This window comes from Kitasatospora sp. NPDC091335 (assembly GCF_044757205.1).
Lineage (GTDB): Bacteria > Actinomycetota > Actinomycetes > Streptomycetales > Streptomycetaceae > Kitasatospora.
The window spans coordinates 1-57,671 of sequence record NZ_JBIVUM010000033.1 but is presented as its reverse complement, the minus strand read 5'-3'; the positions used below and the strand labels follow the sequence as shown (position 1 = coordinate 57,671).

Below are 57,671 nucleotides of genomic sequence, written 5' to 3'. Positions count from 1 at the left end.
CGTGGACCTGCGGCTTGACCTCGGTCTTCACGATGCCGGGCAGCTTCGACAGGCCCGCGATGTCGATCTCGTTGTCGAAGTGGCCGATGTTGCCGACGATCGCCTGGTGCTTCATCTTCTCCATGTGCGCGGCAAGGATGATGTCCTTGTTGCCCGTGGTGGTGATGAAGATGTCCGCGATCGAGACGACCTCCTCCAGGGTGGTGACCTGGTAGCCGTCCATCGCGGCCTGGAGCGCGCAGATCGGGTCGATCTCGGTGATGATCACGCGGGCGCCCTGGCCGCGCAGCGACTCGGCGCAGCCCTTGCCGACGTCGCCGTAGCCCGCGACGACGGCGACCTTGCCGCCGATCAGGACGTCGGTGGCGCGGTTGATGCCGTCGATCAGCGAGTGGCGGCAGCCGTACTTGTTGTCGAACTTCGACTTGGTGACGGCGTCGTTGACGTTGATGGCCGGGAACAGCAGGTTGCCGTCACGGTGCATCTCGTACAGGCGGTGGACACCGGTGGTGGTCTCCTCGGTCACGCCCTTGATCGTGGCGGCGACCTCGGTCCACTTGTTCGGGGTGTCCTTGAGGGTGCGGTTGAGCAGCTCCAGGATGATCCGGAACTCGTCGTTGTCCGCGGTGGCCGGGTCCGGCGCGACGCCGGCCTTCTCGAACTCGACGCCCTTGTGGATCAGCAGGGTGGCGTCGCCGCCGTCGTCCAGGATCATGTTCGGGGTCTTGCCGTCAGGCCAGGTCAGGGCCTGCTCGGTGCACCACCAGTACTCGTCCAGGGTCTCGCCCTTCCAGGCGAAGACCGGCACGCCCTGCGGGTTCTCCGGGGTGCCCTCCGGGCCGACGGCGATGGCGGCGGCCGCGTGGTCCTGGGTGGAGAAGATGTTGCAGGAGCACCAACGGACCTCGGCACCGAGCGCCGTCAGGGTCTCGATCAGGACGGCGGTCTGCACGGTCATGTGCAGCGAGCCGGTGATGCGGGCGCCGGCCAGCGGCTGGGCCTCGGCGTACTCGGCACGGATCGCCATCAGACCGGGCATCTCGTGCTCGGCCAGCTGGATCTCCTTGCGGCCGAACGGCGCCAGGGAAAGGTCGGCGACCTTGAAGTCACCGGTGATGTCGGTCGACATGCGTCTGCTCCTCGCTGATGGGGGGTGGGGCCACGGTCCGGGTGTGCGTGCGTCGCGAGCGTCAGGCCGTACGGGTGCACGGCCGCGCCGGGGCTGCCCGGTCCGCGGTGGACCGGCTTCCCCGCTGCGCAGCACAAACCGTCGGAGGACCTCTCTCCCTCGACCGGCGCACACCCCACGGGGGCGGACCACCGATCGACCGCCATCAGCAGCGACGTTCTGGCTCTGGTGACGAATCTACACCGACGGCCCCGTCGGCCGTCCTCGGATGACCGATTTCGGCTCCCGGCCCGAGCCCGCCTCCAGCCGTGCCCCGGAGCGGGATCAGTGCCCCGCGGCCGGGCCGGGACCGCCGGGCGTGGCGGCCGGGTCGTCGCCCGCCGCGGCCTTCTCGGCGCTGTAGACGTCGGGCTCCAGGTAGATCGCCCGGGCGATCGGCACGACCGCCCTGACCCGCTCCTCGGCCGCGTCGATCGCCTCCGCCACCCGGGCCGCGCTGTCCTCCGCGTTGACGGCGACCTTGGCGGCGACCAGCAGCTCCTCCGGGCCGAGGTGCAGGGTGCGCATGTGGATCACCCCGGTGACCGACTCGCCGTCCACCAGCGCCTCCCGGATCCGCCGCACCGACTCCTTGTCGGCGGACTCGCCGAGCAGCAGCGACTTGGTCTCCAGCGCGAGGACCACGGCGATCACCACCAGCAGGACGCCGATGCTCAGGGTGCCGATGCCGTCCCAGATGCCGTCCCCGGTGATCACGGTGAGCCCGACGCCGAACAGCGCGAGCACCAGGCCGATCAGCGCTCCGGTGTCCTCCAGCAGCACCACCGGCAGCTCCGGCGCCTTGGCGGTGCGGATGAACTGCACCCAGCCCTGGCTGCCCTTGGCCTTGGCCGACTCCCGCATCGCGGTGAGGAAGGACCAGCCCTCCATGCCGATGGCGAAGACCAGCACGCCGACCGCCCAGCCCCAGGCGTCCAGCGTCTCCGGGTGGCTGATCTTGTGCCAGCCCTCGTAGATCGCGAACAGGCCACCGACGCTGAACAGCACGATGGCCACCAGGAAGCCGTACACGTAGCGCTCGCGGCCGTAGCCGAAGGGGTGTTCCTCGTCCGCCGCCCGGCGCGCCCGCTTGCCGCCGACCAGCAGCAGCACCTGGTTGCCCGAGTCGGCCACCGAGTGCACGCCCTCGGCCAGCATCGAGGAGGAGCCGGTGAAGCCGAAGGCGGTGAACTTGGCCACCGCGATCGCCAGATTCGCGGACAGGGCCGCGACCAGAGCCTTGGTGCCGCCTTCGGTACTCATGCCTGAAGATTCCTCACGGGTCGATCGGCTTGTCGAGCGCTTACCGTACCGGCCGGGAGGTTCCGCCCGGCCGACCGTCTCAGGACTGCGCGGCGGCGAGCCCCAGGTAGACGGCGGCGAAGTCGGTCAGCGCGACCAGGTCGGCCAGCGCGTGCAGCGCGTCCGGACGGGTGCTCGCGTACTCGGTCAGCCGGACGTCGTGCGCGGCGGCCAGCCGGTGCGCCCTGGTCACGCCGAAGCTGCGCGGCCCCGCGTCCTCCTCCGGCACCTCGGCCGGACCGTCCTGCTCCTCGTCCGCCGCCTGGCCCGTCTGGCCCGGGACGTGCCGCAGCAGCAGGACCTGGAGGTGCAGCGGGTCCGGCTCCTCGACCCGGTCGCGGAAGAAGTCGTCCGGGTCGGCGCCCGCGCCCAACTGCCCGGTGAACATGCCGCGGTGGGCGGTGAGCACCTGCGGCAGCGGCCCGGCCAGCGCGGGTCGGCCGGCCCGGTCGGCCAGCTGGACGGCGAACCGGGTGGCGGCCGCCCCGGCGATCGGGCCCTCGGCCCACAGCAGCGGGACCGTCCCGGCCAGCCGCGCGGCCAGGCCCTTCGCCGGGTTGGTGTACGCGGCGGCGTCCGGGCGGCAGCGCACGGCGGCGGCGTCCAGCAGGTCGGCGACGGCCGGCAGCGCGTCGTACGGGAGCTGGGTGACGCCGATCTTCTGGGCGAGCGCCAGCAGCGGGGCGAGGTGGGACCAGAGCGCCGCCGGGTCCTCGGCCGGCAGGTCGGGCTCGGCGGGCCGGGCGGGGGTGAGGTCCTCGGGCGGCCCCGAGGCGACGAACGGCAGCGGCAGCGCGCGCACCTGGAGCGCGGCCTCGGCCAGCGCGCTGCCGTCCGGGGCGGTGACCACGATCGCGCAGCCGCGCGCGTACGCCTGCTCGGCGAGGCCGACCAGGCCGCGCTCGCCGCCGTCGGCGGAGCTGATCACCAGCAGGTCCAGCGGGCCTGCCCAGCCGGGCAGCTGCCAGCCGAGACCGGCGGTGAAGGCGGGCGGGGCGCCGGCCCGGTCGACCCGCGGGGCGGACACCTCGGTCGGCGGCAGCGGAGTCACCAGGGAGGCCGTGCCGGCCAGCACGGACAGCATCTCGGCCGCGGTCAGCGCGCTGCCGTGCCCGGCGACCAGGACGGCGCGCGGGCGGCCGTCCGGGCGCAGCCGGTCGAGGCCGGCCGCGTCGGCCCGGCGCAGCGCGGTGCGGACCCGCGCGCCGGCGCCGGCCAGGGCCAGCAGGGCGCGGTCGTGGTCGGCGCGCTGGAGGGCGGCCGGGTCGTCGAGCAGGGTGTCGTCGAGCATGCGGCGAACCTCCGGCTGCGGTCCTGGGCGCGCGCTCGGTCGCGCGCCGGGCGGTCGGGGTGGGGCGTCGCCCCCAGGATCAGGCCGGGCGGCGGGCCTCGTCCACCAGGAGGACCGGAATGCCGTCGCGGACCGGGTACACGAGGCCGCAGTCCGCGCCGGTGCAGTCCAGCTCGGGCTGCTCCTCGGTGCCGCCCTCGGCGAGCGCGGCCCGGCACTGCGGGCAGACCAGGATCTCCAGCAGGAAGGATTCGAGCTTCATGGGGGCTCTCCAAAGTTCGGGGGTGGCACGGAGGTGCCCCGGCCGATAGGAAACCCTACCGGCCGGGGCACCACCCGCCGAGGTCAGGCGCGTCCGCTCGGACGGGCCCGAGGTCAGCCGCGGACGACGGCCAGCACGCCGTCGCGCAGCTCGGCCATCTTCGCCGGGTCCCTGGCCTCGACGTTCAGGCGCAGCAGCGGCTCGGTGTTGGAGGCGCGCAGGTTGAACCACCAGTCCTGGCCGGCCACGGTGAGGCCGTCCAGCTCGTCCACCGTGGTGCCCTCCAGGCCGGCGTACGCGGCGCGGACGGCGGCGGTGCTGGCGGCCTGGTCGGCGACGGTGCTGTTGATCTCGCCGGAGGCGGCGTAGCGGTCGTACTCGGCGGTGAGCTCGGACAGCGCGCCCTGCTGCCCGCCGAGCGCGGCCAGCACGTGCAGCGCGGCCAGCATGCCGGTGTCGGCGCGCCAGAAGTCGCGGAAGTAGTAGTGGGCGGAGTGCTCGCCGCCGAAGACGGCGTCGGTCTCGGCCATCTCCTGCTTGATGAAGGAGTGGCCGACCCTGGTGCGCACCGGCTTGGCACCCAGCTCGCGGACCACCTCGGGGACGGTCCAGGAGGTGATCAGGTTGTGGATGACCGTCGGCTCGGCCTCGCCGGCGGCGCGGGCGCGGGCCACCTCGCGGACCGCGACCAGGGCGGTGATCGCCGACGGGGAGACCGGCTCGCCGCGCTCGTCCACGACGAAGCAGCGGTCGGCGTCGCCGTCGAAGGCCAGGCCGATGTCGGCGCCGACCTCGCGGACCCTGGCCTGGAGGTCGACGATGTTCTTCGGGTCCAGCGGGTTGGCCTCGTGGTTCGGGAAGGTGCCGTCCAGCTCGAAGTACATCGGGACGAGCTCGATCGGCAGGCCGTCGAAGACGGTCGGCACGGTGTGGCCGCCCATGCCGTTGCCGGCGTCCACCACGACCTTGAGCGGGCGGATCGCGGTGAGGTCGACCAGGCCGAGCAGGTGGTCGGCGTAGCCGCGCAGGGTGTCCTGGGCGGACAGCCCGCCCGGCTTCACGTCCCTGGCCGGGACGGTGACGGTGTCGTCCTCGCCGGTCCAGGACTCGACCAGCTCGCGGATCTCGGCCAGGCCGGTGTCCTGGCCGACCGGGGCGGCGCCGGCCCGGCACAGCTTGATGCCGTTGTACTGGGCCGGGTTGTGGCTGGCGGTGAACATCGCGCCGGGCAGGTCGAGCTTGCCGCTGGCGTAGTAGAGCTGGTCGGTGGAGCACAGCCCGATCTGCACCACGTCGGCGCCGTAGGCCGCGGCGCCCTCGGCGAAGGCCAGGCTCAGCGACGGGGAGGAGGGGCGCATGTCGTGCCCGACCACGATCGCGGTCGCGCCGGTGACCTGCACGAACGCGGCGCCGAAGGCCCGGGACAGGCTCTCGTCCCACTGGTCCGGGACGACGCCTCGGACGTCGTACGCCTTCACGAGCTGCTTGAGGTCGCGCACTGCGGCTCCACCCTGGTCTCTGTACTGGTCGGTCACGGTACGTCGGGGCCGCCGCCCGTCCGGTCGACGGGCGCGCGGTGACGGTAGACGGGCAGCGTACCCGGGCCGGGCGAACGCACCGTGCCAGGTGAGGCCTCAGTTGTCGGGCGAGCGCAGCACCCGGAGGTGGCCGCGGCGGCTGCCCTCGACGGACTCGCCTCCGGGCCCGCGCCCCTGACGGGGGGTCTGCGGGCGGGCGGCCTCGCGCACGGCGTTGGCCAGCGCCTCCAGGTCGTCGCTGCTGCGGCGCAGCGGTCCCGCCTCGGCGGCGAGCCGGACGACCTCCCAGCCGCGCGGGGCGGTGAGGCGCTCGGCGTGCTCGGCGCACAGGTCGTAGCAGTGCGGCTCGGCGTAGGTGGCGAGCGGGCCGAGGACGGCGGTGGAGTCCGCGTAGACGTACGTCAGCGTCGCGACGGCCGGCCGGCCGCACGCGGTCCGCGAACAACGACGTACAGAGCTCACGAGGGTGGACGGTACCGCACTCCCCGCCGGGGAGCGAAGACCGCCTGCCCGGAGGGGGTGCCGTGTCGTCGTCCGGGCGCCGGGGCCGCGCATCCGACGCCCCGTGCGATTCCCGGTCGGAGTGGTCCACTTCCGACCGTCCAAGGACTACCCTCGGCAGTGATATGGACAGCTCCGCACCGCAGTCATCGACAGGGCCAGCGCGCCGCCCCCGGCACCGCGACCGGCACGGCAGGGGCCTGCGCGGCCCGCTGGCGCCTCCCCAGGTGCCGATCTCGCTCACCCGTTCCGAACTGTTCGACGACTACGTGCGCGAGTCGGTGGAGCGCCTCGAACGGCGGTGGCCGCAGCTGATCGAGGTGGAGTTCGCCGTCCAGGAGGTGCCGCTGCACGAGCCGGACGGCGGCGACGGCGAGGACGGGGTGCCGCTGGGGCGGGTGTCGCCGGGCAAGCAGGGGCGCAAGAGCCAGATCGTGGTGTACCGGCGGCCGGTGGAGATCCGGGCGAAGACCCGGGAGGACCGCGCGGCGCTGGTGCACGAGATCCTGATCGAGCAGGTCGCCGAGCTGCTGGGGCTCTCCCCGGACGCCATCGACCCGCGCTACGACGAGGACTGAGCCCGCGCCGGGATTCCGGCGCGGGCTCGCGCTCAGCGCAGGACGACGCCCGGGTCCTGGCCGGCCTGCGGGACCTTGACGGTGCTCCGGTCGTCGCGCAGCGCCTGGACCGTGAACATCGGGATGTCCTTGGCCGGGACGGACAGCATCCGGGCGGCGACCACCGGGCCGCCGGAGACGGTCTCCACGGTGAGCGCGAAGACCCCGTTCAGCCCGGCGGGCTCGGGCGCCGGGAGCGCGACGGTGCCGCCGGCCGGGAGCTGGACCTCCTTGGTGGCCGGGGTGCCGCCGCCGCTGCCGGCCGAGGCGGTGACCCGGACGGTGGCGGCCTCGCCGCTGGAGGTCAGGTAGAGCGTGGAGGCGCCGGCCCGGTTGTCGGCGACGGTGGCGCGGGCGCCGACCGGGTCGCTGCCGGCCAGCCAGGCCGCGTCGGTTTTGCCGTTGGCCGCCGCCCGGTCGATCCGCAGCCCGGCCACGACCGGGGTCCGGTGCTTGTCGTCGCTGGGCGTCAGCCGCAGCCCGGCGACCTCGTCCCGGGTGACCTTGCCGAGGTCGACGGCGGCCACCATGCCCGCCTTGACGTGGATCGACTCGTTGCCGGCCGGGCTGAACCAGCCGTTCTTGCCGGAGAGCTGGATCTTCAGGTCGGCGTCGTCCTCCGGCGGCGCCCAGACCACCAGGCGGGCGGCGGCGGTGTCGGCGGGCAGGCCGGGCAGCACCTGGGTGGGTGCCGGGTCGGCCGAGGCCGGGACCCAGTCCGCGCCCTTGCCGCCGTCGGCGGCGTGCAGCGCGGCGCCGACCCGCCCGGAGCGCACCACCACGTGCACGGCGAGGTCGGTGACGGCGCCCTTGCTGAGGGTCGACAACAGGACGGCCTGGGAGCTGCCGGGGGCGACGGTGATGCCGTTGGCGGCGTCGTTGTCGATCAGGCCCTTGTCGCCGTACAGCTTGATGTCCACCACGGCGGCGGAGGACTCGGTGTTGACCAGGCTGAGGTAGTCGACCCGGTCGCCGGCGGTACTGGCCCCGGCGAACCAGAAGCTCGTCCCGGCCGGGGTGCAGGTGAGGCCGGACAGGCCGGTGCCGCGCTGCTCGGTGACGACCGAGGTCTGGGTGACGGTGAAGCCGGGGGCGAGGGCGCCGTTGGCGACGGCACCGGTGCCGGGCGCGGCGTCGCCGTTGGCCGCCGGGCCGGTGGCCGGGGTGCCGGGCTTGGCCAGCGTCAGCCTGGCGTCGGCGGGCGCCGCGTTCTTGTCCTGGACCGGGGCGCTCGGGGCACCCGAGCCGGCCGGGGTCGCGGGAGCGGCCGGGGCCGAGGGGGCGGTGCTCGGCTGGGCGGCGGGCGCCGCGGGCGCGGCCGCGTCGGAGAGCCAGCCGGCCCCGCCGGTGGCGGAGCCCGTCCCCGGCGGGGTGTAGGCGGTGAGCGTGGTCGTTCCGGTCAGGCCCTGGACCGGCTGCGGGCAGACCGCCGACGTCCGCTCGACCTGCGCGGTGGTCGGGGCCGCTCCCGAGGCCGACTTGGCCGGGGCGGCCGGCGGGCGCAGCTCGGCGATCCCGAGCACGGCCGCGAGCACCACAGCCGCGGCGAGCAGGGACTGGGTGGTCTTGGCGGCGCCGCCGGCCCCGGCGGACCCCCCGGCGAACCGGCCGCGGCCGGCCGGGGCCGGCGCCGCCGCGAAGGCGGGCGCGGCCGGCCTGGCGGCCTCCCCGGCGCCGGACTTCTTCCTGAATGCGGGCTTCTTCATCGCGGGTCAGCTCCCCGATCCGTGCTGGTGCGGGTACCGGCCGGGGCCGTTGGGGTCGTTCGGGTCGTAGTAGGGCTCGCCCTGCTGCTGCCCGGGCAGCCAGGGCTGCTGCTCCGGCTGCTGCCGGTGGCCGTCGTCGTAGCCGTACGGCTGCTGCTGCCCCTGCTGGTACGGCTGCTCGTAGCCCTGCTGCTGGTAGCCCTGCCCGCCGCCGTCGTACCCGGGGGCGTCGTACCCCTGGCCGCCGTAGGGAGCGGCGACCGGCTGCTGGGCCGCGTACTGGTCGTAGCTGTACGGGTCGGCCTGCTGGTACGTCTGGTACGGGTCGGTGTACTGCTCGGCGTCCTGGACGGCGGCGGCCTGGACGGCTCCGGTCACCGGCTCGGCGCTCGGCTGCGCCGGGATCGCGCCCGGCTTGTCGTACACCCCGCCCTCCTCGGCACCGCCCTCGGTGCCCTCGGCGCGCTCGGCCATCCGGCGGGCCCGGCGGCTGCCGGGGGCGGGGGCCTGCGCCTGGGTGGCGGCGGCCAGCGCGGCGGCGGCGACCACCTCCTCGGGCAGGTCGTCGTCCTTGTGGCTGCGGCGGCCGGGCAGGGCCAGCACCAGGATGGTGAGGCCGAGCAGCACCTGGGCCCAGATCCAGCCGGTGTGGGCGGTGCCGCCCTCCCGGGTGACGGCCAGCTTGCCGCCGGCGGCCGGGAGCTTGAAGCCCTGCGCCCAGCCGTCGACCGTGGTGGACTCCAGCGCGGTGCCGTCCACGGTGGCCTTCCACTCGGGGGCGGCGGACTCGGCGAGCCGCAGCACCCGGCCGTCCGGTCCGGCCGGGACGGTGGCGGACAGGTCGCGGGGCCCGGACGGGACGACCACCGGGTTGGCACCCGGGGCGGTGATCACCGCGCGGACCGCAGGGGTGCCGTTGACCTGCCAGAGCGCGGCGGCGCCGTCCTGGTTGGCCTTGACCAGGCCGGGGGTGGTGTCCAGGACGTCCTTGAAGACGTCGATCACCGGCTGCTGGACGAGCACGTAGGCGATGCCGTAACCGGCCAGGGCGCTCGCCTGGTCGGCGCCGGAGCCGGCCAGCAGGCTGCCGACCATCTTGTCCAGGCCGCCCTGGGTGCCGGTCGCCGGGTCGACGGTGGACTCGGCCTGGCCGAGCGTCAGACCGGCGCCGCGCAGCACGGTGTAGCGGACCGCGCCGCCGCTCTTCTCCCCGGTGACGACGAGGGTGCGGGCCCGGTCGGTGGTGCCGGCCTCCTCGGCGATGAACGCGGGGACCTGGTCGGCCTGGCCGCGGTGCAGCGGCCCGCCGGCGCCGGTCAGCGCCCACCACAGGCCGGTGCCCAGCGGGGCCAGCACGGCCGCGGCCACCACCAGGGCGGCCACCGGCTGGCGCCAGCCGAAGGCGATCCCGGCCACCCGGGCGTTGGCGCCGTCGGCGCCGATCGCGGCAGCGGCCAGCAGGGCGATCCCGGCGATCAGGGTGGCCGGGCCGGCCCAGGCGGGCACCGCCGGGCCGCCGGAGGCCGGGGTGACGGAGGTGCCCGCCACCGCGACCGCGAAGACCAGGCTCGCGCCGGCCGCGCCCCAGGCGGCGAGCACCGCGCGGCGGCGGTCGGCGCGTAGCAGCGCGGCGAGCGCGGAGAGCACGACACCCGCCGAGAGCCAGATCGGCGGCACCCCGGCGCCGCCCGGGTTGACCATCAACAGGCCGGCCGCGCTCGCGCCGGCGCCGTGCAGGCCGGGCAGCCCGGCCTCCAGCAGCAGCCACTGCGGGTGCGACAGCACCTGGAGCGACCACGGGGCCAGGACGGCCACCGGCACCGCGAGGATCACCAGGACGCGCAGGCCGAGCAGCCGCAGCGCGGCACCGCCGGAGCCGAAGGTCCCGCCGCGCAGCACCGCGACGACCAGCATCGCCAGGCAGAGCGGCACCGCGAGCGCCCACGTTATCGGGACGAAGGCGGTGGCCAGGGTGAGCAGCAGGACGGTCATCCAGACCGGGCGCCAGCCCGGGCGGGCGCCCTTGGCCGCGCTCTCGGCACGGATGCCGAGGCCGGCCGCGATGGCGGCGGCGCGGGCGAGCGGCGGCAGCAGGACGGCCAGCACCGCGGTGCCGATCCGGCCCTGGGCGAGCGCGCCGGTCGCGGCGGGCAGCAGCGCGTAGGTGGCGCTGGCCCAGGCGCGGACCAGCTTGGAGTCCAGCAGCGGCCGGGACACCAGGTAGGCGCTGACCGCGGACAGCGGGACGGCGAGCACCACGACCAGGGTGAGCGCGAGGTCGGCGTGGTCGAACAGCAGCCAGGAGAGCACCGCGAGCACGCCGAGGTACGGCGGTGCGGCGGCGGCGGAGCCGGTGCCGACCGGGTGCCAGGCGTCCGCGTACATCGACCAGAGGCCGCCGGCGCCGTCGGCTGCGGGCAGCAGGGCGCCGCCGAACAGCTCTCCGCCGCCGAGCAGGCTGCGGCAGGCGACCAGCGCGAACACCAGCAGGGCCGCGAACAGCACCGGCGCCGGGCGCCGGGCGAGCTTCCTGACCAGTGCGAACTGCTCGACGACCAGGTCCTCGGCGTCCTCGTCGCCGCCGGCCTCGGCCGAGCCGTGCCGGCCGCCGGTGTCGTCGCCGCCCCCTATCCCGAGCGAGCCGACGACGCCCTCGACCGCCAGCCGGGTGGTGGCGCCGGGGGCGGGGAAGAGCGTGCGGTCGTCCAGGGCGTCCGCGGCCCTGGACCTGGCCCGGCGTTTGCGGGCGGCCAGCAGCCTCGGGAAGCGGACGAGTTCGTGGCCGAGGCCGGCGAGTTCGTCGAAGGCCTGGCGCGGGTCCTTGCCGAGCAGGTTGGTGACGGCCCGCAGCAGGGTGCCGAGCACCAGCCGCAGCAGGACGTAGGGGAAGAGCGCGCCCTTGCAGTTGGTGAGCAGGGTGTAGACGGCGCCGGCCTTGTCCACCCGGTGCGGGTGGGCGGGGCCGCAGTCGATCGCGCGGCGCTCGCGGGCGGCCGCCTCGGCGTGCCGCAGCACGGCGTCGGGGGCGACCACCACACGGTGGCCGGCGGCGTTGACCCGCCAGCAGAAGTCGGTGTCGTCCCGCATCAGCGGGAGGGCCTTGTCGAAGCCGCCGAGTTCCTCGAAGACGTCCCGGCGCACCAGCATGCCCGCGCTGGAGACGGCGAGCACCGGGCGGACCTGGTCGTGCTGGCCCTGGTCCTGCTCACGGCGGTCGAGTCCGGTCCAGCGGCGGCCCGAGTGGGCGATCGTCACGCCGACCTCGAGGAGCTGGCGGCGGTCGTACCAGCTGCGCAGCTTGGGGCCGACCACGGCGGCGCTGGGGGTGGAGTCGGCGACCTGGAGCAGCCGGCGCAGCGCGTCGGTCTGCGGCTCGCAGTCGTCGTGCAGCAGCCAGAGCCACTCGACCGGCCGGGTCTCGCGCGGGCCGCTGCGGCCGAGGTCGTCCTCCTGGGCGAGCGGGTCGCCGTAGTCGTCCCAGCCGCCGGTGACCGGGTCGTACCCGGAGGGGTCGAGCCGGTACGGGAGGTCCTCGGGGCGCAGCGGCGGGCTGTTGAACACGGCCTCGGCGACGGCGGTGCCGAAGCCGGCCCGGCGGCCGAGGACCAGCGGGCCGCTCTCCGGCAGCCAGTCGGAGAGGGTGTCCGCGAGCAGGTGCGGGGAGTTGTCGGTGGAGCCGGTGTCGACCGCGAGGATCCGCTGGACCTGACGGTCCTGCCCGAGCAGGCCGGCCAGTGCCCGCGGCAGCCAGCGGGCGCCGTCGTGCGAGACGATCACGGCGGTGACCAGGTGGCGCGGATAGGCGGGCGGCCGGGAAGCGGTGGAGCCGCTCTGGTGGCTGTAGACGGTCATCGCGTGCGCGGGCCCCAGTTCTCGGTGGACACAGCCGGTGAACGGCAACCGGATGGCGCACCACACTAACGGCTCCGGATGGCCGGTTCGTCCGGGGTGTGCGTGCGGAGACGGTGAAGGGGGCTCCGGGAACACGAAAGCGCCCCACCACCGCGGTGAGGCGCCCGTACAGCTTTGCGGTTGTCCCTCGTTGTCGGAGGGTCAGCGGGGGTCAGGGGCCGCCCCGGTCAGACCGCGCTCTTCTTGAGCCGACGGCGCTCGCGCTCGGAGAGGCCGCCCCAGATGCCGAAGCGCTCGTCATTGGCGAGGGCGTACTCCAGGCACTCCGACCGGACCTCGCAGGCGAGGCAGACCTTCTTCGCCTCCCGAGTCGAGCCGCCCTTCTCGGGGAAGAAGGACTCGGGGTCGGTCTGGGCGCACAACGCGCGCTCCTGCCAACCGAGTTCCTCCTCGTCCTCCGTGATGCCGTCCCCGATCAACAGCTCAAAGAGCTCGCTCATCTGGCGCGCCTCCTCTGCCCCTACTTGGCGTCCCCGTGGTTGCCGTTGCCTCGTGCGGCTGACGACACGAGTGAAATTACAGTTGCGTCACTCTGGCTCAGTCAAGCCGAGCTCTGGTATTGGGGCCGGGATTCACTCCCTGGCACCAAGCCGTTACGAATAGTGTACATATCCGGACACATCGGGCCTTCAGCCTCAAGGTCCCGAACAGTGCCGAACCATCCGCAACCATTCGCCAGGTGACGCTCGGTCACCGCCACGGGCCGGTCATCGGCCTGCTTTCCCGGCGATCTTCCCATCGAAACATAGAGAGTGATGAATCACCCCATCCGGGCAAGATCCGGACTTAACCCACTCGAATGCCGCATCCTTCGGTTTGACACCGCCCCTCCGGATGCGGTGTCCTTTTCTCTATGTCAGAGTTCGTCGGCCCCCGGAGCGGTTCCACCCTCCGCCGTGCCGTGAACTCTTGTTGTCGCCTCTGCTCCTGCTGTATCTAGGCGCCCGCGTCCCACCGCGCGCCGCCCCCAGGAAGCACAGAGGCCGCCCGCGATTCCCGTCCCAGGACATCCCGGATCCGGCTGATCCCGACGCCAGCCGACTCCTCCGAGGACGACTCCCGTGCGCATGATCCGCATCCGCAAGCGGAACCGCGACCGCAACAAGCTCGCCCGCCGCGGCCCCGCCACCGTCCGTACCGGCACCCCCGCCGACGCCAGGACCCGCCAGTGGGCCGACGGCCTCAGCGACGTCTCCATCGCCGGCGACCCGCTCGCCTTCCCGCACCTGGCCCGCACCGACCTGCCGGCCCACCCCACCACCGTCGCCGGGTACGCCCGGCTGGTGCGCGAGATCGCCGCCGACCGCGCCCGCTGGGAGCCGCTGGTCCGCTACGACGCGCTGACCCGCTGGTACGCCAGGCTGGAGACCGGCCCCAGCTACGAGGTCTGGCTGCTCAGCTGGCTGCCCGGCCAGTCCAGCGGCTTCCACGACCACGGCGAGTCCTCCGGCGTGATGAGCGTCGTCGAGGGCGAGCTGACCGAACGCTCCCTCACGCACGCGGGCGAGGGCGCCCGGGTCCTGCGGCCCGGCGGGCAGCGGGTGTTCTCCTCCGGCTACCTGCACGAGGTGGTCAACGGCGCGCTCGAACCCGCCGTCTCCATCCACCTCTACACCCCCGGCCTGACCGAGATGAACCAGTACGGCGCCACCGCCGTCCCCGAGCAGCACCCGGAGCGGCAGGACCGGGCCGGGACGCACTGATCACGGCCTGACGGGACGTCCGACCGTGGCAGGATGAACCACATGCGCATCGTGGCACTGGCAGGCGGAATCGGCGGAGCGCGCTTCCTGCGCGGACTCCGCGCGGCGGTCGGACCGCAGGACGAGATCACCGTGATCGGCAACACCGGTGACGACATCCACCTCTACGGCCTCAAGGTCTGCCCCGACCTCGACACCGTGATGTACACCCTCGGCGGCGGCATCCACGAGGAACAGGGCTGGGGCCGGACCGACGAGACCTGGTCGATCAAGGCCGAGATGAAGGAGTACGGCGTCGGCCCCGAGTGGTTCGGGCTCGGCGACCGCGACTTCGCCACCCACCTCGTGCGCAGCCAGATGCTCACCGCCGGGTACAGCCTCAGCCAGGTCACCGAGGCGCTGTGCGTGCGCTGGAAGCCGGGCGTGCGGCTGCTGCCGATGAGCGACGACCGGGTCGAGACCCACGTGCGGATCACCGACGAGCAGGGCAGCCGGGCGGTCCACTTCCAGGAGTACTGGGTCAGGCTGCACGCCGCGGTGGACGCCGAGGCGATCGTCCCGGTCGGCGCGGACACCGCCAAGCCCGCGCCCGGCGTGCTGGAGGCGATCGCCGAGGCGGACGTCATCCTCTTCCCGCCGTCCAACCCGGTGGTCTCGATCGGCACCATCCTCGCCGTCCCCGGCATCCGGGAGGCGATCGCCGGCGCGTCCGCGCCGGTGGTCGGGCTCTCCCCGATCATCGGCGGCGCGCCGGTGCGCGGCATGGCCGACAAGGTGCTCGCCGCGGTCGGCGTCGAGGCCACGGCGGAGGCGGTGGCGCTGGACTACGGCAGCAGGACGGCACCGCGGGGCGGTCCGGGCGAGGGCGGCGGGCGACGGGCGGGCCTGCTCGACGGGTGGCTGGTGGACACCGTCGACGAGGCCTCGGTGGCCGCCGTCGAGGCCGCCGGGATCGCCTGCCGGGCCGTCCCGCTGCTGATGACCGACGTCGAGGCCACCGCGGGGATGGCGCGTACGGCGCTGGCCCTGGCGGAGCAGGTCCGGAAGTGACCGCCTCGCTGGAGATCCTGGCGGTCCCCGGCATCCCCGAGGTCGAGGCCGGGGCGGACCTGGGCGAGCTGCTCGCCAAGGCGGGGACCTACCAGGACGGCGACATCCTGCTGGTCACCTCGAAGATCGTCAGCAAGGCCGAGGACCGGCTGCTGCACGCCACCGACCGCGAGGCCGCGATCGACGCCGAGACCGTCCGGCTGGTCGCCCGGCGCGGACCGATCCGGATCGTCGAGAACCGCAACGGCTTCGTCATGGCCGCCGCCGGCGTCGACGCCTCCAACACCGCCCCCGGCACCGTGCTGCTGCTGCCCGAGGACCCGGACGCCTCCGCCCGGGCGCTGCGGGCCCGGCTCCGGCAGCTCACCGGCCGCCGGCTCGCCGTCCTCGTCACCGACACCTTCGGACGGCCCTGGCGCAACGGGCTGACCGACGTGGCGATCGGCGCCGCCGGGCTCGCCGTCCTGGAGGACCACCGGGGACGCACCGACAGCCACGGCAACACGCTGGAGATGACCGTCACCGCGACCGCCGACGAACTCGCCGCCGCCGCCGACCTGGTGAAGGGCAAGGCCACCGGCGTCCCGGTGGCGGTCGTGCGCGGGCTCGGACACCTGGTCACCGCCGAGGACGGCGAGGGCGTCCGGCCACTGGTCCGGCCCTCCGTGGACGACATGTTCCGGCTCGGCACCTCCGAGGCGCTGCGGCAGGCCGTCACCCTGCGGCGCACCGTCCGCTCCTTCACCGCCGAGCCGGTCGACCCGGCCGCCGTCCGGCGGGCCGTCGCCGCCGCCGTCACCGCGCCCGCCCCGCACCACACCACCCCGTGGCGGTTCGTGCTGCTGGAGTCGGCGGACACCCGGGTACGGCTGCTCGACGCGATGCTCGCCGCCTGGCAGCGCGACCTGCGCGAACTCGACGGCTGGGACGAGGCGAAGATCGCCCGGCGCACCGCCCGCGGCGACGTCCTGCGCGACGCGCCGTACCTGGTGGTGCCCTGCCTGGTGACGGACGGATCGCACGACTACCCCGACCCGCGCCGGGCCGCCGCCGAACGGGAGATGTTCACCGTCGCCGCCGGCGCCGCCGTGCAGAACCTGCTGGTCGCCCTCACCGGCGAGGGCTACGGCTCCGCCTGGGTCTCGTCCACCATGTTCTGCCGCGACACCGTGCGGGAGGCACTGGACCTGCCGGCCGACTGGGACCCGATGGGCGCCGTCGCCGTCGGCCGCCCCGCCGAACCGCCGAAGGCCCGGCCGGAGCGGGGTGCCGACGCGTTCGTCGTGGTCCGGTAGGGGGGTTGCTGTTGGGAGCGGGGGCTTTCGGGAGGGTGGGGTGGCGGGGGCGGCTCCGGGGGTGGCCGCTCCGGGGGCTGGGTGATTTTCGGACTGCCCTGCTCGTGGGTGCGGTGCCCGACGGCGGTGGCAGTCTGAAAATCACCCGTCACGCCCCTCTCCGGGCCACCCCCTGCGCCGCCCCCGCCCGCGGCGCGTCCCTCTCGCCGGGGAGGGAGGGGGAGGGGCGGGGTGGGTGGGTGCGGACAGGTGGGTGGGTGGGGAAGAGCGGCGGGCTTGGGGGCAGGGGGCGGGCTGGGCTGGGTGTCTGTTGGGTTCCCGGGTCAGGTGGGGATGCCGGGGAAGGGGGTGGTGGGGGCGCCCCAGTGGTGGGCGCGGAGGGTGGTTTCGCGCAGGGCGGTGGCGGCGTGGTGGCGGTAGGGGGCGGAGATGGTGCCGGCCAGGTCGGCGTAGACGGTGGTCAGGCGGGTTTCGAGGTGGACGGCGAGCTTGGTGGCGTCCGCGGGGGAGGTGACGGGGAAGGGGAGCTGGTAGCCGCCGGCTGCGGGGGTGGGGGCGGCGGAGGCGGCGGTGAGGAGGCGTTGCCAGGCGTCGCGTTGGGCCTGGTGGGCGGCGTGGGTGGTGCGGGCGTCGGTGCGTTGGGGGTCGTCGGGGAGGTGGGCGCCGACCATGCCGTAGCCGTAGACGGCGGCGTGTTCGGCGCTGAGGGCGGCCTGGAGGGCGGGGACGGCGGCGACGGCGGCGGTGGGGCCGGAGGCGTCGCGGTTGTCGGGGGTGGTGACGGGGGTCCGGTCGCCGAGGGCCGCGGCGTGCAGGGCGTTGGAGGCGGCGATGGAGGCGAGTAGGCGGGCGAGGGGCGGCGTGACCTCGGCGAGGCCGTCGAGGCGGGCTTCGGCGGTCCGGCGTTCCAGGGCGGCCAGTTCGGCGAGGGTGGGGAGGGAGCGGGTCGGGGTGCCGCCGACCGGGGTGCCGGTGGGGGAGGGGCTGGACGGGCTGGAGCTGGGCAGGTCCTGGGCGAGGGCGGCGCGGTGCCGGGCGGTGTCGTCGCGCAGGGGCCGGAGCAGGGCGGTCTGGGCACCGGGGGCGGTGAGCAGGGTGTCGTAGGCGCCGAGCAGGAGGTCGGCGGCGCCGATCGCGCGGAGGCGGGCGGGGGTGTCCGGGTCGCGGGGCGGGGTGGGGTCCGCGGGGTGGTCGGTGGAGCCGCCGGTGCAGGCGGTGAGGGTGGTGAGCAGTCCGAGGGCCAGGAAGGTCCGTCGGCTGGGCGGCTGCATCGGGGTCACTCCGGGCGGGTACGGGAGGACGGCCTCCCCGCCTCCGCTCGTTGGCGTGAATGATTACAGAATCCCCACGTTCCCGTGTCCGGTTCGGGGATGCCGTGCCGGGTGTGAGCTTGCTCGCAGTGGGTGGTGCGCGAGCGGCCGGGGGCGGTCCGGAATCGGTGGTTGGGGGCTTCACCGGATAGGCTTTGGGCCGAGCTGTCGTGATCCGGTGTGGCACCGGGGACGCGGAGCGACCTTCTGACAACAGCAGACGCGGCCGAGGAGTCCACCCGGATGAGCACCACCCACACCGACCGGCTGCGAGCGTTGCTGGAGCCGCTGGCCGAGCAGGCCGGACTGGACCTGGAGGACGTCAGGGTCACCCGGGCGGGCAGCCGTCGGCAGGTGCAGATCGACGTCGACACCGACGACGGCGTGGACATGGACGCCATCGCCGAGTTCAGCCGGGTGGTCGGTGAGGCCCTGGACGGGTCGGACCTGATGGGGGACGACGCGTACCTGCTGGAGGTCGGCTCGCCGGGTGCGGAGCGTCCGCTGGTCCTGCCCCGGCACTGGCAGCGCGCCGAGGGTCGGCTGGCCAAGATCCACCTGGCGGACGGCGGGGAGATCGTCGCCCGGGTGCTGGAGGCCGACGAGGACGGCGCACTGGTCGAGGTGCAGCCGGTGAAGGGGCGTGGCCGCCCGAAGGAGCGCCGTCTGGCGTACGCCGAGGTGGCCCGGGCGCGCGTCCAGGTCGAGTTCAACCGCAAGGGTGACGACGAGCTCCTGGACGAGGCCGCGGACATCGACGAGGGGGACGACGGCACCGAGTGATTCCGGACGCCGTACGACCATGACGAACGTGACGAAAGACGAGGAGGCGTAGCCGTGGACATCGACATGAGTGCCCTGCGCACGCTGGTCAACGAGAAGAACATCCCCTTCGACCTGCTGGTCGAGTCCATCGAGTCGGCCCTCCTCACCGCGTACCACCGCACCGAGGGCTCGCGCCGTCGGGCCCGGGTGCACCTGGACCGCAAGAGCGGCCACGTCACCGTGTGGGCGATGGAGGACCCGGCGGAGCTGGACGAGGGCGTCGAGCCGAAGGAGTTCGACGACACCCCGAGCGGCTTCGGCCGGATCGCGTCCAGCATCGGCATCCAGGTGATGATGCAGCGGCTGCGCGACGCCGCCGACGACCAGACCTTCGGTGAGTACGCGGGCAAGGAGGGCGACATCGTCACCGGTGTCGTCCAGCAGGGCAACGACCCGAAGAACGTGCTGGTCGACATCGGCAAGCTGGAGGCCATCCTGCCGCCGCAGGAGCAGGTCCCGGGCGAGGACTACCGGCACGGCACCCGGCTGAAGTGCTACGTGGTGGCCGTGCGCCGCGGCGTGCGCGGGGCTTCGGTGACGCTGTCGCGCACCCACCCGAGCCTGGTGAAGAAGCTGTTCGCGCTGGAGGTCCCGGAGATCGCGGACGGCAGCGTGGAGATCGCGGCGATCGCCCGCGAGGCCGGCCACCGGACCAAGATCGCGGTCTGGTCGCGCCGCCAGGGCCTGAACGCCAAGGGCGCCTGTATCGGCCCGATGGGCGCCCGGGTGCGCGCCGTGATGGGCGAGCTGCACGGCGAGAAGATCGACATCGTCGACTGGTCCGAGGACCCGAGGGAGATGGTGGCCGCCGCCCTGTCGCCCGCGCGGGTGACCAGTGTGGAGATCGTGGACGCCGTCCAGCGCTCCGCGCGGGTGATCGTGCCGGACTACCAGCTGTCGCTGGCGATCGGCAAGGAGGGCCAGAACGCCCGCCTGGCCGCGCGTCTGACCGGCTGGCGGATCGACATCCGGCCGGACACCGAGGGCCAGGCCGAGGAATCGCAGGCCCGGTGATCAGTGTCGTCGTGGGCGTCCTCGTCGGTCCTCCGGGACCGGCAGGGCGGCGCCATGTCCCTTCGGAGGGGTAGACTTGCCTTCGTCTGGCCGGACGCATGTCCGAGCACGCCCGGAACGCACCTGCGTGGGCTGCCGCAAGCGCGCGGCCAAGCACCAGTTGTTGCGTGTCACGGCGGTCGAGGGCGAGTGCGTCCCTGATCCCCGTGGCGCACTCCCGGGCCGGGGCGCTCACGTGCACCCCGATCCGGCCTGCCTCGACCTCGCGGTCCGCCGTCGGGCGTTCCCCCGGGCCTTCCGGCTCCAGGGCGCGCTCGACACGGAGCGGCTCCGCGAGTTCATCGGGGAGCGGGCGGGCGGAGCCTCCTAGGCGGGCCGCCTTCCGCGACAGCCGCCGCTCGCGCGGCGGGGAACCACCGCAACAAGCCCAGCGCGCGGGCCGCCGCGCGCCGTGCCACCAGTCAGGTACCTCGCGATGTGGAAGTAGGTCGAGATTGCGATGAGCACTCGATGAGTACGCGATGAGTACGCGATGGGTACGCCCATGAAGTAGCGACAGTCCGGCGGACGAGACCCCCGGACTCATAGACAGGAGTGAAGTGGCTAAGGTCCGGGTTTATGAACTCGCCAAGGAGCTTGGCTTGGAGAGCAAGGCCGTCATGGCCAAGCTCACCGAGCTCGGCGAGTTCGTTCGTTCGGCGTCCTCGACGATCGAGGCGCCGGTCGTGCGCAAGTTGACTGACGCGCTTGGTGTGGCCCCCACCGGTGGTGGATCCGCCAAGCCGGGCCCGCGGAAGACCGCGGCGCCCTCCCCCGCTGCCGGCTCGGGTACCCCGAAGCCGGGGGCTCCGACCCCGGGTCCGCGCCCCAGCGCGACCCCTGGTCCCCGTCCGACCCCGGCTGCCGCCGCGCCTTCCGCGCCGGCCGCGGCCGCCCCCGCCGCTGCCGCCGCCCCGCGGCAGAGCGCGCCGACTCCGGGCCCGCGCCCGGCTGCGCGTCCCGCCGCTCCGGCGGCTCCGGCGGCCCCGGCCGCGCCCGCGGCCGAGTTCTCCTCGCCGGCTCCGGCCGGTGGTGACGCCCCGCGTCCGGCCACCCAGGCCCCGCGTCCGGCGGCGCAGGCCTCCGGCGGTGCCCGTCCGGGCCCGCGTCCGGCCGGCCCGCGTCCGGGCAACAACCCGTTCACCTCGGGTAGCGCCACCGGCATGGGCCGCCCCGGCGACCGCCGTCAGGGCGGTCAGGGTGGTGCCCCGCGTCCGGGTGGTGCCCAGGGCGGCGACCGTCCGCGTCCGGGTGGCGACCGTCCGCGTCCGGCCGGTGCTCCCGGTGCCGGTGCCCCGCGTCCGGGTGGCGACCGTCCGCGTCCCGCCGGTGCTCCCGGTGCCGGTGCCCCGCGTCCGGGTGGCGACCGTCCGCGTCCCGCCGGTGCTCCCGGTGCCGGTGCCCCGCGTCCCGGTGGCGACCGTCCGCGTCCCGACGGCATGCCCCGTCCGGCCGCGCCGCGTCCCGGTGGCCCGAGCCCGTCCGGCATGCCGCGCCCGAACCCGGGCATGATGCCGCAGCGTCCGGCCGGCCCGCGTCCGGGCCCGGGTGGCCGTGGTCCGGGTGGCCCCGGCGGCCGTCCGGGTGGTCCGGGTGGTGGCGGCGGCGGTGCCCGTCCCGGCTTCCAGGGCCGTCCGGCCGGTCCGGGCTCGCGCCCGGCCGGTGGCGGTGGCTTCGGCGGTCCGCGTCCCGGTGGCGGTGCCCCCGGCGGTGGCGGCGGCTTCGGCCCGCGTCCCGGCGGCTTCGGCGGTCGTCCCGGCGGCCCGGGTGCCCGTGGTGGCACGCAGGGTGCCTTCGGTCGTGGTCCGGGCGGTCGCCCGGCTCGTGGCCGCAAGTCGAAGCGGGCGAAGCGCCAGGAGTACGAGGCCATGCAGGCCCCGTCCGTCGGCGGTGTGATGCTGCCTCGCGGCAACGGCCAGACCGTTCGCCTGTCGAGCGGCGCCTCGCTGATGGACTTCGCGGAGAAGATCAACGCCAACCCGGCCGCGCTCGTCTCCGTCATGTTCAACCTCGGCGAGATGGTCACCGCGACGCAGTCGGTCTCCGACGCGACGCTGCAGCTGCTGGCCGACGAGATGGGCTTCCAGCTCGAGATCGTCAGCCGTGACGACGAGGACCGCGAGCTGCTGGAGTCGTTCGACATCGACTTCGGTGCCAACGAGGGCGACGAGGACCAGCTGGCCCCGCGCCCGCCGGTCGTCACCGTCATGGGTCACGTCGACCACGGTAAGACCCGCCTGCTGGACGCCATCCGCAAGTCGAACGTGGTGGCCGGCGAGGCCGGTGGCATCACCCAGCACATCGGTGCCTACCAGGTCGTCACCGAGGTGAACGGCGATCAGCGTCCGATCACCTTCCTCGACACCCCGGGTCACGAGGCGTTCTCCGCCATGCGTGCCCGTGGTGCCAAGTCCACCGACATCGCGATCCTGGTGGTCGCGGCCAACGACGGTGTCATGCCGCAGACGATCGAGGCGCTGAACCACGCCAAGGCCGCCGGTGTGCCGATCGTGGTCGCGGTCAACAAGATCGACGTCGAGGGCGCCGACCCGACCAAGGTCCGCGGTCAGCTGACCGAGTTCGGTCTGGTGGCCGAGGAGTACGGCGGCGACACCATGTTCGTCGACATCTCCGCCCGCCAGGGCCTGCACATCGACCAGCTGCTGGAGGCCGTGGTCCTGACCGCGGACGCCTCGCTGGACCTGCGGGCCAACCCGGAGCAGGACGCGCAGGGTATCGCCATCGAGGCGCACCTGGACAAGGGCCGTGGCGCCATGGCGACCGTGCTCGTGCAGCGCGGTACCCTCCGCGTCGGCGACTCGATCGTCGTGGGCGACGCCTACGGCCGCGTCCGCGCGATGCTGGACGAGAACGGCAACAGCCTCGCCGAGGCCGGCCCGTCCCGCCCGGTGCTGCTGCTCGGTCTGACCTCGGTGCCCCGCGCCGGCGACAGCTTCATCGTCGTCGACGAGGACCGCACCGCCCGTCAGATCGCCGAGAAGCGCTCGGCCCGCGACCGCAACGCCGCCTTCGCGCAGCGTCGGGTCCGGGTGTCCCTGGAGGACCTGGACAAGGCCATCGCCGCCGGCTCCATCGAGCAGCTCAACCTCATCATCAAGGGTGACGTCTCCGGTTCGGTCGAGGCCCTCGAGGACGCCCTGGTCAAGCTGGACGTGGGCGAGGAGGTCGAGCTCCGGGTCCTGCACCGCGGTGTGGGTGCCATCACCGAGTCCGACGTGGACCTGGCGATGGGCTCGGACGCCATCATCATCGGCTTCAACGTGCGCGCCGAAGGCCGTGCGCGCGCCGCGGCCGACAAGGAAGGCGTGGACGTCCGGTACTACTCGGTCATCTACCAGGCGATCGAGGAGATCGAGAACGCCCTCAAGGGCATGCTCAAGCCGGAGTACGAGGAGGTGCGCCTCGGCGCCGCGGAGATCCGCGAGGTCTTCCGCTCCTCCAAGTTCGGCAACATCGCCGGTGTCCTGGTCCGCGACGGCATCATCCGCCGCAACGCCAAGGCCCGCCTGCTGCGCGACGGCAAGGTCGTGGCGGAGAGCCTCACCATCGAGGGTCTGCGCCGCTTCAAGGACGACGCGACCGAGGTCCGCGAGGGCTTCGAGGCCGGTGTCACCCTGGGGTCGTTCAACGACATCAAGGTCGAGGACATCATCGAGACCTACGAGATGCGCGAGAAGCCGCGCGCCTAGTCGGTGTCAGCCGGGGCCGGTCGACGGGTGGTATTTCCGTCGACCGGCCCCGGTCTCGCTGTGTAGGGTCCGGGGTAGTCCAGACGTAGCGACGTCAGCCCGGTTCCGGGCTGCCCCCCGAGGCCTTCCAGGTCGGCGAGACCTGTCATACATGTTCGTGGGAACACTCACCTTCGACCTGCTGCTGGGCGACGTCCACTCGCTCAAGGAGAAGCGTTCGATCGTGCGGCCCATCGTGGCCGAACTGCAGCGCAAGTACAGCGTGTGCGCTGCCGAGACCGGGAACCAGGACCTGCACCGGCGGGCCGAGATCGGCCTGGCGGTGGTGGCCGGCGACGCCGGGTACGTCACCGAGGTCCTGGACAGCTGTGAGCGGTTGGTCGCCGGCCGCCCCGAGGTACAGCTCCTCTCCGCGAGGAGGAGGTACCACAACGACGACGACGAATGAGGACCGTGGAGGCGGCCGGCGGAAGTCGCCGTTCTCACACGGATCAGGACCGAGAGCGCCCGCAAGGCCGGGCGCGGGCCGGTACTTTGGGGCGTGGGCCCCGACGGGTGCGCAGTCCACCCGGGTACCGGGCCCACTGCACGAGGAGGCAAAGTGACCGACACCGCAAGGGCGCGCAAGCTCGCCGACCGCATCCAGGTGGTCGTCGCCCAGACCCTGGAACGGCGGATCAAGGACCCCCGTCTGGGGTTCGTGACCATCACCGACACCAGGGTGACCGGAGACCTGCGCGAGGCCACCGTCTTCTACACCGTCTTCGGTGACGAGACCGAGCGCGAGGCCACCGCGGCCGCGCTGGAGAGCGCCAAGGGCGTGATCCGCTCCGAGGTCGGCAAGATCGGGGTGCGCTTCACCCCGACGCTGACCTTCGTCGCGGACGCGCTGCCGGACAACGCCAGGAACATCGACGACCTGCTCGACCGGGCCCGCAGCTCCGACGCCGCGGTGCGCACCCAGGCGGCCGGGGCGGACTACGCCGGCGCCGCGGACCCGTACCGGGTCCCGGCGTCCGAGCGTGACGACGAGGACGAGTAGTCATGGCGGGTGAGCCGGCGCAGGCCGCCCCGCGAGCCGGCTCGACCACCACGGGGGCGCCCTCCACCAGCACGGTGGAGGGTGCCCTCGCGGCGCTCCCCGGCCCGCGCGCCGAGGAGAGCGGGTTCGAGCTGGTCTGGCAGCAGGCGGTGGCGGAGATCGGGCGGGCCCGTTCGATCGACCTGATCTGCCACATCTGCCCGGACGGCGACGCGCTGGGCTCCTCGCTGGCCGCCGCACTGGCGCTGCGCGCGCTCGGCAAGCAGGTCCGGGTCTCGTTCGGCGACGACCCGCAGGTCGTGCCCGAGTCGCTGGCCTTCCTGCCGGGGCAGGAGCTGATCGTGCCCGCGGCCGGGGTGCCGGACGTGCCCGAGCTGGTGCTCTGCTTCGACGTGGCCGCGGAGAGCCGGCTCGGCCTGCTGCACGACAAGGCCTTCGCCGCGCCCGTCCTGGTGGTGTTCGACCACCACGCCTCCAACCCGGGCTTCGGCACCCACCAGCTGATCGACCCGACCGCGCCGGCCACCGCGGTGCTGGTCGACGAACTGCTGCGCCGGCTCGGCGTCGAACTCGACCGGGACCTGGCCACCTGCCTCTACACCGGTGTCGCCACCGACACCGGTTCCTTCAAGTACCGGGCCACCACGCCCGCCACCCACGAACTGGCCGGCCGGCTGCTGGCCACCGGCATCCGGCACGACCTGATCTCCCGGCAGCTGTGGGACACCTCCTCCTTCGGCTACCTCAAGGTGCTCGCGGGCGCGCTCGACCGGGCCGTCTACGAGCCGGAGGCGGCCGGTGGGCTGGGTCTGGTGTGGACCTGGGTGCCGTACCAGGACCTCGCGCTGTTCAGCGTCACGGTCGAGGAGATCGAGGGGCTGATCGACATCCTGCGCCGCCCGGCCGAGGCCGAGGTGGCGCTGGTGCTCAAGCAGGACCCGGACGGCACGCTGCGCGGCTCCTCGCGTTCCAAGGGCGCGGTGGACGTCGCCGCGGCCTGCGCCGAACTGGGCGGCGGGGGACACGTCTTCGCGGCCGGGTTCAGCGTCCGGGAGGACGTGGCCCCGGTGGTCGAGCGGTTCCGGGGCGCGCTGCGACCGGTACGTTGATCGTTCCTCCTGTCATTCAGAGAAAGAACCCGAAGAACTCGATGAAGCGCAAAGGCACCGGCCCCGACGGCCTGGTGATCGTCGACAAGCCCGAAGGCATCACGTCGCACGGGGTCGTCGCCAAACTGCGGTGGCTGGCCGGGACGCGGAAGGTCGGCCACGCCGGCACGCTGGACCCGATGGCCACCGGCGTGCTGGTGATCGGCATCGAGCGGGCCACCCGGCTGCTCGGCCACCTGATGCTCACCGCCAAGACCTACGAGGCGACCATCAGGCTCGGCCAGACCACCGTCACCGACGACCGCGAGGGCGAGGTCACCTCCTCGACCGCGGCCGGCGCGGTCGCCAGGGAGGCGATCGACGCCGGGATCGCGGCGCTCACCGGCGAGATCCTGCAGGTGCCGTCCAAGGTGAGCGCGATCAAGATCGACGGCAAGCGCTCGTACGCGCGGGTGCGCGAGGGCGAGGACTTCGAGCTCGCGGCCAGGCCGACCACGATCCACTCGTTCACGGTGCACGGGCAGCGCGCGGCGGTCGCCGAGGACGGCACGCCGGTGATCGACCTGGACGTCACCGTCGAGTGCTCCTCCGGCACCTACATCCGGGCGCTGGCCAGGGACCTCGGCGCCGGGCTCGGTGTCGGCGGGCACCTGACCGCGCTGCGGCGCACCAGGGTCGGGCCGTACGGGGTGGAGTCGGCGCGCACCCTGGAGCAGCTGGAGGCCGAGGTCACCGGCGAGTCCGCCAAGGGTCTGGAGGTGCTGCCGATCGGGGAGGCCGCGGCGGCCGCCTTCCCGCGCTGGGACCTGGACGAGGCCTCGGCGCAGAAGCTGTCGCACGGTGCCCGGCTGAAGGCGCCGGGGATGGGTGTGGACGGGCCGATCGCGGTGTTCGGGCCGGACGGGCGCTTCCTCGCGCTGGTCGAGGAGAACGGCGGACAGGCGAAGCCGGTCGCGGTCTTCGTCGGCTGACGGTCCCGTGCCGTTCCGAGCCCCCGTCGGGAGTCATCCCGACGGGGGCTCTCCCGTTCCCGGATTCCCTTCACCCGGACGAGGGAGCGCGCGAAGTGTTCGCCGGTGGTGAGCGGCGCGGGCGTGGTCGGGCCGCCGCTCCGGCGGGCAGGCTCCCGGCGGCGGGCGAGCAGCGGGCGAGCGGCGGCGGAGAGGACACGGGATGCCGGGGTGTGCGGAGGGCGATCCGGGGCGGTACCTGCTGCGGATCCGCGACCTCGACGGGCGGCTGCGCGGCCTGGGGTTCGTCGCCGGCCCGCAGGGGAGCGTCCTGACCGCGCACGAGAGCGTGGCCGGCCTGGACCGGGTCGTCCTGCACACCCCCGGCGGGCAGAGCCGGGTGCTCGGCCCGGAGGCGGTCCTGCCGCTGCCCGAGCACGGGCTGGCCCTGCTGCGCACCGACGCGGTCGGCGGACTGCCGGTGCCGCCGCTGCCGCCGACCGCCGTCGGGGCCGGGCCCGAGGTGCTGCTGCCCGCGCTGGCGGGCGAGGACGGCCGGGTGGTCGTGCTGCGCTGCGGGCTGCTCGGGATCACCGGCGCGGTGTACCGCGGGCACCGGCTGGACGGGGTCCTGCTGCTGGACGTGCCGGTGGTCGGCGGGGTCACGGTGCCGGCCGGCTCGCCGGTGCTGGACGCCCGCAGCGGGGCGGTGGTCGCCCTAGCCTCGCCCGCCGTGCGCGGGCCCGGGACCGGTGGGGCGCTGGCGGCCGTGGCGGCCCTGGCGGCCGGGGGAGGCAGTCGGGGCGCCGAGGCACCGGCCGGGCTGTCGGCGGGCAACGTGGCGGCGGTGCCCGGGTACGGGCCGGCGCTCGGCCTGGCCGGGGTGCTGCGGCTGACCGCCGCCCAGCTGGCGGCCGCCGGCGCCGGGCCGGGGCGGGTGGCCCACCTGGCCGCCGACCGGGTGGACCGGCCGGACGGCCTGGCCGGGGACGAGCCCGCCGCGACCCTCACCGCGCTGGTCGGCGCCCCCGGCAGCGGGCGCACCACCGAGCTGGCCGCGCTGGCCGCCCGCCGGGGTGCCGCCGCCCACCCGCTGCCCACCCTCTGGCTGCGCGGCGCGGACCTGCGCGCCGGGGACCGCTCGCTCGCCGAGCCGGTGGAACGGGCGCTGGCCGCCGCGGCGGCCGCACTCGGCACCCCGGCGCCCGCGCCGGAGCCGGTGGCGGCCCTGTGCGCGGCGGCCGGCCGGCCGCTGCTGGTGGTCCTGGACGGCCCCGAGGAGGCCCCGCTGCCGGTGGACGCGCGCTGGCTGCGCGGCGCCGGGCAGTGGCTGACCGGCTGCGGGGCCCGGCTGGTGACGGCCTGCGGCGAGGAACTGTGGGAGCGGCTCGCGGCCGAGGACTGGGGGAGCGGCGGCCCGGGACCGCGGCGCGCGGAGGAGCCGCACCCGGACGGCGACCTGGGCAGCGCCCCCACCGTACGGATGGACGGCCGTGGCCCGGGCGGGCCGAGCCTGGCCGGTCAGCGGCTCGGCCCGCTGCCCCCCGAGGCGGCCGAGCGGGTGCGCCGCCGGTACGGGCTGCCGCCGGGCCACCCGGCCGCCGCCGAGGACGCGCGGCACCCGCTGGCCGTCCGGCTGGCCGGGGAGCTGTGGGCCCAGGGACTGCGCGACGGTCCGCTGTGCCGGGGCGAGCTGTTCGGCGCCTTCCTGGACCTGCGCTGCCTGCGGGTGGCCTGGCGGCTGGCCGAGGACGGCCGGCCGCGCCGCCCGGGCGCCCACCGCAGGGGCGCGGTGCGGCCGGGCGGTCCGCGGCACGGGCGGGAGCGCCGGCTCGCGGCGGCGGTGGCCGGGCGGGTGCACGAGGCGGCCCGGCGGATGCTCGGCGGAGAGGCGGGCGGCGGGCTGGACCGGGCCGTCTTCGAGGAGCTGTTCCCGGTCGAGGGCGGCTGGGCCACGGCGGTGCTCGCCGAGGGGCTGTTCGTCCCGGCCGGTCCCGGATTCCGCTTCGCGCACGGGGAGTTCGCGGACTGGTTGCAGGGCCGGCACCTGGATCTGGACGCCGCCCTGCGGCTGCTGCTCGGCGAGGCCGAGGACACCCCGCCGTGGCCCGCGGACGAGCCTTCGTGGCCCACGGACGAGCGGCCGTGGCCCGGGGACGAGCCGCCGCCCGAGGACCCGGCCGGGGGAGCGGGCCAGGGCCTGGACGCCGGGGCGAGCGCCGTCCCCCGGCACCGGATCGGCCCGGTCGCCGCCGCGCTGCGCCGGGTCGCCGAGACCTGGGGCGCCGGCGCGCTCGATCCGTGGCTGCACCGGATCTGGCGCGCCCTGGACCTGCGCCCGCCGGGCAGCGAACCCGCCTGGTGGGCGGCAAGGCTGCTCGCCGCGGGCCTGGCCGCCAGCCCGGAACCGGCCGAACACCGGGCGCTGCTCGACCAGTTGGCGGCCCGGATCGCCGAGCGGGCGGGCCCGGTGGGGGCGGCGGCGCTCCCGGCGGCCGGGCTCGGCCGCTTCGGCCCGGCCTTCTGGACCGGCCTCGGCCTGCCCGTCGAGGACGAACTCGCCCTGCTGCGCCGCCTGGTGGCCGCCGACGGCCCGGGGCAGCGCTTCCTCGGCGTGGTGGCCGGGCGGCTGCGCGCCGACCCGGTCACGGTGTTCCCGCTGCTGTGCGCCTGGTTCGAGGACGTGCGCGGCCTGCCGGGCCGTCCCGGCCGTACCGTCGCCGACCTCGCCCACGACCTGCTGCACGCCCACCGCCGGCTCGCGCTGGACGAGCTGGCCGACGCCCTGGCCGCCGCCGCGCACCCGAGGGCGGACGCGCTGCTCACCGTGCTCGCCGCCGAGGAGCCGTCCGCGCTCTGCCGCGCGGTGGACCGCTGGAGCCACGACCGGCGGCCCGAACGGCACGTCGCGGCCGCCGTGCACGCGCTGCGGACCGCCCCGTACGCCTCCGGTGCCGGGGCGGAGCTGCTGCGCCACACCGCGTTCGCGCTGCTCGCCCGCGAGGACGAGCCGGGCCTGCACGGCGCCGCGCTGGCGCTGCTGGCCGGCGATCCGGCGACCCGGGCCGGGTACCTGCCGGCCGCGCTCGCCCGGCTCAGGGCGGGCGGCGACGCCCTCCTCACCCCGCGGGCGCTCGCCCCGGCCCTGGAGAGCGACCCGGAACCCGTCCTGGCCGCGCTCGCCGACCGGGCGGCCGCCCCCGGCGGGGCCCCCGCCGAGACGCTGCGGGTGCTCGCCGACGCGGTGGCCCCGGCCGCCGTCCGGCGGGGCGCCGAGCTGGCGGCCCGGCTGCTGCGGGCGGACCCGGTTTTGGCCGGCCCGGTCGCCGTCGACTACCTCGGCCGCCGGCTGGCGCGTGCCGTCGCCGTCGGCCCGGCGGACCGGCTGGAGCTGCGGGCGCTGCTCGGCGCCGCGCTGGCCGCCCGCAGCGCGGCGGTCCGGCGGCCGTTCGCCGAGGCGCTGTCCGTCCCGGTGGCCGACCCGGCGGCGGACGCGCTGCGCTGCGAGCTGCTGGACACCCTGCTCGCCACCGAGACCGACCCGGCGGTGCTGACCGCGACCGTGGAGCGGCTCGCCGAGCACTGCGCGGCCGAGAACCCGGCCCGGGCCCGGGCGGTGCTGGCCAGGGCCACCCCGGGGCTGCCGGGCGCGGACGACCTGCTGCTGCGCTGCGCCGGGCGGTCGGCGGCCTTCGCCGGGCTGCTCGCCCGGTGGCCGTCCGGGGCCGCGCCGACCGCCGCGGACGGCCCCCGGACGGCCCGGACGCCGGTCCTGACGGGGGCCGGGAGAGCCCCTCAGCGCGCCGCCGCCGAGGCCGAGCGGGCGGTGCCCCGGTCGGCCGACGGGGCCGTCGGTGCGCTCAACCCGTATTCCGGTGCCTGAGCCGGGGCAGGCGCATGGCACGCTATAGGGGTTCGGTTGTGAGCGTTTGAGCGTACAGAGGGTACGCACCGTACGGAACAAGGAGCGGTCAGGTGCAGCGCTGGCGTGGCCTGGAGGAGATCCCCGGTGACTGGGGACGCAGCGTCGTCACCATCGGCTCGTTCGACGGGGTGCACCGTGGACATCAGCTGATCATCGGGCGGGCGGTCGAGCGCGCCCGCGAACTCGGCCTCCCCTCGGTGGTGGTGACCTTCGACCCGCACCCGCGCGAGGTGATCCGCCCGGGCAGTCACCCACCGCTGCTCGCGCCGCACTCGCGCCGTGCCGAGCTGATCGCGGAGCTGGGCGTGGACGCGGTGCTGGTGCTGCCGTTCACCACCGAGTTCTCGAAGGAGTCCCCGGAGACCTTCGTCCGGCAGGTGCTGGTGGACGCGCTGCGCGCGCGGCTCGTCATCGAGGGCCCCAACTTCCGCTTCGGGCACCGGGCCGCGGGGAACGTCGCGCTGCTCGGCGAGCTGGGCAGGGCGGACGACTTCGAGGTCGAGGTGATCGACCTCCAGGTGTGCGGCACGGCCGGGGACGGCGAGCCGTTCTCCTCCAGCCTGACCCGCAGGCTGGTCGCGACCGGGGACATGGCCGGAGCCAACGAGGTGCTGGGCCGCCCGCACCGGGTCGAGGGCGTGGTGGTGCGCGGCGCGCAGCGCGGCCGCGAGCTGGGCTACCCGACCGCCAACGTGGACACCGTGCCGCACAGCGCGATCCCGGCGGACGGCGTGTACGCGGGCTGGCTGACCGTCGAGGGGGAGGGGCCGCTCCTGCCCGAGGGCACGCGGGGAGAGCGGATGCCGGCGGCGATCTCGGTCGGCACCAACCCGACCTTCGACGGCACCGCCCGCACGGTGGAGGCGTACGCCATCGACCGGGTCGGCCTGGACCTGTACGGGCTGCACGTGGCCGTGGACTTCCTGGCCTACCTGCGCGGGATGGAGAAGTTCGACTCCATCGACGCGCTGCTGGACCGGATGGCCGACGACGTCAAGCAGGCCCGCGAGCTGACCGACGGCGGCTGAGCGCCCGCAACGACGGAAGGGGGTCCGCCGACCGGTGTCGGCGGGCCCCCTTCCGCTGTCTCACTGCTGGGGCGCCTGCGGCGGGTAGCCGTAGCCGGGGCCCGGCTGCTGCGGCCAGGGCGTCCCCGGAGCGGGCTGCTGCGGGTAGCCGTACCCGGGCGGGGGCGGCGGGGCCTGGCCGGGCTGCGGTGCCCACGGGGCCCCGGGGGCGGGCAGGCCGGCGTGCTGCGGGTAGGGCCGGGGCTGCTGCTGCGGGTCGGCGTAGGGCTGCGGGTAGGCCTGGGCCTGCTGTTGCCAGCCGGACTGCTGGGCGGCGGCCTGCTGGGCCCGGGCGACGTCCTCGCCGACCAGGGTGGCCAGCTCGAAGTACGCCTCCCTGACCTTGGGCCGCATCATGTCGAGGTTGACCTCGGCGCCGGCCGCCAGGCTCTCGTCGAACGGCACCACGATCACGCCGCGGCAGCGGGTCTGGAAGTGCGCGACGATGTCCTCGACCTTGATCATCTTGCTGGTCTCGCGGACTCCGGAGACCACCGTGATGCTGCGCTGCACCAGGTCCGCGTAGCCGTGCGCGGAGAGCCAGTCCAGGGTGGTCGAGGCGCTGGAGGCGCCGTCCACGCTGGGGGTGGAGACGATGATCAGCTGGTCGGCCAGGTCCAGCACCCCGCGCATCGCGCTGTACAGCAGGCCGGTGCCGGAGTCGGTCAGGATGATCGGGTACTGGCGGCCCAGCACGTCGATCACCTGGCGGTAGTCCGAGTCGTTGAAGGTGGTGGAGACCGCGGGGTCGACGTCGTTCGCCAGGATCTCCAGGCCCGAGTTCAGGTCCTGCGAGGTGAACTGACGGATGTCCATGTAGCTGCGCAGGTGCGGGATGGCCGTCACCAGGTCGCGGATGGTCGCGCCGGTCTGGCGCTTGACCCGGCGGCCCAGGGTGCCGGCGTCCGGGTTGGCGTCGATCGCGATCACCTTGTCCTGGCGCTCGCTGGCCAGGGTCGCGCCGAGCGCGGTGGTGGTCGTGGTCTTGCCGACGCCGCCCTTGAGGCTGATCACGGCGATCCGGTAGCAGCTCAGCACCGGGGTGCGGATGATCTCCAGCTTGCGGGCCTTCTCGGCCGCCGCCGCCTTGCCGCCGAACTGGAAGCGCGGCTGCTGGCGCTGCTGCTTGGGCTGGCTGCGCAGCAGCCGGTCCGAGGACAGCTCGACGGCGGCGGTGTAACCGAGCGGCGCGCCGTGCGCGGTCTGCTGCGGGGCGGCGGCCTGCTGGAACGCGCTGGGCTGCGGGGCCTGCGGCTGCTGCTGCCAGGGCTGGCCCGGCTGCGGCTGGCCGGGGTGGACCTGCGGGCCGGGCTGCGGCTGGGCCGGCTGCTGGTACGCGGCGGGCTGCGGCCAGCCGCCCTGGCGCGGGTCCACCGGGCCGGGCTGCGGCACCGGGGCAGGCTGCGGCGCCGGGCCGGCCTGCTGTGCTGCGGCGGCCTGCTGGGCGGCCCACGCGGCCTGCGGGTCCCAGCCGGCCGGCGGGCCCTGCGGGTCCTGGGGGAGCTGCGGCGGGGCCTGCTGGACGGGCGGCTGCGCGAAGTTCTGCGGCTGGGCGGGCTGGACGGGCTGGGCGGGGTGCACCGGCGGCGCGGCCGCGGCGGGCACCGGCGCCGGGTACGGGTGCGGCAGGGGCTGCTGGGCGGCGGGCGGCTGCGCCGCGGCCTCCGGAGTCGGCCAGGCCGGGGCGGCGGCCTGCGGCTGCTCGGCCACCGGCGGAGCCACCGCGGCGGCGGGGAACGGGACGTGCTGCGCCTCGGCCTGCACCGGCGGGGCCGGCGGGGCCGGCACGGCGGGCGCGGGTGCGGGCGTCGGAGCGGGGACGGCGAGCGGCGCCGCGGCCTGGTCGGCCGCCGGAGTCTGGGCCTGGGCCTGGGCCTGCTGAGCCTGCGTCGGAACGGCGGCGGCCACCGGGGCGTCGGGCCCGGGCGCCGCCGCACCGGGCGCCCCCGGCACAGCGGGGGCCGCAGCCGCAGCGGCCGCAGCGGCCGGTGCCGCCGAGGTCTCGGTCTGCACGTACCAGGACGGGGGAGTGTAGTCAGGCGCGTCCGACCAGTCGTCGTCGTCCTCCGCCGCGTTGTCGCCGACGTAGACGCCGTCCCGATCGCTGCTCACTCTGGCTCCCTCGTGTTCGCCGCCGCTTGTTCAGCGGTGCCGTTGCCGCATCAAAGACTAGGCCGTACGGCAACCCCCGTTGAAGGCGGCTTCGCTTCCCTTCCGGCCCGCCCGGTGCGGCGAGCCGCTGCTCAGTCCATCCGGCGCGGGCCGCCGAGCACCTGCTGTTCGGCCTGTCCGGCCACGGCCCGGACGTACTGACGCCGCATCCGGGTCGCCCACAGGGTGAGGTCGTCACCGAGGGTGGGCAGCGCGGCCACGTCCTCCGGCGGCAGCGACAGCACCCGGCCGGTCAGCTCCGCCTCCTGCGGCGAGATCCGCTGCACGCCGACCAGGTCGGCCGCGTTCAGCACCCGGGAGGCGTTCGGACCGAGGTAGGGCAGCAGCGTCAGGGTGGTCTGCCAGGGCGCGGCGGAGAGCCGACTGCGCGGCGGTCGGGCACCGAGGTCGCGCACCACCAGCACCGGCGAGGCCACCGAGGCGCCCTGCGGGCCGAGCCGGCCGATCTGATGGACCGTCACACACGGCTGGCCGCCGCCGGCCGCCTGGGCCATCGGGCCCCACAGCTGCGCGCGGGCGGTCTCCACCGCGACCCGGGCGCCGATCGCGGCCGCCCGCAGCGCGATGACCTGCGCCGTCCACATGCCGCCGACCAGCACCAGGTCGTACGAGGTCGGGCGGAACAGGCCGAGCACCGCGGGCAGCCCCTGCGGGTCGACGCCGATGACCACGCCGTCGTCGCCGACCGGGAGGGCCAGCGCCGCGAGGTCGGCCGCCTCCAGGACGTGCTTCTCCCGGCGGGGGCCGCGCAGCCCGAAGCCTGGCAGGATCCGCGGCCTGGTCCGGCGCTGCTCGGCGCCCGGCTGCGGGCCGAGGGTGGGATAGGACTGGTACGCCATCAGGAAGCCCCTCCGAGCGGCAGGGTGGCGAGCATGCCGGGTGCCTGCTCCAGGTCGAGCCGGACCAGCCCGAGCCCGGTGCTCTGCGCCCTGGTCTCCACCTGGCGGCCGGCCTGCCCGACCTCGCTCTCGCTGCGGCCGGTCACCCGCAGGTGTCCGCTGACCGTCACCGAGCCGCCGGTGCCGTGCCCCGCGGTCAGGCTGAAGGTGCTGGCGAGGGCCGGGGAGCCGGTGATCAGGTTGACCAGGTCCGGCGCGGCGACCCGGCCGGGCGCGCCGCCGGGGCGGCTCAGCTGCGGCCAGCGGGAGATCCAGTACGTGGTGTGCCAGCGGTCGTCGATCCGCCAGAACCGGTTGCCCTCCTGGGTGCGGCGGGTGGTGCCGCCGCCGCTGCCGGTGCCCTGCCGGCCCGCCACCGCGATCGGGTTGGCGCAGGTGGAGATGGCCAGGGCGGCGATCAGCTCGCGCTCGTCCAGCACGGTCGCGTTGAACCCGGCGCTGTTGAGCCGTCCGGCCAGCTGGTCGGTGACCCGCTGCAGGGCCTTGCGGGCGCCCTCCTCGCCGCCGCCGCGGGCCCGGACGGCGGTGGCCGCGCGATCCGGGTCGAGCTTCAGCGCGACCCAGGTCAGCCGCAGTCCAGGGGTGGAGGTGCCGTCCGGCAGTTCGCGGTAGGCGCGGGCGGCCAGCGACTGCTCGGGCAGGTGGGGGGCGGGGGCGGGCTGGGTGTGCTGGACCAGCTGCACCGACTCCAGGGTGATGTCGTCCACGGTGAGCGCCGAGCAGATCACGTCCAGCGGCAGCGGCAGCGCGGTGCGCACCGGGCGCAGCGGTTGGTCCTTGGCCTGGACGAGCAGCACCGAGCTGAGGAAGGTCCCGTCGCCGACCATGCCGGTCTCCCGGCGGACGGGGCGGCCGCCGAACTCGGCCTCGGTGGCGTGGGTGCAGGTGCGCAGTCCCGGTTCGAGCTCCAGCGCGGGCGCCAGCGCCGGGTCGGTGCCGGCCGGCGGCAGCAGCGTCCTGGCCTTCCTGCGGCGGGACTTGAGGGCGGCCCTGACGCGCAGCAGTTCCGGGAGGGTGCGCCCGCGCACCGGCACGACCGCGAGGACGAGCAGCACCAGCGCGACCGCGCCGAAGCCGGCCGCGACCGGGCGGCTGATCGTCCAGCCGACCGCGACCAGGGCCGCCGCGACCTCGACCAGGACGAGCTGCTGGAGCTTCAACCGGCCGCCGAGGAGCCCGGGTCGGGGATTGACCCGGACTTGCACGGCGCCGCCGCCCCCGGTGCCGGTCGGCTGCGGCGGGGCGGTCCCGGCCTCGGTCGCCGGTGCGCTGTGCTGCGCCCGGTCGGCCCGGCGCGACCTCCCGACGCCCGCGCTGCGGCGGCGTCCTGGAGCGGTCTGGCTTGGCATCCCCCGGTGGCCCTCTCTGATCCGTTGCCGCGGCCCGGCTGGCTGGTTCGCGGACCGTACCCGTACCGTACTCACCGTCTGCTGCCGCATCGTAGAGGGTTCGCGCCGGTTCGTGCCCGGCGGGTGACCACGGGGCAGGCCGGTCTGACGGGGTCCGGCAAGGTCTGACAAGGGGGACGACGACGATGGCATCGCGCCGGGACGAGCTGAACGCGTACACCTTCGCCCGCAAGCGCACGGTGGGCGCCTTCCTGCTGCCCGCGGGCGGGGGCAGCGACGAGGACGCGCCGCGTCCGGTGAAGGCGGTGCTGCCGAGTGTGCTGGCCGGGGTGGTGATCGTGGCCGGCTTCGGGTTGTGGGGGGTGTTCAAGCCGAGCGCGCCGGTGAAGTGGGACGACGGCAAGAACGTCATCCAGGGCAAGCAGTCGACCACCAGGTACGTGGTGCTCACCGATCCGGACGGCAGGACCAGGCGGCTGCACCAGGTGCTCAACATGTCCTCGGCGCGGCTGGTGCTGCCCGCGGGCGCCAAGGTCGTGGTGGTGGACGACGGGGTGCTCGACCGGTACCCCAACCACGGGCCGACGATCGGCATCCCGTACGCGCCGGACAAGTTGCCGACCACGGACAACGCGAGCAAGCCGATGAAGTGGGCGGTGTGCGACCGCCCGGGTTCGGACGACAAGCAGGAGACCGTCAACCAGGCGGTGTTCGTGGTGGCCGGCGCGGACGCGGCGGCGCTGGCGGCCAAGGACCGGATGCTCGGCCCCGACCAGCTGATGCTGGTGCAGCAGGCGGACGAGCAGCAGGTGTCGGCGGCGCCGGCGCCGGGCCAGCCGGCCGCCGCGGGGGCGGCGGTGTTCCTGGTCGACGCGCAGGGCCGCAAGCACCCGATCGGCTCCCCGCAGTCGGACGAGAAGGAGCGCAAGGCGCTGATCACCGCGGTGTTCGGGCCCAACGCGGTGCCGCAGCGGGTCAAGCGGGACTGGCTGGAGACCCTGGTGAGCGGAACCCCGATCACCTTCCCGAAGGTCGAGGGCGTCGCCGACACCCAGGGCGGCAACAGCAAGGTGGAGCTGAGCAACCAGGCCGACCGCAGGGTCGGCCGGCTGGTGCACTACCAGGACCGCCACTACGTGGTCGGCAAGGACCAGCTCCACCTGGTCACCGCGTTCCAGGCGGAGCTGATCCGGCAGAACCCGGCCTTCCAGGTGCTCTACAAGTACGACCAGGACAAGAAGCCGCGCAGCGACGAGATGACCCCGTCCGACAACGCCCAGTGGGGCGGCGACGTCCGGCTGCCGGACACCGCGGCGGACTGGCCGCTGAAGGCCGGTGCCCCGGTGAACAACTGGCAGGACCGCCAGGACGCCCGGATGGTCGTGTGCAGCACCTTCGACGGCGTCGCCGAGGACGGTGGCACGGCCAGGCGCAGCGTCTGGGCCGGGACTTCGTACCCGGCGCCGTACAACAACGGAGCCGGGGCCGCGTACGTGACCCCGGGTCACGGGCTGTTCTACCGCTCGCTGGACCACTCCACCGCCGGCTCGGGAAGCGACTTCCTGATCACCGAGACCGGGCTGCGCTACTCCGTCCCGGCCAACGGGGACGGCGGCCGGCGCCCCACCGGCACGCCGCAGCCCGGTCAGAGCGGCACCCCGAAGCCGTCGGCGCCGCCGTCGGGCACCCCGGCCCCGGGGGCGCAGTCCCAGCTGCCGGGCCAGCAGCCGTCCCAGCAGCCGGAGGAACCCGGCGGCAACCAGGCCAGGTTGGGTTACCAGGGAGTCCAGCCGCTGCCGGTACCGAAGGAGTGGTCCAACCTGGTTCCGGCGGGCCCGCCGTTGACGGCGAAGAGCGCCGCCCAGCCGCAGAACGCCTGACCGGCCAAGCGCGGCAACCGAATTGGCCTCAGTGTCATGGTCTGGTAACTACTCCCTGCTCGGTGTTGGGTGAGTTGCGTGTGCCGACTACAGTGCTGCTGGACATCACACGGGTGATGGGACGGACGGCCCGCACCGGGCGCTCCGTACACGCAAGAATGTTGTCTCATGGGGGACGGTGGAGCATGGCTCAGGGTCAGTTCACGATGACCGCTCAGGAGATGCTGGCTTTCGCCAAGCAGATCGAAGAGGCCATCGGCAAGATCGAGGCTGAGCGGAACAAGCTCATCAGCACGGTCTCGGGTGTCACCAGCGGCTGGAAGGGCCAGGCGGCCACGGCCTACACGACTCTGCAGGGCAGGGTCAACGACGACATCGCGAAGCTCAAGGACTCGCTGACCGCGATCAAGCACGCGATCGAGCTGACCACCAAGCACTACGCGAGCACCGAAGAGGAGCAGAAGGCGATGTTCGGCTCGGCCCAGGGCTGACCACCGAATTCGCGCTGATCACCGCGGCCGCGGCGATCGCCGTTCTGTCCCGATCCACCGCTCCGCGGAGCGCCCGCCACTGACCGCGTGGCGCTCCGCGCCCTCGTCAAGGGAGACAACGTGTCCGACCAGATCCTCGTCAACTTCCAGACCGTTCACCAGGCGGCCGAGGAGGTGCGCGCCTCGGCGGGCCGCATCGACCACCTGCTGAACGACCTCAAGGCGAATGTCACGCGCATCGCCGCCAGCTGGCAGGGTGCCGCCCAGCAGGGCTACCAGCAGCACCAGACCCAGTGGGACACCCGCGCCAACGACCTCCAGCAGACCTGCGCGAAGATCGCGACCTCGCTGGACCAGGCCGCGCAGAGCTACAAGACGACCGAGGACGCCAACTCCAAGCTCTGGGGCTGACGTTCGGGTTCCACAGAGGAACGGCAGGGGGCGGGTACCCGGATTCCGGGCACCCGCCCCCGACGCGCGGCACGGGTGGACGACATGAGGGGTGGCAGGGTGTCCCGACACGGGTACCGGAAGGCGGCCGCGGCGCTCGCCGCGTTCGCGGTGCTGGGCGGCCCGCTCGCCGCTCCGGCGCACGCCGACGGCGGGACCGGACTGGCCGCGGCCGGCGACTGCCCCAAGAACGCGCCCGACGTGCAGACCGTGCCGTGGTCGTTGCAGCGGCTGCTGCTGGACGAGCTGTGGCAGGGCGGGCGGACCACCGGCGCGGGCGTCACCGTCGCGGTCATCGACACCGGGGTGGACATCACCAACCCGCAGCTGACCGGCAAGGTCGACGAGGGCCCCAACCTGCTGGTCAACCGGGAGACCAAGGAAGCGGTCCAGGGCAAGTCCATCGAGGACCCGGTCGGCCACGGCACCAAGGTGGCCGGCATCATCGCCGCCGGCCGCAGCCCCAGGACGGGCTTCGTCGGGCTGGCCCCCGACGCCCGGATCTTCTCGGTCCGGCAGAACGACAGCGACGGCAACGGCGACGTCTCCACCCTGGTCACGGCGATCAGGAAGGCGGTCGACCAGCCCGGTGTCAGGGTCATCAACATCTCCCAGGACGTCCGCGGCGCGGGCGACGCGCACTTCGGCGGCTACCAGGAGCTGAAGGCCGCCGTCGAGTACGCCGAGGCGAAGGACGTCGTGGTGGTCGCCTCCACCGGCAACGACGGCAAGGAGGGCGACACCTATCCGGGAGCCTTCCCCACCGTGCTGGCCGTCGGCGCCTCCGACCGCAACAACGAGCGGGCGCCGTTCTCCCAGTACGGCGGCTTCGTGAAGGTCGCCGCGCCCGGTGTCGACATGCTGTCCACCGTGCCGGGGAGCGGCCAGTGCGTGGACAACGGCACCAGCTTCGCCGCCCCGTACGTCTCCGGGCTCGCCGCGCTGCTGAGGGGCGCCCACCCGCGCTGGAAGGCGGCCCAGGTGCGGGCCTGGATCGAGCAGACCGCGCAGCGCACCCAGCGGGAGCCGGACGAGTTCGTCGGCTGGGGTGTGGTGGACCCGGTCAGGGCCGTCACCAAGGCGCCCGACGACGCGCCCTTCGCGGCGGCCCCGGACGCCCCGGTGCAGCTCGCCGCCGCGCCGATCGTGCCGCGCCCGGTGGGCCTCGGCGAGACCCAGGCCGACCGCGACGGCCGCACCGCGACGTACGTCCTCGGCATCGGCGCCCTGCTGGTCGCCCTGCTGATCGGCGGCGGCGTGGTGCTGCGCGACCAGCGGCGCAGGTCCGCCGACTGACGATCGGCGGGAATCGGCCCCACCAGGACCCACCGGCCCTACCGAGGCCCGCCGAGGCCCGCCGGGGCCCGCCGGGGCCCGCCGGAACTCCCGCGCGGATGTGGCGGTGCCCCGGGCTGGGGGAGGCCCGGGGCACCGCCGTGTGGGGGAGGGGTGGGGGTCAGTCCTGCTGGTCCTCGGGGAGGCTGATCACCCAGCGGGTGTCCTGCCGGGGGCGCAGGTAGAACAGCCAGTAGAGGGTGGCGGCGGCGGTGATGCCGCCGGTCCACAGCAGGGGCTCGGCGTCCAGCTTGGTGATCACGTAGACCAGGACGACGATCAGCACGACGGGGACGGCCGGCCACAGCGGCATCCGCCAGGCGGAGGCGTGCTTGTGGTGGGCGCGGCGGGAGAGCAGCGCGGCGATCGCGACCAGCAGGTACATCCCGGTGACGGCGACGCCGGTGATGTTGCTCAGCAGCTCGCCCTTGACGAAGCAGAGCGCGGCGCCGGGCAGGCCGACCGCGAGGGTGGCGATCCACGGCGAGCCGAACCGGCCGAGGGTGCCGAAGGCCTTGTTGACCGGCTCCGGCCAGGCCTTGTCGCGGGCGGAGGCGAACAGCACCCGGGAGTTCTGGATGACCATGACGATGCCGGCGTTGATGATGGCCAGCGCGACACAGAGGCTGATGAAGGTGCCGACCGCGGAGTTGCTCCAGGCGGTGACCATGCCGGAGATGTCGCCGGCGGCCAGGGTCTGGAGGTCGGGGGCGCCTATGGTGATGGCGACGACCGGGACCAGGATGATGGCCGAGGAGATGCCGAGCGTCCACAGCACGGTGCGCGAGACGTTGCGGCGGGGGTTCTCCAGCTCCTCGGACAGGTAGACCGCGGTGGAGAAGCCCTGGGTGATGAACAGGGCGATGCCGAGCGCGCCGACGATGGCGCCCACGCTGACCGTGGTGGTGGCGCCGCCCTCCCCGGTGACCACGCCGTGCAGCAGGCTGGGGGCGTCGCTGTTGGTGTGGGCGAAGCCGAGCACCGAGACCACGCCGGCCGCGATGACCTCCAGCACCAGGAAGACGCCGGTGATCCAGGCGTTGGCGCGCAGGTCGAGCAGGCCGGCCAGGGTGGCGGCCAGCATCACGGCGGCGCCGGTCATGGCCTTGTCCAGGTGCAGGACGGGGGCGAGGTAGTCGGCGGTGCCGAGGGCGATGACCGAGGGGACGATCATCACCACGATCAGCGAGAGCACGAAGACCAGCCAGCCCATCAGCCGGCCGGCCAGGGTGCCGACCATGGCGTACTCGCCGCCGGCGCTGGGGATCAGGGTGCCGAGTTCGGAGTAGCAGAAGGCGACCGCGACGCAGAGCACGGTGCCGATCGCGATGGCCAGCGCGGTGGCGCTGCCGATGCTGGAGAACAGCTCCGGCACGATCACGAAGAGCGTCGAGGCCGGTGTGACGCAGGACAGCGTGAGCAGTGTGCCGCCCACGACGCCGATCGAGCGCTTGAGCTGCTGGGGCGCTGCCGCCTCGGCCGCCGGGGCGGCTACGGTCTGTGGCGGGCGAAGCGTGTCGGTCATGTGGCTTCCGATCGGCTGTGCGGTCCTGGAGTGGGAGCGGTATCGCCTCCGCTGGCTGGTTGCTCGGTGTCCGTTTCCAGTCGCTCCCGGGCCGCCATGGAACCTTGGGCGTATCGATCGCGTCAACGTCGGAACTGCTTCGGAATCCGTTGCGAAGAACGGCACGGACATACGATCCGATGATCACATTCAGTCATTGCGAGCTTTGCCCGACTTGTTACCTTGGCCACATTCCAATTGAATCGAAGGTTAACAAAAGAGGGTGGATGTGATTCGAAGGTCGTCTTCCGAATGGATGGCGACAGGCTCAGGCGGCCCCGGAGCGTCCCGCAACGCCTGGGCCGGGTGCGGGAACCGCAGCCGCCGTCCGGAAATCGCCGGGTAACGTTTCGGAACCCGGGACGCCGAAGGGGCCGGACTCCACGAGTCCGGCCCCTTCGATCACCATCCGTGACGGGCGGCGCGGCTACGCCACCGGCAGCCAGCCCGTCTGGACCATCTGCCCGCCGGTCACCCTGCGTGACACGTAGACCCCTCGGCCCGGCGGCAGCGCCTGCGGCTTGACCGTCCCCAGCAGCGCGCCCTCGTCCCGGTTGCCGGAGAGGATCACGCCCTGCCCGCCCAGCTCGCGCATCCGCTGCAGCACCGGCTCGTACAGCGAGCGGCCGGCGCCGCCCGCGCTGCGGGCCACGATCACCCGCAGGCCGATGTCACGGGCGAACGGCAGGAACTCGGCCAGCGGGGCCAGCGGGTTGCCCGAGCTCGTCGCCACCAGCTCGTAGTCGTCGACGATCACGAACATGTCCTTGCCGCTGTACCAGCTGCGGTTGCGCAGCTGCTCGGCGGTCACGTCCGGGCCCGGCAGACGGCGCGAGCAGGCCCCGCGCAGCATGTCCACGATGGCCGCCATGGCCGGCTGCGCGGCCGCGTACTCCACCAGGTACTCCTGCGGCACCGTGCCGAGCAGCGCGCGCCGGTAGTCGCCGACCACGATGCCCGCCTGGTCCGGGGTGTACCGCTCGGTGATCTGCTTGATCAGCATCCGCAGCACCGCCGACTTCCCGGACTCGGTGTCGCCGAAGACGATGAACAGCGGGTCGGTCTCGAAGTTGACGAAGGCCGGAGCCAGCTCCGCCTCGTCCACGCCGAAGGCGACGCCGCGCTCCGGGTGCTCGGAGCCCTTCGGCAGCGAGTTGCCGTCCAGGACGGCCGGCAGCATCCGCACCTGCGGGGCGCGCGGGCCGGTCCAGGCGCCGTCGACGGCGCCGACCAGCCCGGCCACGCCGTCCTGGAGGTCGTCCACCGAGGAGGAGCCGTCCAGACGCGGCAGGCCGGACAGGAAGTGCAGCCGCTCCGCGGTGATGCCGCGCCCGGCCAGCGCCGGGACGTTCTGCGCCACCCGGCGGTCGACCTCGGACTCCATCGCGTCACCGAGCTTCAGCTCGGTCCGGTTCTGGAGCAGGTCCTTCAGCGCCGGGCGCACCTCGGCGTACCGGGTCGCGGTGACGACCAGGTGCACGCCGTAGCCGAGGCCGCGCTGGGCGATGTCGCCGATCACCGGCTCCAGGCCCTCGAACTCCTGCTTGAAGGTGTTCCAGCCGTCGATCACCAGGAAGACGTCGCCGAACGCCTCGTCCGGCAGCCCGCCGGCCGCCCGGCGGGCCCGGTAGGTGGCGATGGTGTCGATCCCGGCGACCCGGAACAGCTCCTCGCGCCGGTTCAGCACTCCGTGCACCTCGGAGACCATCCGTCGCACCTTGTCCACGTCCAGGCGCCCGGCCACCCCGCCGACGTGCGGCAGCCCGGCCAGCGACTGGAAGCTGCCCGCACCGAAGTCGAGCAGGTAGAACTGCACCTCCAGCGGCGTGTGGGTGAGGCCGAACGAGGCCACCGTGGTGCGCACCACGGTCGACTTGCCCGAGCGCGGGCCGCCCACGACCAGGCCGTGGCCGGCCGCCCCCGCGTAGTCGACCTCCAGGATGTCCGTCTTCTGCTCGCGCGGCTTGTCGACGATGCCGATCGGCACCCGCAGCCGGCCCGCCGGGTAGCCGGGCGCGGTCAGCCCGCGCTCCGGCACGACCTGGAGCGGCGGCAGCAGGTGGTCCATGCTCGGCGCCTCCTCCAGCGGCGGCAGCCACACCTGGTGCGCGGCCGGGCCCTGGCCGGCCATCCGCTGGACGAACACGTCCAGCACGGTGTCCACCAGCGCGTCGTCCTGCTCCGGGGCCTGCGGCGCGACCTCCTCCTCCACCGGGTCCGGCAGGTCCACGAAGGCCGCGGTGAACTCCACCGGGCGCGCGTTGATCCGCCGGCCGCCGGTCGACCGCTGCTGCCCCGGCGCCCGGTAGGGCCCCGAGACGTAGGCGGCCTTGAACCGGTCCATCACGTCCTCGCCGAACTTGAGGTAGCCGACACCGGGCACCGGCGGCAGGTGGTAGGCGTCCGGCACGCCGATCGCCGCCCGGGACTCCGCGGCCGAGAAGGTGCGCAGACCGATCCGGTACGACAGGTAGGTGTCCAGGCCGCGCAGCTTGCCCTCCTCCAGGCGCTGCGAGGCCAGCAGCAGGTGCACGCCCAGCGAGCGGCCGATCCGGCCGATCTGGATGAACATCTCGATGAAGTCGGGCTTGGCGGCGAGGAGTTCGGAGAACTCGTCGATGATCAGCACCAGCGAGGGCAGCGGGTCCAGTGCCGCGCCGGCCGCCCGGGCCCGCTCGTACTCGTGGATGTTGGCGTAGTTGCCCGCGGAGCGCAGCAGCTCCTGGCGGCGGTGCAGCTCGCCCTCGATCGCGTCGCGCATGCGGTCGACCAGGGTGAGTTCGCCCTCCAGGTTGGTGATCACCGCGGAGGTGTGCGGCATGTCCGCCATGCCGGAGAAGGTCGCACCGCCCTTGAAGTCGGCGAGGACGAAGTTCAGGATCTCCGAGGTGTGGGTCATCGCCAGCGCCAGCACCAGTGTGCGCAGCAGCTCCGACTTGCCGGAACCGGTCGCGCCCACGCACAGGCCGTGCGGGCCCATGCCCTCCAGCGCGGCCTCCTTGATGTCCAGGTAGACGTGCTCGCCGTTGGCGCCGATGCCGATCGGCACCCGCATCCGCTCGTGCTGGGCGCGCGGGCGCCAGCTGCGGGCCACGTCGAAGGAGCCCGGGTCCCCCGAGCTCATCATGTCGGTGAAGTCGAGGTTGGACAGCAGCGGCTCGTCGTCGCCGCCGGCCGAGATCCGGTACGGCGCCAACTGCCGCGCCAGCGCCTCGGACTGCCACACCGAGAGCAGGTCGGGCTTGCCGGTGTACGTCGCGCCGGAGGCCGAGCGCAGCACCAGCTTGTCGGCACCGACCGTCACCATCAGGTGCCCGCTGGGCTCGTCGACCTCGCCCGGCACCACCTCGATGACCGTCACGCCCTGCACGCCCTCGGGACTCGCCAGCAGCGAGTCGTGCGGCACCCCGGCGCCGTCCATGACGACCACCAGGTGCGGCTGGTCGGCCGGGGGCGCCACCTCGCGCACGAAGCGCTGGCGGCCGGAGAGTTCGTCCTGGAGCAGGTACTCCAGGTCGCCCAGGTCGGTCGCGAACAGCCGGCGCGAGCCCGCGCCGTCGGCCTCCTTGCGGTGCTGGTTGTGCGGGAGCCACTTGGTCCACTCCCACTCCTCGGCCGCGCCGGGTGCCGCCGCGACCGCCACCATCAGGTCGTCCGGCGAGTGCAGGGTGGTCAGCTGGGAGAGGATCGCGCGCACGTTGCCGTACACCGAGTCCGGGTCCCCGCACACCGTGATGTGGTAGAAGGCGCGCAGCGAGACCGCCAGCGGCAGGTCCTGGAGGGTGCCGTGGGCCTTCAGGAAGGAGTGCATCGCGGCCGCCGACAGCGGCTCCAGCTCGTCCATCGGCGCGGTCTGCGGCGCCACCAGCGGGGTGGACAGCTGGACCGGCCCGAGGCCCACCCGGATCTGCGCGAAGTCGCCGTCCCCGGTGCGCCGTTCCCACAGCCGCCGGCCGTCCTCGACGATCGACCACAGCTGGTCCGGCGCCGGGTTCAGGAACAGCAGCGCGCCGCGCTGGCGCTCCGCCGTGCGGCGCACCTGGCGGCGGGTCTGCTGGAGGTACTTCAGGTAGTCGCGCCGCTCGTCCGCCATCGCGGTCGAGCCGCCCTTGCGGGCCCGGACGATCTGCGCCAGCACCATGCCCAGCGTCGAGGCGACCATCAGGCCGCCCATGATCTTCATCGGGGCCGCGGCCCCCGGGGAGAAGAAGAACACCGCCGAGCCGCCCATGCCCAGCATCGGCAGGATGCTCATCAGCCAGTCCTCGCCGCCCTGCCGGGGAAGCTCGGGCGGGCTCACCAGCTCCACCGGCTCGTCCGGCACGGTGGGCGGGTACGCCCTGGCCGGTCGCTTGACCGTGATCACACCCATGTGTCATCCACCCCGCGGCGTCGATCGATCACTTCGGCATCAGCCCTCACGCGATTGCGCACGGTCCGTACGGGAATCCGGTGGCCGGGGACGCCCCACCCAGCAGCCCCCGTACCTTTGCGCAGGCGCCGATCCTAACGGTCGCCCCCGCACCGCCCGCCAGGGCCCGGTACGCGCCGCCCGGCGGGGCCCGATACGCACCGGCAGCGGGCACGAACCGAACGGGTAGGGTAACGCCGCGCCAACTCGCGGCCCGGCCGGGCCGGTTCCACAGCCACACCGAGCGCCGCCGTGCCTCGGCACCGTCAACAAGGGGGAGCGCCACGTGCGTCGAAGGATCGAGGTGGGGGCACTCATGAGCGAGCGCAGCGGGCTCGCCGTCGGGTGCGCACCGGGCGGGGTGCCCGCCGAGCGCGGCGAGGTGGGGGCATGAGCGCTGCGGCGACCGGCTACTGCCGGGTGACCGTCGTCGCCCCGGACCGCCGGATCGACGTCGCCCTGCCCGAGGACGTCCCGCTCGCGGACGTCTACCCCGAGGTGCTGCGGCTGGCCAACCAGAGCCAGCCCGACGGCACCCCCACCGGCTTCCACCTGGTCCGCCGCGACGGCACGGTGCTCGACAGCGGACTGCCGCTGGCCGCCCAACAGGTCCGCGACGGCGATCTGCTGGCGCTGCGTCCCTTCGCCGAGTCGCTCCCGCCGGCCGTCTACGACGACGTCGCCGACGCGATCGCCAGCGCCGTCGAGGCCGACCGCCGGTTCTGGACCGCCGAGCTGATGCGCGGCTTCGGCCTGATCGGCGCGGGGGTGCTGCTCACGCTGCTCGGCTTCGCGCTCTGGTTCTCCGACCTGCGCCACGACATGCACGGCCTGCCCGGCGTCCTGGCCGGGGTCACCGCCGTCGTGCTCACCGCGCTCGCCGGGGTGCGCGCCCGGGTCTACCAGGACGCCCCCGCGGCCGTCGCGCTCGGCCTCGGCGCGCTGCCGCACGCCATGATCGGCGGCAGCGGCGTCATCGCCGTCGCCCACCCGTGGGACGGCCCGGGCCGGCTCCAGTTCCTGGCCGGCTGCGTCGCCGTCCTGGTGGTCTCCGTGCTGCTGGCCGGCCTGCTGCCGGAGCGGGACGCGGTGTTCGTCGCCGCCGCCCTGGTCTCCACCGCCGGCTCGCTCGCCACCTTCGCCGCCGTCCTGCTGCCGCAGACCCCGGCCGGGCACATCGCCGCCGTCACCGGTGTCGCGGCCGTCGCCGTGATCGGCTTCCTGCCCGGCCTCTCCGCCCGCTTCGCCCGGCTGCCGGTCGGCTTCAGCGCCCCGGGCCAGACCCGTACCCGCAGCCGCGACTACGACGAGGAGGCCGAGCGCGCCGAGGCCGTCCAGTACGAGCGGATCGCGCACCAGGCCCGCCGCGGCCACGAGGTGCTGGTCGGCCTGGTCGGCGGCTGTGCCGCGGTCGTGGTCGGCGCCTGCGCCGTCCTCGGCTTCACCGACGAGACCTTCCCGGAGCTGCTCGCGCTCGCCCTGGGCCTGGCCACCATGCTGCGCGCCCGGCTGTTCCGCTACACCGCGCAGGTGCTCAGCCTCACCGTGGCCGGCCTGCTCGGCCTGTGCCTGCTGATCGTCGGGCTCTCCCTGCACACCCCGCAGTTCTTCCTGCGGGCGGCCGGCTCCACCACCGAGCTCGACCTGCGCACGATCTGGCTGACCGCCTCCATCGCCTTCGGCGCCGCGCTGCTCACCGCGATCGCCCTGGTGGTGCCGCGGCTCGGGGTCTCCCCGTTCTGGGGGCGCATCCTGGACCTGGTGGACAGCCTCACCCTGATCGCGCTCGTCCCGCTCGCGCTCGCCGTCCTGGAGATCTACCGGCTGGTCCGCGGCGCCACCGGCTGACCCTCCGGCCGGCCCTCCGCCGCCCGCCTGTCGCCTGCCTGCCGCCCACCCGCCGCCCGCCGGACGGCCGGATGGGCGGCACTGGTACGCTTGGCCTCCGAGCGCAGCCGTGTGTCCGCATCCCCTCCGTGGGCTGCACCGTGCCGGCCGCGCTCACGACACCGAGTTCTCGATGAGTCCTGTGCTGTCGACCAGGACCGCTCGGTAGACCCCGAAGGAGTTGCAGTGGCTCTCGCCTCTGACGTCAAGAAGCAGATCATCGCCGAGTTCGGCCAGAAGGAGGGCGACACCGGCTCCCCCGAGGTCCAGGTGGCCATGCTCTCCCGCCGCATCTCGGACCTGACCGAGCACCTCAAGGCCCACAAGCACGACCACCACTCGCGTCGTGGCCTGCTGATCCTGGTCGGCCAGCGTCGCCGCCTGCTCCAGTACCTGGCCAAGAAGGACATCGAGCGTTTCCGTACGCTCGTCGACCGCCTGGGCATCCGCCGCGGTGCCGCCGGCGGCGCCCGCTGAGAACGCCGCCAGGGGGCGGCTCCCCTCCACCGGGGAGCCGCCCCCCGCGCGTATGCCGCGGCTGTCGAGCCGCGGCGCCCTGACATAACAACTCGCGCGCACCTCCCCAGGTGGCCGAGGATTGCACCGTAGGGTTGTGGGCATGCCGGGTGATGGCGCACCAGCGCGCCACCCGGGCAGAAGGACCCGAACCCCCCGCGGGACGAAGGCTTCAAACGGAAGCCGCCCGCATCCGAGAGAGCGTCCAGACGCGAATCGCCCTCCCCGGCCAGGCAGCCGTGAGGCGCCGGTCCTCGGTAGTGGCCGTCGGAACCCCGCAGACCGAGCGGGACACTCCGGAGGCTTCGATCGAAGACCGGCTCGACTGCCGCCCTCCCTGACGAGGGCCATGGGCCCACCGAGGCAGTGCGCGGGGACGCTCTCCCGGAGACGTACGAAAGAGGAGATCTTCCAGGTGGAAGAGAACGTGTTCTACGCCGAGGCCGTGATCGACAACGGTTCCTACGGCACCCGTACCATCCGCTTCGAGACCGGCCGTCTGGCCCGTCAGGCCGCCGGTTCCGCCGTGGCCTACCTGGACGACGACACCATGGTGCTGTCGGCCACCAGCGCGTCCAAGCAGCCGAAGGAGCACTTCGACTTCTTCCCGCTGACCGTGGACGTCGAGGAGCGGATGTACGCCGCGGGCCGCATCCCCGGCTCGTTCTTCCGTCGCGAGGGCCGGCCCTCCGAGGACGCGATCCTCACCTGCCGCCTGATCGACCGCCCGCTGCGCCCGTCCTTCGTCAAGGGCCTGCGCAACGAGGTCCAGGTCGTCGTCACCGTGATGGCGCTCAACCCCGACCACCTGTACGACGTGGTCGCGATCAACGCCGCCTCCGCCTCCACCCAGCTGGCGGGCCTGCCGTTCTCCGGCCCGATCGGTGGCGTGCGCGTCGCGCTGATCAACGGCCAGTGGGTCGCCTTCCCGACCCACAGCGAGCTGGAGTCGGCCGTCTTCGACATGGTCGTCGCCGGTCGCGTCCTGCCGGACGGCGACGTCGCGATCATGATGGTCGAGGCCGAGGCCACCGACAAGACCATCAAGCTGGTCGAGGGCGGCGCCGACGCGCCGACCGAGGAGATCGTCGCCTCCGGCCTGGAGGCCGCGAAGCCGTTCATCAAGGTCCTGTGCGCCGCGCAGGCGCAGCTGGCCGCCCAGGCCGCCAAGCCGACCGGTGAGTTCCCGGTCTTCCTGGACTACCAGGACGACGTCCTCTCCGCGCTGACCGCCGCCGTCAAGGACGAGCTCGCGCAGGCCCTGACCATCGCGGGCAAGCAGGAGCGCAACAACGAGCTGGACCGCGTCAAGGCGCTGGCCGCCGAGAAGCTGCTGCCCGAGTTCGAGGGCCGCGAGAAGGAGATCAGCGCCGCCTACAACGCGCTGACCAAGAAGGTCGTCCGCGAGCGCGTCATCACGGACAAGGTCCGCATCGACGGCCGCGGCGTCACCGACATCCGCACCCTGGCCGCCGAGGTCGAGGCCATCCCGCGGGTGCACGGCTCGGCCCTGTTCGAGCGCGGCGAGACCCAGATCCTGGGCGTCACCACGCTGAACATGCTGCGCATGGAGCAGCAGCTGGACACGCTCTCCCCGGAGACGCGCCGCCGCTACATGCACAACTACAACTTCCCGCCGTACTCCGTCGGTGAGACCGGCCGCGTGGGCTCGCCCAAGCGCCGCGAGATCGGCCACGGCGCGCTCGCCGAGCGCGCCCTGCTGCCGGTGCTGCCGACCCGCGAGGAGTTCCCGTACGCCATCCGCCAGGTCTCCGAGGCGCTGAGCTCCAACGGCTCCACCTCGATGGGCTCGGTCTGCGCGTCGACCATGTCGCTGCTGAACGCCGGTGTGCCGCTGAAGGCCGCCGTCGCCGGCATCGCCATGGGCCTGATCTCCCAGGAGATCGACGGCGAGACCCACTACGTCACGCTGACCGACATCCTCGGCGCCGAGGACGCGTACGGCGACATGGACTTCAAGGTCGCCGGTACCCGCAACTTCATCACCGCCCTCCAGCTGGACACCAAGCTGAACGGCATCCCGGCGTCGGTGCTCGCCGCCGCGCTGAAGCAGGCCAAGGACGCCCGCCTGCACATCCTCGACGTGATGAACGAGGCCATCGACTCGCCCGACGAGATGTCCCCGAACGCGCCGCGCATCATCACCATCAAGATCCCGGTGGACAAGATCGGTGAGGTCATCGGCCCCAAGGGCAAGATGATCAACCAGATCCAGGAGGACACCGGCGCCGAGATCACGATCGAGGACGACGGCACCATCTACATCGGTGCCGCCGACGGCCCGGCCGCCGAGGCCGCCCGCACCACGATCAACCAGATCGCCAACCCGACCATGCCGGAGGTCGGCGAGCGCTACCTGGGCACCGTGGTCAAGACCACGACCTTCGGCGCGTTCGTCTCGCTGATGCCGGGCAAGGACGGTCTGCTGCACATCTCGCAGATCCGCAAGCTGGCCGGTGGCAAGCGCGTGGAGAACGTCGAGGACGTCCTCGGCGTCGGCGCCAAGGTGCAGGTCGAGATCGCCGAGATCGACCCGCGCGGCAAGCTCTCCCTGATCCCGGTCGTCGAGGGCGAAGAGGGCGGCGAGGCCGCTTCCGAGTGAAGCGCCGCTAGCTGACTCCCGCGGCCCGTACGCCTCCCGGCGTGCGGGCCGCACCCCGTTGTCCACGCGTTCGTCCGTACGTGCCCCCGTGCACGTGCGTTTCCTCTGGAGGTACCCCCCGTGGCGCAGGCCCCGGCGGTAAAGCAGCGTCCCGGCACCACCCGGACCCTGCTCAAGGGCGTCGACGGCGCCGGCACGGTGCGCCGCACCGTCCTCCCCGGCGGCCTTCGGGTCGTCACCGAGACCCTGCCGACGGTGCGCTCCGCGACCTTCGGCATCTGGGTCGGCGTCGGCTCGCGGGACGAGACCCCGCAGCTCAACGGCGCCACCCACTACCTGGAGCACCTGCTCTTCAAGGGCACCGAGCGGCGCAGCGCGCTGGACATCTCGGCGGCCCTGGACGCGGTCGGCGGCGAGATGAACGCCTTCACCGCGAAGGAGAACACCTGCTACTACGCCCGGGTCCTGGACACCGACCTGCCGCTGGCCATCGACGTGGTCTGCGACATGCTCACCGGCTCGCTGATCCGCCCTGAGGACGTGGAGGCCGAGCGCGGCGTCATCCTGGAGGAGATGGCGATGGCCGAGGACGACCCGGGCGACGTGGTGCACGACCTGTTCGCCAAGGTGATCTACGGCAGCGGCCCGCTGGGCCGTCCGATCCTCGGCACCCAGGAGACCATCAGGACGCTCACCCGGGACCAGATCGCCGGCTTCTACCGCCGCCGCTACCGGCCCGAGCACCTGGTCATCGCGGCGGCCGGCAACCTCGACCACCGCAAGGTCGTCAAGCAGGTCGAGCAGGCCTTCGCGCCGGTGCTGGCGGCCTCCACCGCGGCCCCCGCCGAGGCCCGCCGCGGCGTCAAGGCGCTGCGTACGGCCGGCCGGGTCGAGGTGCTCAACCGCTCCACCGAGCAGGCCCACCTGGTGCTGGGCGTGCCCGGCGTGCCGCGGCACGACGAGCGCCGCTGGGCGATGGGCGTGCTGAACGCGGCCCTCGGCGGCGGGATGAGCTCCCGGCTGTTCCAGGAGGTCCGCGAGAAGCGCGGCCTGGCGTACTCGGTCTACTCGTACTCCTCGTCCTACGCGGACAGTGGCCTGTTCGGCATCTACGCCGGCTGCCAGCCCAAGCGGGTCGAGGAGGTGCTGCGGATCTGCCGCGCCGAGCTGGCCAAGGTGGTCGAGGAGGGCATCACCGAGGAGGAGCTGAACCGGGCGATCGGCCAGATCTCCGGCTCCACCGTGCTCGGCATGGAGGACAGCGGCTCGCTGATGAACCGGATCGGCAAGGCCGAGCTCAGCTACGGGCACCACCTGTCGGTGGACGACATGCTGGAGCGGATCGCGTCGGTGACCCTGGAGGACGTCCACGCGGTGGCCCGTGATGTGCTGGGCGCGTACCGGCCGTCGCTGGCGCTGATCGGCCCGGTCAACGACAAGCGGGCCGCCAGGCTCGCCGATCTGCTGGTGTGAGACCGAGACTGCTGGTGAGAGGACTTTCGCTATGACGCTGCGTGTCGCCGTGATCGGTGCCGGGGGACGGATCGGCTCCGAGGCGGTCAAGGCCGTCGAGGCCGCGCCGGACCTGGAGCTGGTCGCCACCCTCGGCCGCGGCTCCGCGCTGGAGGAGCTGACCGGGGCCGGCGCGCAGGTCGCCGTCGAGCTGACCCACCCGGACTCGGTGATGGGCAACCTGGACTTCTGCCTGCACCACGGCATCCACGTGGTCACCGGCACCACCGGCTGGACGGACGAGCGGCTCGCCACCGTCCGCGGCTGGCTGGACGAGGCCCCGGAGCTCGGCCTGCTGATCGCGCCGAACTTCTCCATCGGCGCCATCCTCGGCATGAAGTTCTCCCAGATCGCCGCCCGGTACTTCGAGTCGGTCGAGGTGGTCGAGCTGCACCACGACCGCAAGGCCGACGCCCCCAGCGGCACCGCCACCCGTACCGCCCAGCTGATCGCCGCGGCCAGGGCCGAGGCGGGCCGGCCGCCGCAGCAGGACCCGACCACCCACAGCCTGCCCGGCGCGCGCGGCGCCGACGTGGACGGCGTGCCGGTGCACGCGGTGCGGCTGCGCGGCCTGCTCGCCCACCAGCAGGTGATGTTCGGCGACACCGGTGAGACGCTCACCATCCGGCACGACTCGCTGCACCACAGCAGCTTCATGCCGGGCATCCTGCTGGGCGCGCGCAGGGTCGTCGGGACGCCGGGGCTGACCTTCGGCCTCGAACACTTCCTGGACCTGTGACCGTGCCGAACTCCAGGAGTGCGTCATGACCTCCCGCACCGGCTTCTTCGCCCTGTCCGGCGTGCTGCTGCTGGTCGCGCTGGTCTGCGTGGGCGAGGGCGTCCAGCTGATCGCCACCGGCAAGCCGCTCGGCATCGGCCTCGGCGTCTGCGCCTTCGTGGTCCCGGTGATCGGCGTCTGGTTCCTGCGCCAGACCGTCCGCTTCGGCCGGGACAGTGAGCGGCTGGCCCGCGAGCTGGAGGCCGAGGGCGGCCTGCCGGTGGACGAACTGAAGCGCAGCAAGGGCGGGCGGATCGACCGGGCCTCGGCCGACGCGGTGTTCGCCCGCCGCCGGACCGAGGCCGAGGACACGCCGGGCGACTGGCGGGTCTGGTTCCGCCTCGCCGTGGCCTACGCCGACGCCGGCGACACCCCGCGCGCCCGCAAGACCATGCAGCACGCCATCAGGCTGCACAGCACCGAACCCGCAAGGAGTAACGCGTGAGCGACGAACCGACGGCCCCCAGCTTCCGCAGTGACGTGACGGTGGAGCTGGTCCGCAGCGCCGCCGCCGACTCGGACGTCATCTGGGCGGCCCGGGTCTCGACCGCGGGCGAGCAGTCCCTGGAAGCCGTCCAGCAGGACCCGGAGAAGTCCAAGGGCCTGATCAACTTCCTGATGCGCGACCGGCACGGCACGCCGTTCGAGCACAACTCGATGACCTTCTTCATCAGCGCGCCGATCTTCGTGTTCCGGGAGTTCCACCGGCACCGCAGCGGCTGGTCGTACAACGAGGAGTCCGGCCGCTACCGCGAGCTCCAGCCGGTCTTCTACGTCCCGGGCGAGGAGCGAAAGCTGGTCCAGCAGGGCCGTCCCGGCAAGTACGAGTTCTACGAGGGCACGCCCGAGCAGCACAGGACCACCACCGAGGCGATGGAGGCCGCGTACCGCGAGTCCTACGTCCGCTACCAGGAGATGCTGGCCGCCGGGGTGGCCCGCGAGGTGGCCCGCGCGGTGCTGCCGGTGGGCCTGTTCTCCTCGATGTACGCGACCTGCAACTCGCGTTCGCTGATGCACTTCCTCTCCCTGCGCACCAAGCGGGAGAACTCGGCGGTGCCGTCGTTCCCGCAGCGCGAGATCGAGATGGTCGCCGAGCAGATGGAGGAGCAGTGGGCCCGGCTCATGCCGCTCACCCATGCGGCCTTCGAGAAGCACGGCCGGGTCGCCCCCTGACCTGGGACGACAGGCATCCGGGCAGAGTGTCTGGCATGTCTGGATTGCGGCTTTTCTAGCCGCTCCCTACATTCGTGAACACGGATTCCGGTGCTGCCCGAACCCCCGAGCGGGCAGCACCGGAATCCCACGTCCACACCCCCGGCGCGCTGCGCCGGTCCGAACAGCGGACCGGCATGGGTACCGCCCCACCGCCTACGAGTAGCTTTGGACGCATGGCTCCGACCTCCACCCCCCAGACGCCGTTCGGCCGGGTCCTGACCGCGATGGTCACCCCGTTCACCGCCGACGGCGGACTCGACCTCGACGGCGCCCAGCGCCTCGCCACGCACCTCGTGGACTCCGGCAACGACGGCCTGGTCGTCAACGGCACCACCGGTGAGTCCCCGACCACCAGCGACGCCGAGAAGGCCCAGCTGGTGCGCGCCGTGGTCGAGGCGGTCGGGGACCGCGCCCACGTGGTGGCCGGCGTCGGCACCAACGACACCCACCACAGCGTCGAGCTGGCCCGGCAGGCGGAGGCGGCCGGAGCGCACGGCCTGCTGGTCGTCACGCCGTACTACAGCAAGCCCCCGCAGGAAGGCCTGTACCGGCACAACGTGGCCGTCGCGGACGCGACCGGGCTGCCGGTCATGCTGTACGACATCCCGGGCCGCAGCGGGGTCGCGCTGAGCCACGAGACGCTGGTCCGCCTCGGCGAGCACCCGCGGATCGTCGCCAACAAGGACGCCAAGGGCGACCTCGGCGCCGCGGCCTGGGCCATCGCCCGCGCCGACCTGGCCTGGTACTCCGGTGACGACATCCTCAACCTGCCGCTGCTGTCCGTCGGAGCCGTCGGCGTGGTCAGCGTCGTCGGGCACGTGGTGGCCGGGGACCTGCGGGCGATGATCGAGGCCTTCCTGGCGGGCGATGTGGTCAAGGCCACGAGCATCCACCAGCGCCTGCTGCCGGTGTTCAGCGGTATGTTCCGCACCCAGGGCGTGATTCTCGGCAAGGCGGCGCTGGAACTCCAGGGCCTGCCGGCCGGCCCGCTGCGGCTGCCGCTGGTCGGAGCGACGCCGGAGGAGATCGCGCGATTGAGGCAGGATCTCGCCGCCGGCGGGGTACACCTCTGACAGACACGGACGTGCGCGCCCCGGCTCGCCGGACCTCCCAGGGTCCGCCGCTGGACCGGACCGAAGGCGCGAGAGCACAGACCCAGTAGGAAACGACACTGAGTACGCACGCCATATGTCTCCAGGGGGAGGACCCCGGGCATGTGGCGTGCGTCGTGAGGAGAGTCTTTTGAGCCACCCGCACCCCGAGCTCGGCGCGCCCCCGGCACTGAAGGAGGGCGCCCTCCGGATCACCCCGCTCGGCGGCCTCGGCGAGATCGGCCGCAACATGACGGTCCTCGAGTACGGGGACCGCATCCTGATCATCGACTGCGGCGTCCTCTTCCCCGAGGACGAGCAGCCCGGCGTGGACCTGATCCTCCCGGACTTCACCTACATCCGGGACCGTCTCGACAAGGTCGACGGCATCGTCCTGACCCACGGGCACGAGGACCACATCGGCGCCGTCCCGTTCCTCCTGCGGGAGAACCCGGACATCCCGCTGATCGGGTCCAAGCTGACCCTGGCCCTCATCGAGGCCAAGCTCGCCGAGCACCGCATCCGGCCGTACGTGCTGGAGGTCAAGGAGGGCGAGCGCGAGCGCATCGGTCCCTTCGACTGCGAGTTCATCGCGGTCAACCACTCCATCCCGGACGCCCTCGCCGTGGCGGTCCGCACCCCCGCCGGCATGGTCGTGGCCACCGGCGACTTCAAGATGGACCAGCTCCCGCTGGACGGCCGCCTGACCGACCTGCCGACCTTCGCCAAGCTGGCGGAGGAGGGCATGGACCTGCTGCTGGTGGACTCCACCAACGCCGAGGTCCCCGGCTTCATCCCGCACGAGCGGGACATCTCGGCCGCGCTGCGGAACGTCTTCGCGAACGCGGACAAGCGCATCATCGTCGCCTCCTTCGCCAGCCACGTGCACCGCATCCAGCAGGTGCTGGACGCCGCGCACGAGTACAAGCGCAAGGTCGCCTTCGTCGGCCGCTCGATGGTCCGCAACATGGGCATCGCCCGCGACCTCGGCTACCTGAAGGTCCCCGGCAACATGGTCGTGGACGTCAAGCAGCTGGACGACCTGCCGGACAAGGAGGTCGTGCTGATCTGCACCGGCTCGCAGGGCGAGCCGATGGCCGCGCTGTCCCGGATGGCCAACCGCGACCACCAGATCCGCATCGTCGAGGGCGACACCGTCGTCCTGGCCTCCTCGCTCATCCCGGGCAACGAGAACGCCGTCTACCGGGTGATCAACGGCCTGACCCGCTGGGGCGCCAAGGTCGTGCACAAGGGCAACGCCAAGGTGCACGTCTCCGGCCACGCCTCGGCCGGCGAGCTGCTCTACTTCTTCAACATCTGCAAGCCGCGCAACCTGATGCCGGTCCACGGCGAGTGGCGCCACCTGCGCGCGGCCGCCGAGCTGGGCATCGCCACCGGGGTGCCGCGCAACCGCGTGGTCATCGCCGAGGACGGTGTCTGCGTCGACCTGGAGAAGGGCGTCGCCCGGATCGTCGGCAAGGTGCAGGCCGGCTACGTCTACGTGGACGGCTCCTCGGTCGGCGACATCACCGAGGCCTCGCTCAAGGACCGCAGGATCCTCGGCGAGGAGGGCTTCATCTCGGTCTTCGTCGCGGTCGACTCGACCAACGGCAAGATCATCGGTCGCCCGACCATCCAGGCCCGCGGTTCCGGCATCGACGACAACGCGTTCGTTCCGGTCGTCGCCAAGCTCCAGGAGGCCCTGGACCGCTCGGCGAGCGACGGCGTGCTGGACCCCCGCCAGGTGCAGCAGCTCGTCCGCCGGACCATCGGCAAGTGGGTCGCGGACAACTACCGCCGCCGGCCGATGATCCTGCCCGTCGTGGTCGAGGTCTGACGCTCGCTCAACACCGGCTGAGGCTGGTTTGACGTGGGGCGACCCGGTGCGTAATGTTCTCCGGGTTGCCCCACGGGACGGCCCCTCGGAAACGGACTCGAATTTGAATTCGAGAACGACCGGGGAAAACGGACCGAGAGATTCTGATAGAGTCCGGGAGCGCCGAAAGGCAAAAGCGGATCGAATGAATGAAACTCCGGAAAACGGAGCGGAAAACATCTGATAAGCTTGAAACACGAAAGAACGAAGCCCGGAGGGCCTGCTGGAAGGCAGTCCGAAGGAAGCGTCCGTTCCTTGAGAACTCAACAGCGTGCCAAAAGTCAAC

42 protein-coding genes (1 of these 42 running past the window's edge) are annotated in these 57,671 nt (G+C 73.7%); 27 read left to right on the top strand and 15 right to left on the bottom strand.

Going from position 1 to position 57,671, the window contains the following annotated elements; genetic code table 11:
- The 6 genes from ahcY to ACIQOW_RS38815 all read right to left on the bottom strand — a co-directional run.
- Positions 1-1,129, bottom strand: the 5' portion of a protein-coding gene (gene ahcY / locus ACIQOW_RS38840) for an adenosylhomocysteinase (RefSeq protein WP_401092579.1). 320 nt of this gene lie to the left of the window's left edge; 1,129 of the gene's 1,449 nt are visible here — the first part of the coding sequence; its start codon is at positions 1,127-1,129; the stop codon falls past the left edge of the window.
- A gap of 324 nt (positions 1,130-1,453) precedes the next feature.
- Positions 1,454-2,431 (bottom strand): cation diffusion facilitator family transporter, encoded by a 978-nt coding sequence (locus tag ACIQOW_RS38835; protein WP_401092577.1) that lies wholly within the window; start codon positions 2,429-2,431, stop codon positions 1,454-1,456.
- 79 nt (positions 2,432-2,510) lie between these two features.
- Positions 2,511-3,761: an SIS domain-containing protein gene (locus ACIQOW_RS38830; protein ID WP_401092575.1), complete on the bottom strand. Its 1,251-nt coding sequence runs from the start codon at positions 3,759-3,761 to the stop codon at positions 2,511-2,513.
- A gap of 79 nt (positions 3,762-3,840) precedes the next feature.
- On the bottom strand, positions 3,841-4,023 hold the full coding sequence (locus tag ACIQOW_RS38825; RefSeq protein WP_401092573.1) for a Trm112 family protein: 183 nt from the start codon (positions 4,021-4,023) through the stop codon (positions 3,841-3,843).
- A 113-nt stretch (positions 4,024-4,136) separates the two neighbouring features.
- Positions 4,137-5,522, bottom strand: a complete 1,386-nt coding sequence (locus ACIQOW_RS38820; RefSeq protein WP_401092571.1) for a phosphomannomutase/phosphoglucomutase — start codon at positions 5,520-5,522, stop codon at positions 4,137-4,139.
- A 135-nt stretch (positions 5,523-5,657) separates the two neighbouring features.
- On the bottom strand, positions 5,658-6,116 hold the full coding sequence (locus tag ACIQOW_RS38815) for a DUF3499 domain-containing protein (protein ID WP_188295265.1): 459 nt from the start codon (positions 6,114-6,116) through the stop codon (positions 5,658-5,660).
- Between the two features lie 71 nt (positions 6,117-6,187).
- On the opposite strand from ACIQOW_RS38815, the gene ACIQOW_RS38810 reads away from it, so the two are divergent.
- Positions 6,188-6,640, top strand: a complete 453-nt coding sequence (locus ACIQOW_RS38810; RefSeq protein ID WP_401092568.1) for a metallopeptidase family protein — start codon at positions 6,188-6,190, stop codon at positions 6,638-6,640.
- 32 nt (positions 6,641-6,672) lie between these two features.
- Here ACIQOW_RS38810 and ACIQOW_RS38805 read toward each other — a convergent pair whose 3' ends face one another.
- The 3 genes from ACIQOW_RS38805 to ACIQOW_RS38795 all read right to left on the bottom strand — a co-directional run bounded on the left by ACIQOW_RS38805 (position 6,673) and on the right by ACIQOW_RS38795 (position 12,737).
- Positions 6,673-8,385: a DUF5719 family protein gene (locus ACIQOW_RS38805; protein WP_401092566.1), complete on the bottom strand. Its 1,713-nt coding sequence runs from the start codon at positions 8,383-8,385 to the stop codon at positions 6,673-6,675.
- A 6-nt stretch (positions 8,386-8,391) separates the two neighbouring features.
- Positions 8,392-12,237 (bottom strand): glycosyltransferase, encoded by a 3,846-nt coding sequence (locus ACIQOW_RS38800; protein ID WP_401092564.1) that lies wholly within the window; start codon positions 12,235-12,237, stop codon positions 8,392-8,394.
- A gap of 227 nt (positions 12,238-12,464) precedes the next feature.
- Entirely contained in the window at positions 12,465-12,737 is a 273-nt protein-coding gene (locus ACIQOW_RS38795) for a WhiB family transcriptional regulator (RefSeq protein ID WP_188299667.1), read from the bottom strand.
- Between the two features lie 621 nt (positions 12,738-13,358).
- On the opposite strand from ACIQOW_RS38795, the gene ACIQOW_RS38790 reads away from it, so the two are divergent.
- From ACIQOW_RS38790 to ACIQOW_RS38780, 3 genes are read left to right on the top strand one after another with little or no spacing between them, the layout of a single operon-like run.
- Positions 13,359-14,000 carry a cysteine dioxygenase gene (locus ACIQOW_RS38790; RefSeq protein WP_401092561.1) on the top strand — a complete coding sequence of 214 codons (642 nt, stop codon included), beginning with the start codon at positions 13,359-13,361 and terminating at the stop codon, positions 13,998-14,000.
- Positions 14,001-14,042: 42 nt separating this feature from the next.
- Positions 14,043-15,050, top strand: coding sequence for a 2-phospho-L-lactate transferase (gene cofD / locus ACIQOW_RS38785; protein ID WP_401092559.1), 1,008 nt, complete (start codon positions 14,043-14,045; stop codon positions 15,048-15,050).
- Entirely contained in the window at positions 15,047-16,345 is a 1,299-nt protein-coding gene (locus ACIQOW_RS38780) for a coenzyme F420-0:L-glutamate ligase (RefSeq protein ID WP_401092557.1), read from the top strand. Before cofD ends, ACIQOW_RS38780 begins: the two co-directional genes overlap by 4 nt.
- A gap of 323 nt (positions 16,346-16,668) precedes the next feature.
- Here ACIQOW_RS38780 and ACIQOW_RS38775 read toward each other — a convergent pair whose 3' ends face one another.
- Complete coding sequence (locus tag ACIQOW_RS38775; RefSeq protein WP_401092555.1) at positions 16,669-17,616, bottom strand: ferritin-like domain-containing protein; 948 nt, start codon at positions 17,614-17,616, stop codon at positions 16,669-16,671.
- Between the two features lie 282 nt (positions 17,617-17,898).
- Here ACIQOW_RS38775 and rimP point away from each other — a divergent pair, with 282 nt between their 5' ends.
- The 10 genes from rimP (at position 17,899) to ACIQOW_RS38725 (ending at position 31,297) form a co-directional block, all read left to right on the top strand.
- On the top strand, positions 17,899-18,438 hold the full coding sequence (rimP, locus tag ACIQOW_RS38770; RefSeq protein WP_188301487.1) for a ribosome maturation factor RimP: 540 nt from the start codon (positions 17,899-17,901) through the stop codon (positions 18,436-18,438).
- Positions 18,439-18,492: 54 nt separating this feature from the next.
- Positions 18,493-19,494: a transcription termination factor NusA gene (gene nusA, locus ACIQOW_RS38765; protein ID WP_401092552.1), complete on the top strand. Its 1,002-nt coding sequence runs from the start codon at positions 18,493-18,495 to the stop codon at positions 19,492-19,494.
- A 76-nt stretch (positions 19,495-19,570) separates the two neighbouring features.
- On the top strand, positions 19,571-19,864 hold the full coding sequence (locus ACIQOW_RS38760) for a YlxR family protein (protein ID WP_224282505.1): 294 nt from the start codon (positions 19,571-19,573) through the stop codon (positions 19,862-19,864).
- A gap of 229 nt (positions 19,865-20,093) precedes the next feature.
- On the top strand, positions 20,094-23,243 hold the full coding sequence (gene infB / locus ACIQOW_RS38755; RefSeq protein WP_401092550.1) for a translation initiation factor IF-2: 3,150 nt from the start codon (positions 20,094-20,096) through the stop codon (positions 23,241-23,243).
- Between the two features lie 151 nt (positions 23,244-23,394).
- A complete protein-coding gene (locus ACIQOW_RS38750) occupies positions 23,395-23,691 on the top strand; it encodes a DUF503 domain-containing protein (protein WP_401092548.1) in 297 nt (98 codons plus the stop codon).
- Between the two features lie 153 nt (positions 23,692-23,844).
- Positions 23,845-24,285, top strand: a complete 441-nt coding sequence (gene rbfA, locus ACIQOW_RS38745) for a 30S ribosome-binding factor RbfA (RefSeq protein WP_401092546.1) — start codon at positions 23,845-23,847, stop codon at positions 24,283-24,285.
- A 2-nt stretch (positions 24,286-24,287) separates the two neighbouring features.
- Positions 24,288-25,394 carry a bifunctional oligoribonuclease/PAP phosphatase NrnA gene (locus ACIQOW_RS38740; protein ID WP_401092544.1) on the top strand — a complete coding sequence of 369 codons (1,107 nt, stop codon included), beginning with the start codon at positions 24,288-24,290 and terminating at the stop codon, positions 25,392-25,394.
- Between the two features lie 41 nt (positions 25,395-25,435).
- The gene (gene truB / locus ACIQOW_RS38735) at positions 25,436-26,365 is read left to right on the top strand and encodes a tRNA pseudouridine(55) synthase TruB (RefSeq protein ID WP_401092542.1); all 930 of its coding nucleotides are present in this window, start codon (positions 25,436-25,438) and stop codon (positions 26,363-26,365) included.
- 202 nt (positions 26,366-26,567) lie between these two features.
- Positions 26,568-30,227: a serine protease gene (locus tag ACIQOW_RS38730; RefSeq protein ID WP_401092540.1), complete on the top strand. Its 3,660-nt coding sequence runs from the start codon at positions 26,568-26,570 to the stop codon at positions 30,225-30,227.
- Positions 30,228-30,319: 92 nt separating this feature from the next.
- On the top strand, positions 30,320-31,297 hold the full coding sequence (locus ACIQOW_RS38725) for a bifunctional riboflavin kinase/FAD synthetase (protein ID WP_401092538.1): 978 nt from the start codon (positions 30,320-30,322) through the stop codon (positions 31,295-31,297).
- 60 nt (positions 31,298-31,357) lie between these two features.
- Here the strand turns inward: ACIQOW_RS38725 and ACIQOW_RS38720 are convergent, their stop codons facing one another.
- From ACIQOW_RS38720 to eccE, 3 genes are all read right to left on the bottom strand, one after another.
- The gene (locus ACIQOW_RS38720; protein WP_401092536.1) at positions 31,358-33,448 is read right to left on the bottom strand and encodes a MinD/ParA family protein; all 2,091 of its coding nucleotides are present in this window, start codon (positions 33,446-33,448) and stop codon (positions 31,358-31,360) included.
- Positions 33,449-33,579: 131 nt separating this feature from the next.
- Positions 33,580-34,347, bottom strand: coding sequence for a hypothetical protein (locus tag ACIQOW_RS38715; RefSeq protein ID WP_401092535.1), 768 nt, complete (start codon positions 34,345-34,347; stop codon positions 33,580-33,582).
- Positions 34,347-35,756 carry a type VII secretion protein EccE gene (eccE, locus tag ACIQOW_RS38710; protein WP_401092533.1) on the bottom strand — a complete coding sequence of 470 codons (1,410 nt, stop codon included), beginning with the start codon at positions 35,754-35,756 and terminating at the stop codon, positions 34,347-34,349. Before eccE ends, ACIQOW_RS38715 begins: the two co-directional genes overlap by 1 nt.
- 185 nt (positions 35,757-35,941) lie before the next feature.
- Here eccE and ACIQOW_RS38705 point away from each other — a divergent pair, with 185 nt between their 5' ends.
- The 4 genes from ACIQOW_RS38705 (at position 35,942) to mycP (ending at position 39,873) form a co-directional block, all read left to right on the top strand.
- Positions 35,942-37,636 carry a type VII secretion protein EccB gene (locus tag ACIQOW_RS38705; RefSeq protein WP_401092531.1) on the top strand — a complete coding sequence of 565 codons (1,695 nt, stop codon included), beginning with the start codon at positions 35,942-35,944 and terminating at the stop codon, positions 37,634-37,636.
- 185 nt (positions 37,637-37,821) lie between these two features.
- Entirely contained in the window at positions 37,822-38,127 is a 306-nt protein-coding gene (locus ACIQOW_RS38700; protein WP_401092529.1) for a WXG100 family type VII secretion target, read from the top strand.
- 120 nt (positions 38,128-38,247) lie between these two features.
- Positions 38,248-38,538, top strand: a complete 291-nt coding sequence (locus ACIQOW_RS38695) for a WXG100 family type VII secretion target (RefSeq protein WP_401092527.1) — start codon at positions 38,248-38,250, stop codon at positions 38,536-38,538.
- A gap of 99 nt (positions 38,539-38,637) precedes the next feature.
- Positions 38,638-39,873: a type VII secretion-associated serine protease mycosin gene (mycP, locus tag ACIQOW_RS38690; protein WP_317619923.1), complete on the top strand. Its 1,236-nt coding sequence runs from the start codon at positions 38,638-38,640 to the stop codon at positions 39,871-39,873.
- Positions 39,874-40,033: 160 nt separating this feature from the next.
- Here mycP and ACIQOW_RS38685 read toward each other — a convergent pair whose 3' ends face one another.
- Both ACIQOW_RS38685 and eccCa read right to left on the bottom strand, forming a co-directional pair.
- Positions 40,034-41,437: an APC family permease gene (locus ACIQOW_RS38685; protein WP_401092525.1), complete on the bottom strand. Its 1,404-nt coding sequence runs from the start codon at positions 41,435-41,437 to the stop codon at positions 40,034-40,036.
- 466 nt (positions 41,438-41,903) lie between these two features.
- Complete coding sequence (gene eccCa, locus ACIQOW_RS38680; RefSeq protein ID WP_401092523.1) at positions 41,904-45,848, bottom strand: type VII secretion protein EccCa; 3,945 nt, start codon at positions 45,846-45,848, stop codon at positions 41,904-41,906.
- 429 nt (positions 45,849-46,277) lie between these two features.
- Here eccCa and eccD point away from each other — a divergent pair, with 429 nt between their 5' ends.
- The 9 genes from eccD (at position 46,278) to ACIQOW_RS38635 (ending at position 57,346) form a co-directional block, all read left to right on the top strand.
- Entirely contained in the window at positions 46,278-47,735 is a 1,458-nt protein-coding gene (gene eccD / locus ACIQOW_RS38675; protein ID WP_401092522.1) for a type VII secretion integral membrane protein EccD, read from the top strand.
- Between the two features lie 225 nt (positions 47,736-47,960).
- Positions 47,961-48,251 (top strand): 30S ribosomal protein S15, encoded by a 291-nt coding sequence (rpsO, locus tag ACIQOW_RS38670; protein WP_148645116.1) that lies wholly within the window; start codon positions 47,961-47,963, stop codon positions 48,249-48,251.
- A 454-nt stretch (positions 48,252-48,705) separates the two neighbouring features.
- Positions 48,706-50,913 (top strand): polyribonucleotide nucleotidyltransferase, encoded by a 2,208-nt coding sequence (locus ACIQOW_RS38665; RefSeq protein ID WP_188295045.1) that lies wholly within the window; start codon positions 48,706-48,708, stop codon positions 50,911-50,913.
- A gap of 120 nt (positions 50,914-51,033) precedes the next feature.
- Positions 51,034-52,386 (top strand): M16 family metallopeptidase, encoded by a 1,353-nt coding sequence (locus ACIQOW_RS38660; RefSeq protein ID WP_401092521.1) that lies wholly within the window; start codon positions 51,034-51,036, stop codon positions 52,384-52,386.
- Between the two features lie 31 nt (positions 52,387-52,417).
- Positions 52,418-53,164 (top strand): 4-hydroxy-tetrahydrodipicolinate reductase, encoded by a 747-nt coding sequence (gene dapB, locus ACIQOW_RS38655; RefSeq protein WP_188295044.1) that lies wholly within the window; start codon positions 52,418-52,420, stop codon positions 53,162-53,164.
- Positions 53,165-53,189: 25 nt separating this feature from the next.
- A complete protein-coding gene (locus ACIQOW_RS38650) occupies positions 53,190-53,648 on the top strand; it encodes a hypothetical protein (RefSeq protein ID WP_401092520.1) in 459 nt (152 codons plus the stop codon).
- Positions 53,645-54,376: an FAD-dependent thymidylate synthase gene (gene thyX / locus ACIQOW_RS38645; protein WP_401092519.1), complete on the top strand. Its 732-nt coding sequence runs from the start codon at positions 53,645-53,647 to the stop codon at positions 54,374-54,376. The genes ACIQOW_RS38650 and thyX overlap by 4 nt, the downstream gene beginning before the upstream one ends.
- A 215-nt stretch (positions 54,377-54,591) precedes the next feature.
- Entirely contained in the window at positions 54,592-55,491 is a 900-nt protein-coding gene (gene dapA, locus ACIQOW_RS38640) for a 4-hydroxy-tetrahydrodipicolinate synthase (RefSeq protein WP_401092518.1), read from the top strand.
- A 169-nt stretch (positions 55,492-55,660) separates the two neighbouring features.
- On the top strand, positions 55,661-57,346 hold the full coding sequence (locus tag ACIQOW_RS38635) for a ribonuclease J (protein WP_401092517.1): 1,686 nt from the start codon (positions 55,661-55,663) through the stop codon (positions 57,344-57,346).
- Positions 57,347-57,671 lie beyond the last annotated feature (325 nt).

Coding starts and splice junctions, on each gene's coding strand:
- ACIQOW_RS38775 (WP_401092555.1), bottom strand. CDS start 17,616: ATGCAGCCGCCCAGCCGACGGACCTTCCTGGCCCTCGGACTGCTCACC.
- rimP (WP_188301487.1), top strand. CDS start 17,899: ATGAGCACCACCCACACCGACCGGCTGCGAGCGTTGCTGGAGCCGCTG.
- dapA (WP_401092518.1), top strand. CDS start 54,592: ATGGCTCCGACCTCCACCCCCCAGACGCCGTTCGGCCGGGTCCTGACC.
- ACIQOW_RS38750 (WP_401092548.1), top strand. CDS start 23,395: ATGTTCGTGGGAACACTCACCTTCGACCTGCTGCTGGGCGACGTCCAC.
- ACIQOW_RS38740 (WP_401092544.1), top strand. CDS start 24,288: ATGGCGGGTGAGCCGGCGCAGGCCGCCCCGCGAGCCGGCTCGACCACC.
- ACIQOW_RS38830 (WP_401092575.1), bottom strand. CDS start 3,761: ATGCTCGACGACACCCTGCTCGACGACCCGGCCGCCCTCCAGCGCGCC.
- cofD (WP_401092559.1), top strand. CDS start 14,043: ATGCGCATCGTGGCACTGGCAGGCGGAATCGGCGGAGCGCGCTTCCTG.
- ACIQOW_RS38835 (WP_401092577.1), bottom strand. CDS start 2,431: ATGAGTACCGAAGGCGGCACCAAGGCTCTGGTCGCGGCCCTGTCCGCG.
- ACIQOW_RS38650 (WP_401092520.1), top strand. CDS start 53,190: ATGACCTCCCGCACCGGCTTCTTCGCCCTGTCCGGCGTGCTGCTGCTG.
- ACIQOW_RS38815 (WP_188295265.1), bottom strand. CDS start 6,116: ATGCGCGGCCCCGGCGCCCGGACGACGACACGGCACCCCCTCCGGGCA.
- truB (WP_401092542.1), top strand. CDS start 25,436: ATGAAGCGCAAAGGCACCGGCCCCGACGGCCTGGTGATCGTCGACAAG.
- ACIQOW_RS38730 (WP_401092540.1), top strand. CDS start 26,568: ATGCCGGGGTGTGCGGAGGGCGATCCGGGGCGGTACCTGCTGCGGATC.
- ACIQOW_RS38685 (WP_401092525.1), bottom strand. CDS start 41,437: ATGACCGACACGCTTCGCCCGCCACAGACCGTAGCCGCCCCGGCGGCC.
- ACIQOW_RS38810 (WP_401092568.1), top strand. CDS start 6,188: ATGGACAGCTCCGCACCGCAGTCATCGACAGGGCCAGCGCGCCGCCCC.
- eccD (WP_401092522.1), top strand. CDS start 46,278: ATGAGCGCTGCGGCGACCGGCTACTGCCGGGTGACCGTCGTCGCCCCG.
- ACIQOW_RS38805 (WP_401092566.1), bottom strand. CDS start 8,385: ATGAAGAAGCCCGCATTCAGGAAGAAGTCCGGCGCCGGGGAGGCCGCC.
- ACIQOW_RS38700 (WP_401092529.1), top strand. CDS start 37,822: ATGGCTCAGGGTCAGTTCACGATGACCGCTCAGGAGATGCTGGCTTTC.
- ACIQOW_RS38795 (WP_188299667.1), bottom strand. CDS start 12,737: ATGAGCGAGCTCTTTGAGCTGTTGATCGGGGACGGCATCACGGAGGAC.
- eccCa (WP_401092523.1), bottom strand. CDS start 45,848: ATGGGTGTGATCACGGTCAAGCGACCGGCCAGGGCGTACCCGCCCACC.
- dapB (WP_188295044.1), top strand. CDS start 52,418: ATGACGCTGCGTGTCGCCGTGATCGGTGCCGGGGGACGGATCGGCTCC.
- eccE (WP_401092533.1), bottom strand. CDS start 35,756: ATGCCAAGCCAGACCGCTCCAGGACGCCGCCGCAGCGCGGGCGTCGGG.
- ACIQOW_RS38800 (WP_401092564.1), bottom strand. CDS start 12,237: ATGACCGTCTACAGCCACCAGAGCGGCTCCACCGCTTCCCGGCCGCCC.
- ACIQOW_RS38715 (WP_401092535.1), bottom strand. CDS start 34,347: ATGGCGTACCAGTCCTATCCCACCCTCGGCCCGCAGCCGGGCGCCGAG.
- ACIQOW_RS38705 (WP_401092531.1), top strand. CDS start 35,942: ATGGCATCGCGCCGGGACGAGCTGAACGCGTACACCTTCGCCCGCAAG.
- ACIQOW_RS38825 (WP_401092573.1), bottom strand. CDS start 4,023: ATGAAGCTCGAATCCTTCCTGCTGGAGATCCTGGTCTGCCCGCAGTGC.